This window comes from Anaerocolumna jejuensis DSM 15929 (genome assembly GCF_900142215.1).
Classification (GTDB): Bacteria; Bacillota; Clostridia; order Lachnospirales; family Lachnospiraceae; genus Anaerocolumna; species Anaerocolumna jejuensis.
Window position 1 is genome coordinate 121,232 of record NZ_FRAC01000013.1, and the last position, 57,671, is coordinate 178,902.

At 43.7% G+C, this 57,671-nt stretch carries 46 protein-coding genes and 1 riboswitch (1 of these 47 cut by a window edge); of the genes, 30 read left to right on the plus strand and 16 right to left on the minus strand.

The window, feature by feature from the left end; translation table 11 throughout:
* Nucleotides 1-447: 447 nt before the first annotated feature.
* The 5 genes from BUB77_RS13880 to BUB77_RS13900 all read left to right on the plus strand — a co-directional run bounded on the left by BUB77_RS13880 (nucleotide 448) and on the right by BUB77_RS13900 (nucleotide 4,512).
* A complete protein-coding gene (locus BUB77_RS13880; RefSeq protein WP_073276896.1) occupies nucleotides 448-873 on the plus strand; it encodes a MarR family transcriptional regulator in 426 nt (141 codons plus the stop codon).
* Between the two features lie 59 nt (nucleotides 874-932).
* Entirely contained in the window at nucleotides 933-1,364 is a 432-nt protein-coding gene (locus BUB77_RS13885) for a pyridoxamine 5'-phosphate oxidase family protein (protein ID WP_073276898.1), read from the plus strand.
* Between the two features lie 5 nt (nucleotides 1,365-1,369).
* Complete coding sequence (locus BUB77_RS13890; RefSeq protein WP_073276900.1) at nucleotides 1,370-2,122, plus strand: alpha/beta fold hydrolase; 753 nt, start codon at nucleotides 1,370-1,372, stop codon at nucleotides 2,120-2,122.
* A gap of 407 nt (nucleotides 2,123-2,529) precedes the next feature.
* On the plus strand, nucleotides 2,530-3,378 hold the full coding sequence (locus BUB77_RS13895; RefSeq protein WP_139241186.1) for an ABC transporter permease: 849 nt from the start codon (nucleotides 2,530-2,532) through the stop codon (nucleotides 3,376-3,378).
* Between the two features lie 336 nt (nucleotides 3,379-3,714).
* On the plus strand, nucleotides 3,715-4,512 hold the full coding sequence (locus tag BUB77_RS13900) for an ABC transporter permease (RefSeq protein WP_073276904.1): 798 nt from the start codon (nucleotides 3,715-3,717) through the stop codon (nucleotides 4,510-4,512).
* Nucleotides 4,513-4,623: 111 nt separating this feature from the next.
* Here BUB77_RS13900 and BUB77_RS13905 read toward each other — a convergent pair whose 3' ends face one another.
* The 4 genes from BUB77_RS13905 to BUB77_RS13920 all read right to left on the minus strand — a co-directional run bounded on the left by BUB77_RS13905 (nucleotide 4,624) and on the right by BUB77_RS13920 (nucleotide 10,692).
* On the minus strand, nucleotides 4,624-5,811 hold the full coding sequence (locus BUB77_RS13905) for an amidohydrolase (protein WP_073276906.1): 1,188 nt from the start codon (nucleotides 5,809-5,811) through the stop codon (nucleotides 4,624-4,626).
* 102 nt (nucleotides 5,812-5,913) lie between these two features.
* Nucleotides 5,914-7,326, minus strand: coding sequence for a glycoside hydrolase family 43 protein (locus BUB77_RS29145; protein ID WP_170866651.1), 1,413 nt, complete (start codon nucleotides 7,324-7,326; stop codon nucleotides 5,914-5,916).
* 127 nt (nucleotides 7,327-7,453) lie between these two features.
* Complete coding sequence (locus BUB77_RS13915) at nucleotides 7,454-9,265, minus strand: glycoside hydrolase family 2 protein (RefSeq protein ID WP_073276908.1); 1,812 nt, start codon at nucleotides 9,263-9,265, stop codon at nucleotides 7,454-7,456.
* A 35-nt stretch (nucleotides 9,266-9,300) separates the two neighbouring features.
* Nucleotides 9,301-10,692 (minus strand): glycoside hydrolase family 43 protein, encoded by a 1,392-nt coding sequence (locus BUB77_RS13920; protein ID WP_242962509.1) that lies wholly within the window; start codon nucleotides 10,690-10,692, stop codon nucleotides 9,301-9,303.
* Between the two features lie 540 nt (nucleotides 10,693-11,232).
* On the opposite strand from BUB77_RS13920, the gene BUB77_RS13925 reads away from it, so the two are divergent.
* The 4 genes from BUB77_RS13925 (at nucleotide 11,233) to BUB77_RS13940 (ending at nucleotide 16,037) form a co-directional block, all read left to right on the plus strand.
* Nucleotides 11,233-12,210 (plus strand): ArsR/SmtB family transcription factor, encoded by a 978-nt coding sequence (locus BUB77_RS13925; protein WP_073276912.1) that lies wholly within the window; start codon nucleotides 11,233-11,235, stop codon nucleotides 12,208-12,210.
* 41 nt (nucleotides 12,211-12,251) lie between these two features.
* Entirely contained in the window at nucleotides 12,252-14,000 is a 1,749-nt protein-coding gene (locus BUB77_RS13930; protein ID WP_073276914.1) for an extracellular solute-binding protein, read from the plus strand.
* Nucleotides 14,001-14,130: 130 nt separating this feature from the next.
* Nucleotides 14,131-15,087: an ABC transporter permease gene (locus BUB77_RS13935; protein WP_073276916.1), complete on the plus strand. Its 957-nt coding sequence runs from the start codon at nucleotides 14,131-14,133 to the stop codon at nucleotides 15,085-15,087.
* A gap of 11 nt (nucleotides 15,088-15,098) precedes the next feature.
* The gene (locus BUB77_RS13940; protein WP_084124242.1) at nucleotides 15,099-16,037 is read left to right on the plus strand and encodes a carbohydrate ABC transporter permease; all 939 of its coding nucleotides are present in this window, start codon (nucleotides 15,099-15,101) and stop codon (nucleotides 16,035-16,037) included.
* 278 nt (nucleotides 16,038-16,315) lie between these two features.
* Here BUB77_RS13940 and BUB77_RS13945 read toward each other — a convergent pair whose 3' ends face one another.
* Together BUB77_RS13945 and BUB77_RS13950 are read right to left on the minus strand one after the other, a co-directional pair.
* The gene (locus BUB77_RS13945; RefSeq protein ID WP_073276918.1) at nucleotides 16,316-16,936 is read right to left on the minus strand and encodes a nitroreductase family protein; all 621 of its coding nucleotides are present in this window, start codon (nucleotides 16,934-16,936) and stop codon (nucleotides 16,316-16,318) included.
* 764 nt (nucleotides 16,937-17,700) lie between these two features.
* Nucleotides 17,701-19,611: a methyl-accepting chemotaxis protein gene (locus BUB77_RS13950; RefSeq protein WP_073276920.1), complete on the minus strand. Its 1,911-nt coding sequence runs from the start codon at nucleotides 19,609-19,611 to the stop codon at nucleotides 17,701-17,703.
* Nucleotides 19,612-20,227: 616 nt separating this feature from the next.
* Here BUB77_RS13950 and BUB77_RS13955 point away from each other — a divergent pair.
* The 3 genes from BUB77_RS13955 to BUB77_RS13960 are packed head-to-tail and all read left to right on the plus strand — an operon-like array spanning nucleotide 20,228 to nucleotide 25,105.
* On the plus strand, nucleotides 20,228-24,370 hold the full coding sequence (locus BUB77_RS13955; protein ID WP_073276922.1) for a DEAD/DEAH box helicase: 4,143 nt from the start codon (nucleotides 20,228-20,230) through the stop codon (nucleotides 24,368-24,370).
* A 39-nt stretch (nucleotides 24,371-24,409) separates the two neighbouring features.
* Nucleotides 24,410-24,565, plus strand: coding sequence for a hypothetical protein (locus BUB77_RS29920; protein ID WP_170866652.1), 156 nt, complete (start codon nucleotides 24,410-24,412; stop codon nucleotides 24,563-24,565).
* Nucleotides 24,566-25,105 carry a GNAT family N-acetyltransferase gene (locus BUB77_RS13960; RefSeq protein ID WP_073276924.1) on the plus strand — a complete coding sequence of 180 codons (540 nt, stop codon included), beginning with the start codon at nucleotides 24,566-24,568 and terminating at the stop codon, nucleotides 25,103-25,105.
* Here BUB77_RS13960 and BUB77_RS13965 read toward each other — a convergent pair.
* The 7 genes from BUB77_RS13965 to BUB77_RS13995 form a co-directional block, all read right to left on the minus strand.
* Nucleotides 25,102-26,175, minus strand: coding sequence for an ABC transporter permease (locus BUB77_RS13965; protein WP_073276926.1), 1,074 nt, complete (start codon nucleotides 26,173-26,175; stop codon nucleotides 25,102-25,104). The two genes, BUB77_RS13960 and BUB77_RS13965, sit on opposite strands and share 4 nt — an antisense overlap.
* On the minus strand, nucleotides 26,162-28,207 hold the full coding sequence (locus tag BUB77_RS13970; protein ID WP_073276928.1) for a biotin/lipoyl-binding protein: 2,046 nt from the start codon (nucleotides 28,205-28,207) through the stop codon (nucleotides 26,162-26,164). The genes BUB77_RS13965 and BUB77_RS13970 overlap by 14 nt, the downstream gene beginning before the upstream one ends.
* 17 nt (nucleotides 28,208-28,224) lie before the next feature.
* Entirely contained in the window at nucleotides 28,225-29,076 is an 852-nt protein-coding gene (locus tag BUB77_RS13975) for a carbohydrate ABC transporter permease (RefSeq protein ID WP_073276930.1), read from the minus strand.
* A 68-nt stretch (nucleotides 29,077-29,144) separates the two neighbouring features.
* The gene (locus BUB77_RS13980) at nucleotides 29,145-30,047 is read right to left on the minus strand and encodes a carbohydrate ABC transporter permease (RefSeq protein ID WP_084124244.1); all 903 of its coding nucleotides are present in this window, start codon (nucleotides 30,045-30,047) and stop codon (nucleotides 29,145-29,147) included.
* A gap of 102 nt (nucleotides 30,048-30,149) precedes the next feature.
* Nucleotides 30,150-32,369 carry an ABC transporter substrate-binding protein gene (locus BUB77_RS13985; protein ID WP_073276932.1) on the minus strand — a complete coding sequence of 740 codons (2,220 nt, stop codon included), beginning with the start codon at nucleotides 32,367-32,369 and terminating at the stop codon, nucleotides 30,150-30,152.
* Between the two features lie 170 nt (nucleotides 32,370-32,539).
* Nucleotides 32,540-33,835, minus strand: a complete 1,296-nt coding sequence (locus tag BUB77_RS13990; RefSeq protein ID WP_073276934.1) for a sensor histidine kinase — start codon at nucleotides 33,833-33,835, stop codon at nucleotides 32,540-32,542.
* Nucleotides 33,828-34,511, minus strand: a complete 684-nt coding sequence (locus BUB77_RS13995) for a response regulator transcription factor (protein WP_073276936.1) — start codon at nucleotides 34,509-34,511, stop codon at nucleotides 33,828-33,830. The genes BUB77_RS13990 and BUB77_RS13995 overlap by 8 nt, the downstream gene beginning before the upstream one ends.
* A gap of 369 nt (nucleotides 34,512-34,880) precedes the next feature.
* Here BUB77_RS13995 and BUB77_RS14000 point away from each other — a divergent pair, with 369 nt between their 5' ends.
* Nucleotides 34,881-36,608 (plus strand): phospho-sugar mutase, encoded by a 1,728-nt coding sequence (locus BUB77_RS14000; RefSeq protein ID WP_073276938.1) that lies wholly within the window; start codon nucleotides 34,881-34,883, stop codon nucleotides 36,606-36,608.
* 74 nt (nucleotides 36,609-36,682) lie between these two features.
* On the opposite strand, the gene BUB77_RS14005 is transcribed toward BUB77_RS14000, so the two are convergent.
* Nucleotides 36,683-37,057, minus strand: coding sequence for a YkvA family protein (locus BUB77_RS14005; protein ID WP_073276940.1), 375 nt, complete (start codon nucleotides 37,055-37,057; stop codon nucleotides 36,683-36,685).
* 317 nt (nucleotides 37,058-37,374) lie between these two features.
* Here BUB77_RS14005 and BUB77_RS14010 point away from each other — a divergent pair, with 317 nt between their 5' ends.
* From BUB77_RS14010 to BUB77_RS14020, 3 genes are all read left to right on the plus strand, one after another.
* Complete coding sequence (locus BUB77_RS14010) at nucleotides 37,375-37,695, plus strand: hypothetical protein (RefSeq protein ID WP_073276942.1); 321 nt, start codon at nucleotides 37,375-37,377, stop codon at nucleotides 37,693-37,695.
* Nucleotides 37,696-37,715: 20 nt separating this feature from the next.
* Nucleotides 37,716-38,165, plus strand: coding sequence for a hypothetical protein (locus tag BUB77_RS14015; RefSeq protein WP_073276944.1), 450 nt, complete (start codon nucleotides 37,716-37,718; stop codon nucleotides 38,163-38,165).
* A gap of 407 nt (nucleotides 38,166-38,572) precedes the next feature.
* Nucleotides 38,573-41,236, plus strand: coding sequence for a calcium-translocating P-type ATPase, PMCA-type (locus tag BUB77_RS14020; RefSeq protein ID WP_073276946.1), 2,664 nt, complete (start codon nucleotides 38,573-38,575; stop codon nucleotides 41,234-41,236).
* Between the two features lie 239 nt (nucleotides 41,237-41,475).
* Here the strand turns inward: BUB77_RS14020 and larD are convergent, their stop codons facing one another.
* Together larD and BUB77_RS14030 are read right to left on the minus strand one after the other, a co-directional pair.
* On the minus strand, nucleotides 41,476-42,189 hold the full coding sequence (larD, locus tag BUB77_RS14025; protein WP_073276948.1) for a D/L-lactic acid transporter LarD: 714 nt from the start codon (nucleotides 42,187-42,189) through the stop codon (nucleotides 41,476-41,478).
* 19 nt (nucleotides 42,190-42,208) lie between these two features.
* Nucleotides 42,209-43,150, minus strand: a complete 942-nt coding sequence (locus BUB77_RS14030) for an alpha/beta hydrolase (protein ID WP_073276950.1) — start codon at nucleotides 43,148-43,150, stop codon at nucleotides 42,209-42,211.
* Between the two features lie 305 nt (nucleotides 43,151-43,455).
* On the opposite strand from BUB77_RS14030, the gene BUB77_RS14035 reads away from it, so the two are divergent.
* The 14 genes from BUB77_RS14035 to BUB77_RS14100 all read left to right on the plus strand — a co-directional run.
* On the plus strand, nucleotides 43,456-43,920 hold the full coding sequence (locus tag BUB77_RS14035; RefSeq protein WP_073276951.1) for a MarR family winged helix-turn-helix transcriptional regulator: 465 nt from the start codon (nucleotides 43,456-43,458) through the stop codon (nucleotides 43,918-43,920).
* A gap of 147 nt (nucleotides 43,921-44,067) precedes the next feature.
* Nucleotides 44,068-44,150, plus strand: a riboswitch (cyclic di-GMP riboswitch).
* A gap of 94 nt (nucleotides 44,151-44,244) precedes the next feature.
* A complete protein-coding gene (locus BUB77_RS14040; protein ID WP_073276953.1) occupies nucleotides 44,245-44,574 on the plus strand; it encodes a hypothetical protein in 330 nt (109 codons plus the stop codon).
* A gap of 25 nt (nucleotides 44,575-44,599) precedes the next feature.
* Complete coding sequence (locus BUB77_RS14045) at nucleotides 44,600-45,589, plus strand: 3-oxoacyl-[acyl-carrier-protein] synthase III C-terminal domain-containing protein (protein ID WP_073276956.1); 990 nt, start codon at nucleotides 44,600-44,602, stop codon at nucleotides 45,587-45,589.
* 25 nt (nucleotides 45,590-45,614) lie between these two features.
* Entirely contained in the window at nucleotides 45,615-47,276 is a 1,662-nt protein-coding gene (locus BUB77_RS14050; protein ID WP_073276958.1) for an AMP-binding protein, read from the plus strand.
* A gap of 325 nt (nucleotides 47,277-47,601) precedes the next feature.
* Nucleotides 47,602-48,261 carry an amino acid ABC transporter permease gene (locus tag BUB77_RS14055; RefSeq protein ID WP_073276960.1) on the plus strand — a complete coding sequence of 220 codons (660 nt, stop codon included), beginning with the start codon at nucleotides 47,602-47,604 and terminating at the stop codon, nucleotides 48,259-48,261.
* Nucleotides 48,242-48,922 carry an amino acid ABC transporter permease gene (locus BUB77_RS14060; RefSeq protein ID WP_073276961.1) on the plus strand — a complete coding sequence of 227 codons (681 nt, stop codon included), beginning with the start codon at nucleotides 48,242-48,244 and terminating at the stop codon, nucleotides 48,920-48,922. The genes BUB77_RS14055 and BUB77_RS14060 overlap by 20 nt, the downstream gene beginning before the upstream one ends.
* Nucleotides 48,923-49,128: 206 nt before the next feature.
* Nucleotides 49,129-49,902 (plus strand): amino acid ABC transporter ATP-binding protein, encoded by a 774-nt coding sequence (locus BUB77_RS14065; RefSeq protein WP_073276963.1) that lies wholly within the window; start codon nucleotides 49,129-49,131, stop codon nucleotides 49,900-49,902.
* Nucleotides 49,903-49,948: 46 nt separating this feature from the next.
* Nucleotides 49,949-50,812 carry a cysteine ABC transporter substrate-binding protein gene (locus BUB77_RS14070; RefSeq protein WP_084124246.1) on the plus strand — a complete coding sequence of 288 codons (864 nt, stop codon included), beginning with the start codon at nucleotides 49,949-49,951 and terminating at the stop codon, nucleotides 50,810-50,812.
* 266 nt (nucleotides 50,813-51,078) lie between these two features.
* Entirely contained in the window at nucleotides 51,079-52,494 is a 1,416-nt protein-coding gene (locus tag BUB77_RS14075; RefSeq protein ID WP_073276965.1) for an ABC transporter substrate-binding protein, read from the plus strand.
* 75 nt (nucleotides 52,495-52,569) lie between these two features.
* Nucleotides 52,570-53,460, plus strand: a complete 891-nt coding sequence (locus BUB77_RS14080; protein ID WP_073276967.1) for a carbohydrate ABC transporter permease — start codon at nucleotides 52,570-52,572, stop codon at nucleotides 53,458-53,460.
* Nucleotides 53,457-54,299, plus strand: a complete 843-nt coding sequence (locus BUB77_RS14085; protein ID WP_073276969.1) for a carbohydrate ABC transporter permease — start codon at nucleotides 53,457-53,459, stop codon at nucleotides 54,297-54,299. Before BUB77_RS14080 ends, BUB77_RS14085 begins: the two co-directional genes overlap by 4 nt.
* Nucleotides 54,300-54,368: 69 nt before the next feature.
* Entirely contained in the window at nucleotides 54,369-55,307 is a 939-nt protein-coding gene (locus BUB77_RS14090; RefSeq protein WP_170866653.1) for an AraC family transcriptional regulator, read from the plus strand.
* 114 nt (nucleotides 55,308-55,421) lie between these two features.
* A complete protein-coding gene (locus tag BUB77_RS14095; protein WP_073276972.1) occupies nucleotides 55,422-57,461 on the plus strand; it encodes an alpha-amylase family protein in 2,040 nt (679 codons plus the stop codon).
* A gap of 19 nt (nucleotides 57,462-57,480) precedes the next feature.
* Nucleotides 57,481-57,671: the beginning of a D-psicose 3-epimerase gene (locus BUB77_RS14100; RefSeq protein ID WP_073276974.1), read on the plus strand. The gene runs 715 nt beyond the window's last position; the window shows 191 of its 906 coding nt (coding positions 1-191); the start codon lies at nucleotides 57,481-57,483; its stop codon lies off the right edge, out of view.

Sequence of the window (57,671 nt, forward strand, 5' to 3'; positions counted from 1 at the left end):
GTTAAAGACATGAGTTAAAGACATGAGTTAAAGACATGAGTTAAAGACATGAGTTAAAGACATGAGTTAGAGGCATGAGTTAGAGGCGTGAGTTAGAGGCGTGAGTTAGAGCATGGGTTAGAGGCATGAGTTAGGGCATGAGTAAAGGCATGAGTTAAAGGAATGAGATAAAGACATGAAAAAAGGCATAGAATAAAGATATGAGATAAAAGGCACCAGATTTAATGTAATAATTGATTCGGTTATTATAAATTAATCTCAGCCTGCATTTATGTATATTTGGTGTATAAAAATGCAACGAAGTGACTTTCACGGAGCTGAGTGTATTTTTATACCCCAAATATACATTCAATAAACATGATATTAGCCTATCTATCCCTCAAATCACAATTTAATTGACAACAGTACCATATAGTACTATACTATGTAGTATGGAGGTGAAGGAAGATAAAAACGAATGGAGGATTTCTTATTTCACAAATCAAGCAGCTTCAGGGCAGGGTTTTTGAAAAAATGTTAAAAGAGAGCGGAATTGATGCCTTTAATGGAGCCCAGGGACGGATTCTGTATGTGTTGTGGGAAAAGGAAAGGCTTACAATCAGTGAAATAGGGCATCTTACCTCACTTGCCAAGACCACCCTTACCAGTATGCTTGACAGAATGGAGGAGAGTGGGCTGGTGGTACGAAGTGCGGATAAGGAAAACCGCAGGCAGGTTATTATATCCATTACGGACAAGGCAAAGGCTTACAAAGAAGATTATGACCGCGTATCGGAAAGAATGAATGAATTATTTTACAAGGGCTTTTCAGAAGAAGAGATTTCAGCCTTTGAAGGAATGCTGGGGCATATCATTAACAATCTGGATGGTTGAGGAAAAGGTATCTTAAACCCGGCAGTTGCGAAAGTGATTAGAATGGAGGATAAGAGAAGATGGAGAAAGAAGTAAAGGACTGTATTGTAAAACTGGTAGAGGTCAGCAGGGATGCCGTTGTATGTTCCGTAGATGAGGAAGGATATCCCAATGCGAAGGCGATGTTCCGGATAAAAAATGAAGGGCTTACTACCTTCTGGTTTTCAACAAACACCTCATCCATACGTTTAGGGCAATGGCTGCGTAATCCCAAGGCATCCATCTATTTTCTGGATGCAGAGGGGTTCCATGGACTGATGCTTACCGGTGAAATGAAGGTTCATACGGATGAAGAAACCAAACAGGCCTTTTGGAAACAGGGGGATGAGATGTATTATCCCCTTGGGCCTACGGACCCTGATTACAGCATTCTTGAATTTACGGCAGTAAAGGGAAATTATTATCATGGGCTGGAGAAGCACCTGTTCTTAACAAATGAAGTGGAGGGGTAATCTTAATGCCGTACTGTCAGGTAGAAGATTGTAATATATTTTATGAGGATATGGGAATCGGAGAAACAATTCTCTTTTTGCACAGTGGTTACAGCAGGGGAATTATTGCTTTCTCCGGACAGATTCAGCCGTTTTTCAACCAGTACCGGCTTCTGCTGCCGGATTTCAGAGGACATGGAAGAACTACGGCAATAAACAGGGATTGGGATACTGCCGTTATTGCTGACGATATGGCAGGGTTTATCGAGAAGCTGGACCTTGGTAAAGTGCATCTGATTGGCTACAGCCTGGGCGGAGGTGTGGCCCTTCATTTGGCAGCAAAGCATCCGGAGCTGGTAAAGAGTATTGTAACCATCGGCTGCGGCGGTGTGCCTGACGGAACCGGCTCTGAGGACTATGAACCAGAGGCACTGCTTGAAAGAAATGAGCGTGCCTTTATTGAGAAAATCAGGGTTCAGAATATGGAAGCTACCGGCGGGGATTGGAAGCACCATATGCGCCAGAGCATAAGGGACTGGAGAATGTACCCCTGTCTTACGGACAAGGACTTTGAACAGCTTAAGATGCCTGTGTTCTTCATTGCCGGAGAGCTGGATACCTATGCTTCCAGGGACAGGCTGCTTGCCATGCAGAATAAATGTGCGAAAGCGGAGGTCTGGATTGTCCCGGGCTGCGGGCACAGGCCCCATATGCCTACTGAGAATGTGAAAGAAGTCAATGAACGCATAAAGAATTTTTTGGAATCTGTAAAAGGATAGATATCTGATAGCTGAAAAAATATAAAAAAGTAATGAAGACCTACGAAGACCTATAAAAAAAGTAACGGAGAGATACAAAACTCTCCGTTACTTTTTTTGTGGGAAATTCACTGTAGAAACAGGCATAAAAAAAGCAATGGATAGCCATTGCGCACATTAATATCTATTTTTGATACAACTTAATACAAGTCATGTATTTCTCAATCAAATTGTATTAATAACATACCATGCAAATGGGAAGTTGTCAAGAAAAAATTAGAAAAATAGAGCAAAAGTCTGCTGGCAGCAATATGGGATTCCCGGAAGTATGCAAGGTGTTCCTCCTGATTTTGACAGGGTATGCTTCTTCGTATAAAATAAGTGAGCTTTATTTAATTAGCGACTTTCATTCAGAAGGAGATGTGCCAGTGACAAGAAGCTTAAGGAATCAGATATATTCGTTGAAAGCCTGCTATTCCCTCTTTCGGATCAAAACGGCGGAAAACTTTCAATACCGCCTGGCAGGCATTGCTGGCGCGACTACCAGCATCTTTTATGCAGTAATAGAAATTCTGGTTTACAGTATCTTTTATCATTATGCTGAGAATAAAACCGGAGGGCTTCTGGCTTCCCTCAGCCTAAGGCAGGTAGTGACCTATCAATGGCTGGCACAGTTCTTATTTCTGATGCAGCCAATGAGTGTTGACACGGAGATATTAGGGAAAATCACAGGAGGGGATGTGGGAATCGAGCTGTGCCGTCCCTTGGACCTGTATTCCCACTGGTTTGCCAAGGTAGCAGCCGGCCGTCTTTCACCCTTAATGTGGAGGGGCTCAGGGGTACTGGTTGCCGGAATGCTTATGCCTCCCGCTTACCGTATGTCCCCTCCGGCTTCCCTGCTTCATTTCCTGCTGATGCTCATTTCCTTATTCAGTGCCTTTTTACTATGTACGGCTTACGGCATGCTTGCCTGTACCATCAGGCTTAATGTGGACTGGGGAGATGGGCCTTTGTATATGATACTGCTTGCAGGAGGGGTATTGTCCGGTACGTATCTGCCCCTTCAGCTATGGCCTGACTTTATGCAGAAATTCCTGTTATTGCAGCCCTTTGCAGGGTATCTGGATATACCTGCCCGTTTTTATCTGGGAGTATTGAACCTACAGGACGGCCTGTGGGCCATTGGGATGCAGGTCTTCTGGATAACTGTATTTATCCTGGCCGGAAGGCTGCTTATGAACAGGCAGCTGAAAAAGGTAATTGTACAAGGCGGCTAGTGTGAATTATTGAAAAGCATAATTCACACACAAGATTGTGCCTGCGAAATCCTCGGCACAATCTTGCGGCGCGATGGGAAGGCATGGCAGTTGGTGTGAATTATTGAAAAGCATAATTCACACACAAGATTATGCCTGCGAAATCCTCGGCACAATCTTGCGGCGCGATGGGAAGGCATGGCAGTTGGTGTGAATTATTGAAAAGCATAATTCACATACAAGATTATGCCTGCGAAATCCTCGGCACAATCTTGCGGCGTATTGGGATGGCATGGCTGTTGGTGGTGGAAGAACAGGGGAGTTTTGTGGAAGGATTGAGCAGAAAGAGAGGAAAATGTGGAAGGAAACAAGGAAATTACCCTTTACTTTAAACTTATTCGGATAAATTTTCTGACCGGGCTGCAATATAAGGGATGGCCCTTTATGATATTGCAGACTCTGTTTGTGGTAGTAACAGACCCTATCGGGCTGGTATTGCTGTTTAACAGATTTGGCAATATCGGCAGCTGGTCGGTATATAAGATATTGCTAATATATGCCATTGCGGTTACCTCCTTTGGACTTGCAGAGAGCTTATGCAGGGGATTTGATTATTTTCCCTGGAAGATGATAAGGTCGGGTGACTTTGACCGGGTGCTGTTAAGGCCAAGGTCCCTGATGGTGCAGGTGGCAGGGAGTTACTTTCATATACACCGCCTTGCCAGGGTATTTGGAGGGCTGTTTACTGTTATCTATTGCCTCCGGGCATTAAAAGTAACCGTCAGCCTGCTGGATATTCTTATGCTGGTCCTTACCTTTTTAGGCGGGTTTATCACTTATACAGGAGTATTTGTACTGACCTCCGGTATTGCATTCTTTACGGTAAAGGGGCTGGACTGGATTTATATTTTCACTAATATCAGCTATCAGGTAACCCGCTGTCCCATTGACTATATGCCTAAGGTATTAAAATACATGTTTACCTTTTTAATGCCCATGCTTGTAATCAGCTACTATCCGGCCGCAGCAATATGCGGCTGGACAGACAGCTATTACAGAGGCTTTCTGGCCTTACCGGCAGGTATCGCCTTCTTTCTAATGGCAGCCCGTGTCTGGCAGTTTGGTGTAAGGCATTATAAGAGCACCGGAAGTTAAGGGACTGGTACATCGTTTCCAGATTGTCTAGACCGATTACTTGTCTAAACCCTCAGATGCACATCCAAAAAGCCCCGGCGTACTCAGTCCAGTCATTTGGAAAACGATGTACTAAAAGCAGCTTTCGCTGCTATGACTTGAACTGTCTGCTTCAACGGGTCTTCCGTCAATAATTGTTTTGACCACATTAGTAAGAGAGTCCAGGATATTACCATTGGTCAGCACGATATCCGCATCCTTGCCAACAGTCAAAGAACCTACCCGGTCTTCAATGCCGATATGCTTTGCAGGATTTATGGTAATGGCTTTCAGTGCCTCAAAGGGGTCCATTCCGGATTTTACGGCAAGGCCGGCACACAGGGAAAGATACTGTTCGGGAATTACAGGGCTGTCAGTAATAATGGAAACGGACAGTCCTGCCTTTGCCAGTATGCCGGGAGTGGTAAAGGTCTTATTTCTCAGCTCGAATTTCGTAGCATGACCAAGTGAGGGACCTACGGCAACCGGATAGCCTTCCTTTGCCAGCTCCTCCACGATCAGGTGTCCTTCCGTGCAGTGCTCGATGGTAAGCCTTAAATCAAATTCCTTTGCAATACGGATTGCCGTGAAAATATCATCTGCCCGGTGGGCATGGGCTTTTAGAGGAATTTCGCGGTTCAATACCGGCAGCAGAGCCTCAAGCTTCATATTAAACGCAGGCTTTTTACTGTCATCCTCGCCTGCACTTATAAGCTTTGCCTGATATTCCTTTGCCTGAAAAAGGATTTCCCTAAGCTTGGCGGCAGTGGACATACGGGAATAGTTATTCTTGTCCTTATAGACCCGTTTGGGATTCTCCCCAAAGGCACATTTCATTGCTATCTTTTCCCTGATTACCATATTGTCGATCCGTGAGCCGGAGAGCTTGATGGCAGCGAAAGTACCGCCTAATACGTTGGAGCTTCCGGGGCCGGTTGCCACACTGGTCACACCGCCCTGTACCGCCTGCAGCAGGGTGGGGTCCATTGGATTGATAGCATCAATAGCGCGAAGATGGGGTGTCAGGATATCATTCATTTCATTATAGTCTTTTCCCTCGAAGCCGATTCCATAGCCATCAAGGCCGATATGGGAATGGGCATCTACAAGGCCGGGATATACCCATAAATCTATGGCATCTATTACATTCATACCATCTTCTTTTGGAATATCCGGTTGTATTTTTGTGATTTTTCCATTTATGCACAGGATGTCTGCTATGTAGGGAACTTCGTTGACGGCATCATGTATCAGGCCGCCTTTTATAAGTATAGATTCCATTATATTCTCCCCGGTATTATATTTTCTTCTTGCAATAATAGTAATACTTTTAACAACCGAAGTCAAATTTAAGGAACCGGAGCATCCTTTGGCATTATAGGGTCAGCTTAAGGGATAGGGCTGAGGGGTAACCGTGGGACCGTAGACCTCCAATCTGTCATCCTTTCCTTTCACAGGAACAAAGCGCAGGCGGTCAATGCAGATATTTCTTGGCTGGACGGCAGTGGTATCGTGATGGGTATGGTAGACAATAAACAGGGACTTTCCGTCCGGTGATGATACAATACAGTGGTGGCCTGGGCCATGGGCCTTGCAGTGATAGGAGAGGATTGGGTTTCCCTCGTATTTTGTATAAGGTCCCAGAGGGGTATCTGCAATCGCATAGCCCACCGCATAGCCAGCACTTTCAAAATGGCTGCCGGAATAGGTGAGATAATATTTTCCCCTGTGCCGCAGAACATAGGGAGCCTCTGCAACAGCTGCCTGCTGCTGTTCCCAGGTCTCGGTGGCCCTTATGACCATTGTCTCTGTAGAAAGAATAGGGGTTACAAGGTCATGCTCCATCCTCATGGCATAGAGGGCATAAGTCTTTCCCTCCCGCCAGGAAACATAGAATATATAGACCTCTCCGTCCTCATCCACAAAAAAATGTCCGTCAATGCTTTTGTCAAAGAGATAGCCGGGCTCCGGAAGAAAGGGTCCCAGGGGGGAATCACTGACACATATTCCAAGGTGCTCGTTAACGGACACCAGCATATAGAATTTTCCGTTGTTGCAAATAATGTCAGGGGCCCAGTACCATCTATTCATGCCCCAGACCTCATCCATGACCTTACCGGCATATTCCCAGTGGACAAGATCCCTGGAGGTGTAAGCCTCATAACCTGCCGGTAGAGAGGAGGAGGTCGCATACAGGTAGTAAATACCTTGATGATACAGGATATCAGGATCTGCATATCCGTTTAATACAGGGTTCTGATACCTTGGTGCCGGCTGGGGGAGGGGATTAAGTGTACCGGTGTGAAAATTCCGCCATAAATCATCCCTGTCCCTTGGAGAAAGCTCTGCCTGTCCCGGGTCTGCTGCGATGGCGGCAAGGTGGCTGCCTGTGTCTTCCAGGGGCAGTTCAACCACAGGCCAGGGAGTGAATTCCGAAGCAACGGCTTCAAGAGCAATGTCCTTACGGAGCCTGTTTTCCGAAGCAGTATCTTCTATATAAATCTGGCATATATTATTTTGCATCCTTATGGTAATATGATAAGTATGATTTGTTTCCAGAATTCCTGATTTTCTTCTTTGCAGTGTACTAAACCTGTTCCCTCCAGCTGCCAGAGAGAGCAGTTCGGTAAAACCGTCCTCCGTAAGGGTAAACAGATAACCCTTTGCAGGATGCGTTACAGAATCCGCCATAAACAGGATGCCGCACCATTTAAGCAGCGGTGAAAGCTGCAAATCTGCCTCTATGGTAAAATTGGCACCGGAAGTGCTCTCTTCGCCTAAAACCTGCCATTTCATAAGCTGTCCTCCTGATTTCATTCATTCTATGATCTATGCTTTATGGATATTATAGATTCTTGATTCGGGTAATAAGCTGATCTCAGCTTTCCCGAATCAATCTTACTTTTAGTAATTAAATTCTATTTTAATGCGGAAAAATGGCAATATTGTGCCGGTAACGGCTGTTGATTTCCCGTATTTTTTCAGGTGCGCATTTTGGTATCCGCTGGTAGGTGAGAAGACCGTTGGTTTCCTGTTCCACGTCGGATAACTGGGTATAACAAAAGCCGTATATGTAATCCGACTGCTGGATATTGTCAATCACGAAACGGTACTGGTCTAAGAATTCCTCCTCGCTGCCGGCACTGGTGTAGCCCCAGCTTCCCTTTTCCGAATTGTTATAGTGGATTCCGCCGCATTCTGTTATGAGAATAGGCTGGCCCTGATATTTGTAGGGAGGTGCGAAGATATTTCTTCCGGCAGAATAGGGGGAGAGCAGTACGTCAAGGTCCGTGGTAAAACGCTTGAAGAAGGCCTGCTTATCCGGTTCCTTGCCGGTTCCATGAGCATAATTGTGGATTGCGCAGATATCCGTCCTGGTCTGCTCCCAGCCGTCATTATTGACAACAAGTCTGGCAGGGTCCAGAGCTTTCAGCATATGATACAGGGAAAGGGTATAATCCTGCTGCAGGGGATTTCTGCCGATATCGGGAACCGCCCAGCTTTCGTTAAAGGGAACCCAGGCTATGACGGAGGGATGGTTGTAATCCCTTTCAACAACCTCCATCCACTCCCGGATATAGCGCATAACGGCATTGTCCGTAAAAAGGCAGGCAGCAGGAACCTCCTCCCATACCACATACCCCAATCTGTCAGCCCAGTATAAGAAACGGGGGTCTTCTGTTTTCTGATGCTTTCTGCATCCGTTAAAGCCCATTTCCTTCATAATATTGATATCATACTGAAAGGCTTCGTCCTCCGGTGCAGTCAGGATGCCCTCCGGCCAGTAGCCCTGGTCAAGGACCAGCTTTAAGTAATAGGGATGGTTGTTTAAATAAACAATACCGTTCTCGACGTGAATTTTTCTCATACCGAAATAGCTTTCCACATAGTCATGAACTCCCTTAGGGGATTTTAAGGAAAAGGTGATATCATAGAGAGCGGGGTTTTCCGGGGACCAGGAGCGGCTGGCACTGTGGTTGTTGGTATTGAAAATCTTATCGCCGGCCAGATGGATGCTTCTTTTGAACACGGTATTGCTGGTAATGGAGTAAGAATCCCTGCAAATCAATTCCTTATTAAAGGTAACGGAAACCTCCAATGCCATATCGGGAACCAGACTGCTGAAAGTACATTCCAGGTCAAGGGTATCACAGTCAAAATCCGGTGTCATCTTTATCCGGGTAATATTGACTGGGTTTACGGGTTCAAGCCAGACAGTCTGCCAGATACCGGAGGTCCTGGTGTACCAGATGCCGGCGCTTTTCTTTTCCCAGAACTGTTTTCCTCTGGGAATGGTCTCATCGGAGGCAGGGTCTTCTACCGCTACGGCAATGCTGTGGCTGGTAAGGGATTTTTGAAGACAGTGTGTGATATCAAAAGAAAAGCCGGCGCTGCCTCCTTCGTGCCCGCCGCATAATTTTTCGTCAATGTAGACCTTGCAGCGGTAATCCACCGCACCAAAGTGCAGCAGAATATTCTTGTCCTCCCATTCTTTCGGAAGGGTAAAGGTACGCTTATAGAAGCACCTGTTGTGGATGGAAGTATCCTTGATCCCGCTGAGTTCACTTTCAAAACAAAAGGGAACCTCTATCTGTCCGGACAGGGAATGGGAATTCTTCTCCCAATGACAGCTTTCAGCTTCCCTGCTGTCATCAAAATCAAAATTCCAGGTTCCATTCAGACACTGCCATTCCTTCCGGACGAATTGGGGACGTGGGTATTCGGTACGTAGCATTGATAAAAACCTCCTAGGTATAAATGATTGTCTTATTAATTCTGTCTTAAAAGCATGATTTCCGACAGGGAAATCTTATCGTTTGAATTTCTCGGTGTAAGTATCAGTTCAACCTTTGTGACAGTCTGTTCGTCGAAGCTGAGGATTGCCGCACGCTCATCGGTATCCTCGGAAAGGGGGCATTCCTCTGTTATGCAGCGGTCATCAAACACTGCTTTTACAGAAGAAAAATCCTGACCTTTTGCAACACCCCGGTAAACAAGGATATGGGAGAGCTTGACCGGCTTTTTAAAATCCAGGGTGACAGCTGCGGTTCCCTCTGCTGCTGACAGGCTGCAGTCATATTTGGAATCCTTCTGGTGCAGGGAAAAGATGCCGTCTGTCAGAAGGGAAGAGCCGGCAGCAGAGGCGGTTATTTTGGCATCGGCTGTAATATTGGTATAGGAACCGTCGGAAGGGATGGGCTGGGAGCAGATGGTCGGTCCGTCCACATAGAGCTCACCCTTGTCTGTAAAGAGTACTTTGTCTATATTCAGTTTACGGTTGCCGCCGCCAGCCTTTGGGTCTGTGTGGGTATGATAGGCCATCCAGATTTCGGTACCGTCCGGTGAAAGGGCAAAGCTGTGGTGTCCTGTACCGGATATGGTAGCAGAGCCGGCAGCGGTCAGAATAGGATTATTCTCCGATTTTGTATAGGGTCCCAGAGGAGAGGAGCTGGTAGCGTAACCTACGGAATAGGACTGGTCGGCATAACAGTTTGCGGAATAGGAAAGGTAATAGGTACCCTTATGGCGGATAACCTCAGGACCTTCATTCCAGAGAGGATTTACCGATGCCTTCTCCCATTTCTGAGTGGGGGTGGTTAAAAGAACAGGTTCACCTGCGATAGAAAGCATATCATCACTTAAGGTTACACCGTAAATTTCGCTTTTCCTTATGCCCCCCGTCTCGTTCTCCGAACAGTCCCTGGAGAAATACAGATACTTGGAACCGTTGTCATCCACCAGCACATTGGCATCAATGGCCGCATAGCCCAGGTCGAACAAGGGCTCATTTTTTACGTCCTCAAAGGGACCCTCCGGTTTATCGGATACGGCAACTCCAATGCGGAGGCTTCCGGAATCTGCCCTGGCGGAATAATACATATAGTACTTATGGTCATATTCCACGACTTCCGGAGCCCAGAAGCTATCAACGCACCAGGAATCTGATTTTTTGGTGAAACACATATTTTTTCCGGACCAGTTGACCATATCCTTTGATTTCCAGCAATAATAGCCGTTTGCTGCCGAGGTGCAGTATAAATAATATGTATGATCGGAGACCTTCAATATAAACGGGTCACCGATTTGCGTGATGCCAAGGTCATTTTGGTAAAAAAGCTTATCGTTGGCAGGAGTCAGCTTACACGTTGTATAAGAGTTCACAGAATTACAACCTCCTAATAAGAGAGTTAAGATACCGGTAACCAAAAAGCAGAAGGATACCCGGCACTTTTTTTTATTTATTGAAAGCGTTCTCTTCGCAGTTGAAAATAATTGAAACATTCTTTTCTTGTTGAAAGTGTTATTTCAACGCACCTCCCCCTGACTTTTTTCGACAAGCTCCAACAGAATTGTAGGATTATCTTATGAGAAAGACGTAAATTACAACAAAAAAACTGTAATAAATGAAATACAGAATTTTCTGAGGAGCTTGTTGACTACTAAGTTACAATAAAATCAACTATATTACTATACAAATAATGTCTAAAAAAACAGACTAATAATTGTGCAAAATTTTGTTATTTTAAAAAATATATAAAATAATTGAATTTATAATAAAATATACAAGAAAAATGAATAAGAATAAACAAACAGAAAAATTATAATAAATTATTGACTATGAAAACAAGACGTGCTATATTAAATTCATGAGAGATGTTAAATTACATAAATAATGTAATATTCAAGAAAGGAGGAGATTATTTGAAGATCAAGAAGAAAAGGATTGAACTTGACTTTGATAACAAGGAAAAAATCGTACTGGTGGGGAAGGCATTGTCTTCTGATATAAGGCTTGATATTTTAAATCTGCTGATTAACAAGTCGGTAAATATCAGTGAAATTGCAGGCACCTTTCAGATTCCCCTGTCTTCCGCAGCACTGCATGTGAAGGTACTGGAAGAAGCAGGTATGATAACGGCGACAGAGCAGCCGGGAGTAAGAGGGGCGCAGAAGGTATGCGGCATTGCCTTTGAAGACATTTACTTTAATGCCTTCCGCCATAAAATGGACAGGGACAATATAAAAGTCTACCACTTCCCTATGGGAATCGGAAACTACTATAACTGCAGGGTGAATGAAAGGTGCGGTATCATCAGTGAACACTCCTATCTGGGAGTGGAAGATTCTCCTTACGGTTTTTATTCGGAGAACAGACAGGAAGCTCAGTTGATCTGGCTTGCGTCGGGGTATCTGGAATACCGTTTTCCCAATTACATGCTAAAGAAGAACAAGGTAAAAGAATTATCCTTTTCTTTTGAAGTCTGCTCGGAAGCACCGGGATATCAGAATGACTGGCCTTCTGATATTACTGTGTGGGTCAATGAGAGGGAGGTCGCAACGATTTATTCCAAAGGAGATTTTGGGGGCAGAAGAGGACATCTGAATCCGGATTGGTGGAGTGATACCATGACCCAGTATGGGGTCTTAAAGAATATAACCGTGAATGACCAGGGCTGTTTTCAGGACCTGCTGAAAACCTCGGATGAAACAATGAATACACTTGGTATCTGTGACGGTTATTATATCAGCTTTCAAATTGGGGTAAAGTCTGATGCTAAAAATCTAGGAGGAATGAATCTGTTCGGAGAAAAATTCGGGGATTTCGCCCAGGGCATCATTATGAGCGTGCAGATGGACAGCAGCGAGGAGGATGAGCCTGAGGCAGAGGAAGAGTTTTAAGAATTGCAAGTTCATTGAAAATTAGAGGAGGTAATTTTATTATGGCTATAAGGCATAAGAAACTGATTAGCTGCCTGCTGGTTGTTATATTTTTATTTACAATGCTTTCGGGGTGCAGCAGCAAAAGTGAAAAGGTTAGCAAAAATTCGGATAATAATGCTGCCACAAAGGAAGCAGAGCCTGCAAAGGAGGTTAAGGCCAATCCTCTTGCAGCAAAGATAGCAGGAAATACTACACCTTCCGATGAGGAAAAAACGATGGTAAATGACACCCTGGAAGACAGCTATCTGGGAGATGTTTTCGATACCAAGATACCCAATAATTATTCAGCCTATCCCATGGATGCGACGCTGGATGTCTGGATGCCTTCCAATTCCATTTTGGCTTCCGTTTGTGATGACGTAAATAAACAGAGGGTATTTACTCAGATCGAGAAGCTGACCGGAGTTAAGATTAATTTTATCATACCACCTTTGGGAGAGGAAACAACGAATTTTAATCTGATGATAGCATCCGGTGAGCTTCCTGACATTATCATAGATGCCGGAAGATATACGGGAGGTATTGCAGCAGGTATTGCGGACGGTGCCTACCTGAAGCTGAATGATATTATAGAGAAAGATATGCCGAATTATTCTGCATGGCGTAATTCCGATGAAGAGAGACGTGTTACCTCTGTTTTGGATGATGGCTCCATCGGTGCTGTATACGGCCTTGCACCTTACAATGAATGGTGCTGGTTCGGCATGCTGATTAAACAGGAGGCCCTGGACAAAACAGGTCTGGCAGTTCCTGAGACTATTGATGAATGGCATGATTTCTTATTGGCTGCCAAGAAGGCGGGCTATAAGGAGCCTCTTAATTATGGATCTACCTACGGGCAGGTTTTTACCGGCTGCTTAAACGGTGCTTACGGCGTTTGGGACTGGATGTATGTTAACAAGGACGGAAAGGCGGCCTGGGGACCTTCAGCCGACGGAGCCAAGGAATACCTGACCATGATGAGACAGTGGAATTCCGAAGGCCTGTTCAATAAGGACTGGGCTACGGCAGACTTTAACCAGAGAATGTCGGAAGCAGCCTCCGGTGACTGTGCTGCCATGATGGATTCCCCGGATACCATGTGGGGATACTGGAAGCAGGATAACAGCATTGATTTCGTAGGAGCCTTAAATCCTGTGTTAAAGAAGGGTGATAAGCCTCAGCAGACCTATAAGAACTTTAAATCCACCGGAACCGTTGCTGCTATTACCACACAGTGCGACAATGTAAAAGCAGCCTGTGCCTTCCTGGATTTTGCCTTTACGAAGAAGGGCTGGGAAATCTATAACTACGGTACTTACGGCGATGTTCACTTAATTAATGACAAGGGCATGCCATATTTCCCGGAGGATGGATTGATGTACAATGATCCCGATAAACAGCCCCTGTCCAATCTGATTTGGAAATACCGTGTACATTCCTTTGCCAACATCCGTGACGAGCATAATTCCAATCCCCTTATTACCGCAAAGGGAAGCTATTCCGGTAAAATCCGTGAATACTGGACTGCCAATACCGATGACTCTGTGACCATGCCTCCGGTAAGCTTTACTTCCGAGGAGAGTGCAAGAGAAGGTGAGCTTGGAACGATTCTTTCTACCTTAAGAAATGAATATTTTGCCAAAATTGTTATGGGCCAGCTTCCTGTAAGTGCATATGATGAATTCTTAAAGAAAGCAAAGACCCAGGGAATGGATGAGTTTGTCCAATTATGGCAGACTGCTCTGGAACGTTACAATGCCAGATAACAGAGCTTAATGTTCCGGTAATATATTCATTTTAAAAGAATATCAGAAATGTTCTGCGGGCTGTTAAGCATGGAGCTATAGCAGCCCGGGAACCTTTCGGACATATTCAGGTGGAAACAGGGGGTGCCTTTTGAGTAAGAGAAAGAAACAGGAAATTGTAAAAAGGAAAAACGGCTTGACCATGGAGTTGATACGCAAGGATTTTAAGAAGAACTATTTTGCTTATCTGCTTATTCTGCCTGTTTTAGCCTGGTACATTATATTTTGCTATGGACCTATGTGGGGAATTACCATAGCATTTAAGAATTATAAACCTCTGCTTGGCTTTGATGCCAGTAAGTGGGTTGGGTTAAAATACTTTGAGGATTTTTTTAAGGGACCTTATTTTTTCAGGACGGTTAAGAATACCCTTATGCTAAATGTATGGGGCCTGGCCTTTGGTTTTACCTCACCAATTATTCTGGCCTTACTGCTGAATGAAATACGGGGTAAGTTTTTTAAGAAAACGGTTCAGACAATAACCTATATGCCGCACTTTATTTCCCTGGTGGTTATTGCAGGTATGATACATATATTTACCCAGTCAGGCGGCATCATAACCCAGATGGTGGATTTTATAACAGGAACGGAGCATTCTTCCCTGCTTGGTTATTCCAATATGTTCAGGCCAATTTACACCTTTTCCGGAATCTGGCAGAATGTGGGCTGGGACAGTATTATCTATCTCTCTGCCATGAGCTCCATTGATCCTGGACTGTACGAGGCTGCGGAAATAGACGGGGCCGGAAGATTAAAAAAGATGTGGCATATTACCCTGCCGCAGATACAGCCCACTATAATTATACTTTTTATATTTGCTGTGGGCGGCTTGATGGGGTCCAGCCATGAAAAGATTATTTTACTGTATAATTCATTGACCTATGATACTGCGGATGTTATTGCGTCCTATGTATACCGGAGAGGTCTGCAGGAGGCGAGCTACAGCTTTGCAACGGCGGTGGGTCTTGTAAGCGCGGTGATAAACTTCCTGTTGCTGTGGGCTACCAATAAGATTGCAAAGAAATATTCCGAGGTCAGTATATGGTAAGGAGGACAGGCATGAAGAATACAGATTCAAAATATAAGGAGAAAAGCACCATCGGCAGATGGAAATGGAGCAATGTAACATTCAATGTGTTCAACTATATATTTTTGACCTTCTTTACATTAATCTGCCTCTATCCGATTCTGCACATTGCTTTTGCTTCCGTCAGTAATCCCAATGAACTGATGGCGCATCAGGGACTGCTTCTTAAGCCCCTTGGTTTTACGGTAAACGGATACAAGCTGGTATTTAGGGATAACAGTATTTTCACGGGATTTCGCAATACGGCGGTCTATGTATTCGCAGGTACTTTTATCAATATGGCGGTTACCATTATGGGAGCTTATGCCCTTTCCAGAAAGGAACTGCTATGGAAAACGCCCATTATGATTATAGTTACCATAACGATGTTTTTCGGTGGGGGATTGATTCCCTGGTTCCTCCTTATGAAGCAGATAGGTTTATACAATAACGTGATGGCTATGCTGATTCCCACTGCTTTAAATACCTGGAACATGATTATACTCCGCACCGGATTCCAGGCTGTGCCCCAGGAGCTGGAGGAAGCAGCGGTTATGGACGGAGCCAGCCAGGCCAAGATACTGATGAAGGTAATCCTTCCTCTGTCGAAGCCGGTACTTGCAGTAATCCTGCTATATTATCTGGTGGGCAATTGGAATTCCTGGTTTAACGCCATGGTCTTGTTAAAGGACAGGGGGCTTTTCCCGTTACAGCTGCTTTTAAAGGAAATACTGGTAACTAATGATTCCACTATGGCAACGGTGGGAAGTGCCGGCGGCGTTTCCATTAACAGTGTACAGGGTGCAACGGCCTACAGGGAACTGGTAAAATACTGTGTTATTGTAGTAGCTACCGCACCAATTCTGGTTATTTACCCCTTCCTGCAAAGATACTTTGTAAAAGGCGTTTACGTAGGTTCTATAAAAGGATAGAAAAAGCTCCATGCCATTCCTGGTATCGCTGATAGACAGAAAATTGTCTTTTAAACATGCGATTACAGGAAAGTCATGGAGCTTCTTTCTTGTTATTTTACCTTACAGTCTTAATAAGGATATCAGAATGTCGTGGTTATAGAATGTCGTGGTTATAGAATGTCGTGGCTATAGTATATCATGGCTATAGAATGTCATGGCTAAAGAATGACATGTTTATAGAGTGCTATGTTTACAGTAAGCTAAGTCTATAGAATGTATGCCTGGAGTATACAAATCTATTTATATACCACATATTCCTTCGGAGGTTTCCGATAGCCCCTGACACGAAAGCTGGTCTTGTCCATTTTTCCCATGGTTATCATAAGGATGGGGATTTCATTCTCAGGAATATCAAAGATTTCTCTGGTCTTATCAAAATCAAAGTATATCATAGGGCAAGTATCCCATTCCAAATCCTTGGCAAGAAGCATGAACAGCATGGCGGAAAGAGAGGCATTGCGGATTGCTTCGTCTCTCTGAAAAGGCTCCCCTCCGTTTTCATAGAGGGAAAAAATAGCTGAGAGCATGTCATCATATTCTTCTTCATCAATAATATTTAAGAATTTGGAACTTTCATATATATCAGGAGCTTTCTTGTAAGCATCCAGATCCCCGGTTACAATAATAACGGCGGAAGCAGTGGTTACCTTATATTGCCTGTAAGCCGCCTGATACAGCTTTTCTATAACTTCCGGACTTTCTCCCACATAATAATGGGCATGCTGCAGATTATAGCAGGAGGGAGCCTGTGAAAGATTTTCAAAGATTGCCTCAAAATCCTTTCTTGGTATTTGTTCTCCCTTAATAAATTTATTTGCGGATCTTCTTTCGGTTACTACCTTTAGAAATTCACTCATCTTTTGTTCCTTTCCAGCTCTATGTAAGCATAGAATGCCACTTGATAATGAAATCATAACTCTTTTACCAGTTCATGTCAATCATACTGCTTACACGGTATGCGACTTACGTATTTATCTTGTGAGGATTGTAGTAATGGGAAAAGGGGGGGATTGGGAACGGATGATGATTTTGGCTTACCTTTCGTGATTTTCTCGTTCGGGGTTCCGAATTCCACTAAAATGCCGGCAGCTGTTCCTGGCAGGTAAAATTATACCAAACTCGCTGGAAGGTTGTTTCAGCGTGGAGCTGTGAGCTCAGACAGTGGTATAATTTTACCTAGGAACAGCTGCCGCCCTTTCAGTGTCATTAGGGAACTCCTCAATAGAAAATTACGAAAGGTAAGCCAAAATCATCTGGGGGTTGGCAATAAACTTTTGGACAGATGTTGTATTGATTGTCTTATAGGGTTTTGGGCACGGCAAACACATAAGTTCGAATAATGGATATAAACAGATGACCAAGGGGGTTGTTTTGGCATTTTGTCTCAAGAGGTTCCTTATGACACTTAAGCGGCAGGAAACGTGACTAGGTAAAACAGTGCCACTGTTTGAGCTTGATAACTAACACAGCCAAATTTGTCACAGCGAGTTTGGCGCTGATTTACCTGCCAGTTACGTTTTCTGCCGCTTTAGTGGAATAAGGGTTCTCGCGCAACAAAAGGTCAAAACAACCCCCTTGGTCATCGTCCGTTTCCACAAACTTCCTTCATGCGCTTGTCACGCTACACTGTAAAGGCGGACACCATTCCATTCAGGCTTTCCGCCATATCGTGGAGCATTGTGATGCTCTCGGAAATGCTCTTCATTACCTGGGTATGCTGTTCCGAGGAAGAGGTTATCTCCTCAATGGAGCTTGAAACTTCCTCGGTCTGCTTGGAAAGCTCCTTTAATAATACGGAAAGGGTATCCTTCTTATTGTTAATGGAGTGATTGTATTCTGCAATATGGTTAATGTCGGTGACTAATTTGCGCAATTCCTCTGCAATAAGCTGGAAAGCAGTCTCTGTCTGGGAGACGGTAGTATTGATGTTCTCTGCACTTAAAGCATTTTTCTTCACAAAGGCTTCTGCGGTTTCCGATTGCTTTTGCACCTCAAAGACCATTCGGCTAATATTGTCTACGGCATCGGCAGTTTCATTGGCAAGGCTGCGGATTTCTCCTGCGACCACAGCAAAGCCCTTGCCTTGTTCCCCTACCCGGGCAGCTTCTATGCTTGCGTTCAGGGCAAGAAGGTTGGTCTGTTCTGCTATCTGGGCGATGACGGTCACAATAGAGCCGATTTCCTGTGCCTGCTTATTCATTGTTTCTATAACCGTCTCAAGCTGTTTTGAGGCTTCATTATTCTCAAGGGTCGCTTCTTTTAAAGCACCGACGGAAAGAAGGCCGTTTTCCTTTAATTCCAATGTCTGGTCTGCCGTAAGCCTTGCATTTTCACTTTTATTTGCCGTTTCTATGATGTGCTCCCCAAGGGCGTTCATTTCTGTCACACCTTCATAGATATCCTTTACCTGGTCATCGCCGGCAGAGGCAATCTGGGTAATGGAAGCCGTAATAGCTGCATTTGCTTCCGACGCCAGATTATAGGAGGACTTCAGCTCCGAGGAAAAGCTGCTCAGGTTGCTGCTGGATACGGTTATGGATTTTACCATACTGTGGAACCGGTCAATTAAAAGATTGACAGAATCACCTAACAGTCTGGTCTCATCCTTTGCTTTCACATGGATTTTATCAACCGTAAGGTCACCCTCTGAAACCCGCTGCAGGGATTTGGTTATTTTTATGATAGGAGAGGTTATTCTTCTGGCAATTAGTACGATGACCGACAGGGAAAGAATCAAAATAACAGCCAGAGAAGCCAAATTTGTATAAAGGATGCGGCTGGGGCCTCTGAGAAGGTCTGAATCATAAATAACAGCAGTGACCACCCAGTCCCATTCCGGAAAATATTCGGTATAGACCGTTCTGCTCTCGGATACGGAGCTGCTTTCGCTGGCCAATGCATAATGAAGCCTGCCTCCTCCGTTTTGTGCCGTTTTAATAATGTCCTGGATGATATTGCGGCCGTCGGTGGACTTCAGGTCGTAGATATTATCCTTCAGAAAAGGATGGTATAAAATATTACCCTTGGAGTCGGTAAGAAAGTAGTAGCCATTATTTCCAAGGCTGATAACAGGATTCATGCTGTTGGTATTCACAGTGGCACTGGAGGTGGCATCCGTATCGGACTTTGCATTTTCTCCGCCTGCAATTCCTGTAATGAACTCATTGATGGTATCCAGGGCGGCCTGCTTTGCCTGCTCCTCGTTCATCCAGGTCGTATCTCCTGAGGTGTAACTGTAGTTCTTCTTAATTTCATATAAAGAGGTTTCGATAGCGTTCTTTAACAGGATGTCATTGGAACGGTTGATTTCATGCCGGGAGATGGCATAGTCGATAAAGGAAATGATTAACAGGGAAACGATCAGGGTAAGGGACACTCCATAAATTAATTTTTTGGTTATATTCATTTTAAAGGTTTTCATATTTTTACCCATTGTATATCCCAGACTGTCCTGCAGAATGGGATACTGCCACGATAATAAAGAGTGAAGGAATATGTATGTGGTATCCTTTCGTATCTGATTTTCTTTCACTCATACTTTCTTTGAATGTTATTAATGATAAATAAAAGCAACTATATTATAAATTGACAAAGAAATTTTGTCAGCATTTTTTTAAAATAATGATAAAAAAGTATCAATTAGCAGTCATTTCGACAAAATATCAGAATATTCTTCTGGGCATTCATGGGATGAATTTCCTTATGTATAGGTGATTATTATGAAAACTGTGTATGGGAATTTTGTACACTGCAAATGCATGAGGCCAAATAATGGATATGAACAGATGACCAAGGGGGTTGTTTTGGAGTTTTGTCTCAAGAGGTTCCTTATGACACTTAAGCGGCAGGAAACGTGACTAGGTAAACCAGTGCCACTGTTTGAGCTTGATAACTAACGCAGCCAAATTTGTTGCAGCGAGTTTGGCGCTGATTTACCTGCCAGTCACGTTTTCTGCCGTTTTAGTGGAATAAGGGTTCTTGCGCAACAAAACTCCAAAACAACCCCCTTGGTCATCGTCCGCTGCCATAAACTCCCTTCATGCGTTTGCCGTGGTTTCTTATGAAAACAGGATATCATCTTCTTAATGTTTTTGGTATAATGAGGGTATTCTATATTTATCATCAACTACAACGGTATAAGGAGGTACATGGCATTGGCTTTAGATTCCCTGTCTGTTTTTCATCCATTGACTGCTAAATGGTTCTCACAAAATCTGGGAACTCCCACAAAGGTTCAGGAGGAAGCCTGGCCAGCTATTGCTGCGGGAGAAAATACGCTGGTATCTGCTCCTACGGGCACCGGCAAGACCCTGTCCGCCTTTCTGGTATTCCTGGACAGGCTAAAGGAACAGGCAAGAGAAGGAACCTTAAAGCAGGAGCTTCAGGTGATTTATATCTCTCCTTTAAAATCTCTGGCAGGAGATATCCGGGAGAATTTAAGAAAACCCCTGAATGGTATTCTGAAGGAGGAAAGGGAAGCAGGGGGTGAAAACAGTACTCCCTTTGATTTGACGATTGCTGTCCGTACCGGAGACACTACCCAGAGCGAGCGGCGGACCATGATAAAGAAGCCGCCCCATATTCTTATTACAACACCGGAATCCCTCTATCTTCTTCTGACAAGCAAATCCGGGCAGAGCCTGTTAAAGACGGCAAAGGCGGTAATCCTGGATGAGCTTCATGCCTTGATTGACTCCAAGAGGGGAGCCCATCTGATGCTTTCTCTTGCCAGGCTTGATAAGCTATGCCAGGAGCCGCTTCAGCGTATCGGACTTTCAGCAACCATTGAACCCCTTTCGCTGGCGGCGGAATACCTTTCCCCGGAGCCGGTCACGATTGTTGCACCAAAGATGGGCAAGGAGGTCAGTATAGAAGTTACAAGTCCTCTGCCCTATGGGCAGAAGGGCTCAAAGGACCCCATCTGGGAGGAAATTGCGGCAACCCTTTTCGAATACTGCCAGGGTACCAGAAGTGTCATTGCCTTTGTGGAGGGGCGAAGATATGCGGAGAAGCTTGCCTTTTATATGAACCAGCTGGGCGGACAGGGCTTTGCCAGAACCCATCACGGAAGCCTGTCAAAGGAACAGCGCCTTGAAGTGGAAGCCTCCTTAAGGAACGGAACCTTAAGGCTTTTGTGCGCTACCTCCTCCATGGAACTGGGAATTGACGTGGGAGAGATTGACGAGGTATTTCAGATTGGCTGTCCCCGTTCCATATCCAGTACCCTTCAAAGACTGGGAAGGGCAGGGCATAATCCGGGGCGTGTCAGTGTGATGCACATTTTCCCCAGAGCTTCCGGGGAAGGCCTCTACTGCGGACTGACAGCGGAAGTGGCAAGGGAAGGGCTGGTAGAGCATGCCAGCCCTCCTAGGCTTTGCTTTGATGTTCTGGCACAGCACCTGGTATCCATGGCAACAGGGGATGGCTATGAGGTGGAGGATGTGATGGAAATATTAAAAAGGGCTTATCCCTTTACCGGGGTCAGCAAAGAAGATGTGAAGGACATTCTTTCCATGCTGGCAGGTGATTACGAGCATGCGAGGGATTTACCCGTCCGTCCAAGACTTCTTTACGACAGGATACACGAGAAGGTGGAAGGGGATGCCTACAGCCGTATGCTTGCCATCTCCGCAGGAGGAACCATTCCGGACAAGGGACTTTACACTGTCAGGACAGAAAGCGGAGTCAAGCTTGGGGAGCTGGACGAGGAATTTATCTTTGAATCCAGGCCGGGAGAACGTTTTCTTCTTGGTACCTTTGCCTGGAAGATCGAAAGAATAGATAAGGATGCGGTAGTGGTATCGGAAGCAGGCACAGCAGGTGCCAGGCTGCCCTTTTGGAAAGGGGAGATAAAGGGAAGGGGACTTAGGACAGGCATTGCCTTTGGAAAGATTCTTAACCGGCTGCTGGAAAGCTTTGAGGACGGAAAGCTTTATGAAGAGCTTTTGGGGCTTGGGCTGAATGATGCGGCGGCAAAAGGAGCGGAGGACTATTTAAAGCGCCAGATTTCGGTAACGGGAGTACTTCCCGGTGATAAGACTATCCTTGTAGAACATTTCAGGGATTCCAACGGGAGCAATCAGCTGATGGTTCATTCCATATTCGGCCGGAAGGTAAATGCCCCTCTTGCTATTTTAGCCCAGCATGCGGTGGTTAAAATGACCGGGATGAATATCGGCTTTTGTGAGGATGATGACGGTTTCCTTTTGTTTCCTTATGGTTCAGATGAAATGCCGGAAGGAGTTTTGCAAAGCATTGACGGAAATACGGCCAGGGCAGTCTTAGAAGCAGCCCTTATGGCAACCCCTCTCTTTAACATCAATTTCCGCTACAACTCGGCCAGAGCTCTTATGATGGGAGTGAAAAAAAGCGGCAGGACGCCTTTGTGGCTGCAAAGAATGAGAAGTGCCGACATGCTGGATTCCCTTGTGAGAAAGGAGAACCACCCTCTGATACGGGAAACCAAAAGAGAATGTCTTGAGGATTACTGGGATATGGAAGGGGTAGAGTATCTGCTTTCCGGCATCCGGTCCGGGCAGATAAGAGTTGTGGAATTACAGCTGGAAATGCCTTCTCCCATGTCACTTCCTTTCCGGCAGCAGACCGAAGCTGCCATGATGTATGATTATGCACCCACTCCCAGGGGAATCCATTCTGCGGTAGAGGATGCCCTGAAACAAGCAGAGATGATATCCCCCTCCAGGGAGGAATTAAAGAAGGCAACCGAAAGGAGCAAGCTTCCGGAGGATGATAAACAGCTTCATTCCCTTCTTATGATAGAGGGAGATTTAATAGCCGGGGAACTGGATATCCCCATAGAGTGGCTGGAAACCTTAATAGAGAAAGAGCAGGCACTCTACATCGAGCCTGGCCTTTGGATAGCAAAGGAGCAGGAAGAAAATTATAAGAAAGCACTGGAAGAAGAGAACGAAGAAGAAAGGCTTATCCTTATCAGACGGCTGCTCCGTTACCGGGGAGCCCAGTCCGCAGAGGATGTGTCGGAAAGATATTTAATTGCCCCAGAGGCGGCAGAGGACTTACTCGGGAAGCTCTGCCAAAAAGAAGAGGCAGTGGAGGATGACGGCCTTTATTACCACACTGCACTCTATGACAAAGCCCGCAGAGAAACCCTTAAGAAAAAGAGGAACCAGATACAGACTCTGCCGGAGGAAAGGTATGCGGGCCTTTTGGCAGAGAAGGCTTTGATTTCCGGTACCAAGGAGATGCAGCTGGAGTACGCCATGAAGCAGTTAAAGGACCAAAGCTTTGCTCCCGCTTTATGGGAAGGTATCCTTTTTCCCGGAAGGGTAGCGGACTACCGGGAAGAATTACTGGACAAGCTGTTATCCCAGGGAAATTATTTCTGGGAATTTCGGGAGAAGGAAGGACTTGTCTTTCATTCCTATGAGGATATCGACTGGGATGCGCCTCTTGATGAAAACCTGGAAGGGCTTTCCGAAAAGGAAAGGATTGTATATGAAGCTTTATTAAAGCGGGGTGCCAGTTTCATGCAGCGGTTCAGAGAGCTTCTGAATGGAGAGTCTCCCTTTGATGTGCTTCTGGACATGGCGGCAAAGGGATTGGTATGTGCGGACAGCTTTCAGCCTGTTCGCTGGTGGCAGAACAGGGATAAGTTGTTAAAGGCATCCGTAAGGCAGCGGGTAGGAGTGCATGCCAAAGCCATGACCACCGGGCGGTGGGAACTTGTAAGGCCTCTTAAGAAGCTTGCCAGGGAGGAAGAGCTTAACCGGTTATTTGAGCGTAATTTCCTTCTAAGCAGGGAAACCGTTTCGGGAATTTCCTGGGGAGAAGCCCTGGAGCATTTGAGAATAGGGGAGTATACCGGACAGGTGCGGAGGGGTTATTTTATAAAGGGACTTTCCGGTGTCCAGTTTATCAGAAAAGAGGACTTTGAAGGAGTACTGTATGCCCTGGAGCATCCGGGAGAAAAGCTGATATGGCTTCCGGCAATTGATCCGGCCCAGCCCTATGGGAAATACCTGGCTCACCGGACGGAAAAGGCCTTCCTTAATGTGCAGGGAACTATCGTGGCCTTAAAAGCAGGAGTACCGGTAGCTGTAATGGAACGTCAGGGGAAAAGTCTTAAAGTGTTTGACGAGGGGCAGGCAGATGCTGCCATAGGAGCCTTTGCCCGGGATTTTCAAAAGAAAAGACTGTTTCCTGCCGTGAAGCGCCTTCTGGTGAAGGAGTATCCAAAGGATATGGCTGAAAGCTTTCAGAAAAACGGATTTATTAAAGAAATGCAGGATTTTGTACTATACAGGGAATAAGTAGACAAGAGGAAATTCCTAAGGAGGTTGGATAAGCAGATGGATAAGCAGATAGAAAAACAAATGGAAAAGCAGATGGAAAGACAGATGGAAGAACAGATGGAAAGACAGATAGAAAAACAAATGGAAAAACAGATGGAAAAGCAGATGGAAAAGCAGATGGAAAGACAGATAGAAAATCAGGTGGATAAGTAGATGGATAAGCAAAGGAATATTATAATAGAAAAAGGAAGAATGGAAGACCTTGATGAGCTGGAAAAGCTATACAATGAGTTGAATGATGCACTGGCAGCCGGAATAAACTATCCGGGCTGGCTCAGGGGCATCTATCCGGTGAGAGAAAATGCGGAAGAAGGCCTGGAAGAAGGCTGCCTGTATGTAGCAAGATGCGATGGTAAAATTGCCGGAACCATAATATTAAGCCACAAGCCGGAGGAAGGCTACCATACCGTCACCTGGAAAAGCGAAGATGACTACGGCAGGGTTGCGGTAGTGCATACCCTGGCTGTTCATCCGGAGTTCAGAGGGTGGGGGATTGGAAAAGCATTGATGGATTTTTCCATCAGGCACTGCAAGGAAGCAGGATTAGAGTCAATAAGGCTTGATGTCTATGAGAAGAATGAACCGGCAATAGGGCTGTATGAAAGCAGCGGCTTTGAATATATCGCTACGGTTGACCTGGGCTATGGAGAGTATGGACTGGACTGGTTTAAACTGTATGAAAGGCTGCTTTAACGGCAGCCTTTCATATCCTTTAGACAGCTATTCAGGGCATTCAGAAGATGCAGGTACAGCAATATCAAAAGGCTGCAGTGAAGCCACAGGTTGGAAAGCCCTTTTTTCAATATGATATCCCTTGGGTTTGGCGTAAGGTAATCCATGTCGGAAATCTGCTGTTTGATGGTCTTCCCAAGACCAACCCAGTAATCAAAGTCGGACCATTTTGTCGGTATTATTTTTTCCGGCAGGTAGAAGGGGCTCCCTCCGTACTGGAAGAGCAGGCTGCCAAATCCCAATACTGTGAGAAGGAATATACCGGCTAATCCCAGAAAGGATAATGGCTTCAGCTCCCTGCGGTTTCTTGTGAACAGCCTGAAGGAAAATAGGGAGATAAAGGCATATAAAAGCCAGATGGGAAGTACCAGGAAGGAGGATAAGGCCCTGCCGTAGAAGCTTTCGTCAATGCCGGTATAGCTGCCGGTGAGACCGTATTTTAGAAGAAAGGCGGAGGCTGATGCTTCCGCCATAGCATTGTTTTTATAGTGAAATTCCAGATTAGGATAGGCTTGTGATTTCTGGAAGCCCTGTATCATGACCAGAGGAACAGAGGTTTTTACGACTCCGCGGATATAATAGCTTTTATTATTATAAGAAAGCTGGTTGCCGATGACCCTGAGGGAACCAAAGAGGGAATAAGCGGTCTCTGAATCGATGATACAGCCTTTATAATCTTCCCGGTAAACATAATTGCCTTCTATCAGGGAGGAAGGCACCGTATGCCTCATGTCACCTGTCGTAACAACTGCCATTACTTTTACCTTTCTGTTTAAAAAGGTGTTTTCAAGCTTTGCCCCCTTTGTCAGCCAGGCTGTAACGGAGGGAACCTGGCCCGGATTTTCCTTTTCTTCCTGCTCAAGGGCTTTTAAAAGGTCAGCTTCCTTTACACCGGTGCCGGATTTCATGCGGATACCCATGCCGGTATAAACTTCCCTGTAAAAAGAGGCCCTTGTCAGGGTATAACATGTGAAAAGGATTGAAATCAGTAGGAAGACAGATAGGATTACAAAGCATTTATTTCGTTTCATTCACTCTCACCCGATCACCTTCCTCAACGAACTTGTTGCTGTCTGTTATAACGGAATCCTTTTCCGAGAGGGAACCCTCAATGGCTGCCGTTTTCTTATCCTTATCCAGGACTTTGACATTCAGCTTGAAGGCTTCTGTTTCTTTACCGAGAACACTGTCCTTTTCCTTGACCAGCAGTACATAGGTGCTGTTATCGGAACCCTGCCGGATGGCACCGATTGGAATGCACTCCTCAAATTCCTCCGAGGTCTTTGAAAGCTGGTATTCCAGGCTGTCACCCTCCTTGTAATTTCCTTTCGGCAGAAGGGCTGTAAAAGTGACCCTGCCATTACTGTCCGGAAGTCCGATTGACTCCAGCTTGGAGGTCAGAGATTTATTGCTGTTATATGGCTTGATATTTACTTCGTCTCCGGTGACAAAATATTTCATATCCTTTTCACTGGCCTTCATGGAGAGCTCGTATCCCCCGGTGGAAATGATGAATTTTTCGCTTCCGGTTACCAGCATTCCGTAATTTAAGCTGGATTGGCTGATAACTCCGTTTACAGGAGAGGTTACGCGGCCTTTGTTATTTATAATTTCTGTTATGTTATGAATTTCTTCTTCCTTTTTATCAATATCCAGTCTGAGAGCTGAGAGGTCAAGGGCCTCGCCCTTTTCTTCCTTCTGTTTCGTTTCCTGCTTTACCTCATTGCCGTCCTTCACTTTATCCAGGGAAAGCCTGGCAGCCTTAAGGGCTCTCCCGGCAGCTTCTACCGCTTTCTCTCCCTCTTTTTGATCATTGCCGTAATCATAGGTTCCCATCTCCATTGCCTTCAGGTCGCTGTTTAAAAGGTCTGTTTTCTTTTGAGCCTTAGCGACTTTTTCATTCCATTCCTTTTCCTGGTCCCCTAAATCTTCCTTTGCTCTTTCGATTTTGGTTTTTGCAGTATTGAGGGTTTCCTCCTTGATATCCAGTTTCCGGAGGACGAGCTGGTAAAGCTGCTGGTAGGAAAGGGTAGGGCTGGCAGCGCTGTTGCTTTCGATGTCACTTCGGTAGGCCTTAAGGGCAGTATTCAGCTTTACATCTTCTTCCGTCAGTTCATCCAGTTTGTTCTGAGCATCCTCAACGGCACGGTTTCCGCTTTTGACTTCTGAATTTCTGGAGGCAATTTGCTGCTCATAAGCTTTTCTGGTAGCGGGGTCATCGGAATACCGTTCCCAGTCATTAATTGCCTCATTCCATTTCCGAATGGTTTCCGCCAGATCCTCCTTGGCTCGGTTAAGACTTGTTTCGGCATTTTTGACGTCCTGTTTATGCTCCGTATATTTTTTTGTATAGTAAAAATCAAAAATATAATTAGAGCGGGCTGTGATTGCTTCCTCCTGCCGGCTTATGACAGCCTCCTTATAGTCTTTTAAGAGGCCCTTCAGAGTCTGTTCCGGCTCCTCAAGCTCCGTCAGGGCCTCAGTGGAGTCATTTAGGGCTCTTTGGAAGGTCTTCAGGGCGGTTTCTTTCTGGCTCTTTAGGTCTGTAAGCTCCTCGAACGCAGTATTGTATTCTTCTTTCTTTTTCTTTTTGGCTGTTTTTTGGATGTCTTTTAAGGAGGCCTTTGCTTCCTTTAAATCGTCCAGGGCATTGCTTTCCTGTAAAAGCGCAGTTTCTAAGTCCAGATTACCGTCGCCGGATACCGTACCCAGGCCGGCTTTTTCATATTGAAGCTGCATTTTTTTTAATTCTCCGTTCAGGGTTTCCTTTTGGTCCTTTAGGTTAGGAAGGTCATAGATAAATAATATGTCGCCTTTTTTCACCGTGTCCCCGGGCTTTTTTGGCAGCTTTGCTATCCGGCAGCCGCTTTGGAGGAGAATATATTTACCGGAATTTCCTTTCACAGTTCCTGTTCCGGATACTTCATAGGATAAGCTGTTTCTCTTTATGGAGTCCACGCCTACTCTGGCGACCATAACAGAATCGGCAGTCCTGGAAATAATTGTGAAAGTGAGCATTGCTATAAAAAATCCAATTATCAGTTTTTTTAGTTTTCTTTCCATCAGTGTCCGGTCCTTTCTCAGCCTTTTAAGCCGGAAGCGGCTATTCCCTGCTCCAGATATTTCTGCCCGTATAGGAACAGCAGCAGTGCCGGAGTCATCATAATAACCGATGCCGCAAAGGCAATTCCTGCATTTTCCGCAGATATGGCAGGCAGGTATAAGGACAGGGGCCATAGGCTTTTCTTTCGTGTTAAAAAGGTAAGGGGCTGCTCCACGGCATTCCAGTATTCCAAAAAATCCAGCAGAAGAGCGGATATAATCCCGGAGGAGCCAAGGGGGATGCCTATTTTAAAAAAAATAAAGCCTTCCCCTGCACCGTCTAATTTTGCTGCTTCAATCAGGGATTTGGGAATTTCCCGGAAGAATTTCACCATGATAAAAACAGGAAAGGCGGAAAAAATATTGGGCAGTATGATGGCAAGGGGATTATCCGTTAAGTGAAGCTTAAACAGTACCAGATAGCTTGATACCATGGTGACCTGAAAAGGCAGCACCATAAGCAGAATATACAGGGTAAAGAGAAGCTTCTTTCCCTTAAAATCAAATCTGGCAAAGGCCCAGGCTGCCGGAAGGGCAGTAAAGAGCTGCCCCAGCAGGGAGGGAATCACCTGAAAGCAGGAATTCCAAAACATTACAAAGAACCCGGGGGAATCGAACAGCAGCTCCACATAAGACTTCAGGGTGGGATAGAGGGGAAGCAAGGTCCAGTTTGCCATTGCAGCGGTATCCCTTAAAATTGGGCCGGTATTTCTGGAAAGCTCGTCACTGCCCATAAAAGAGCCGTTTACTATCATTAATATAGGAATCCAGACAACAAGGGCAAGCAGGAATAAACCTGTTGTTTTTATAGTAAGTTTTAATGTTTTCATACAAATCTCCAAGACTTCATCAATGCGCCTTAAGTTTGTGAATTGTTCTTTTCAATAAATTAGTTATTTCATTCACTTTCCCGGTCAAATAGCTGTAATACCGACAGCAGTCCGACAAAGAAAAGCACATAGAGTACGGCGGCAGCGGACATTTTCTGTATATCCAGGGACGTAAACCAGTTGTTGAACAAATGCTGCAGGAGATAAATACTTTCATGGGGATAATTTCCCGATATCAGATAGGCCTCCCGGTATACCTTAAAGGAATTGATAAAGGACAAAATACCAATCATGAAGAGGGAAGGGGAGAGAAGGGGCAGGGTGATATAACGGAATTTCTGCCAGGGACCTGCGCCGTCTGCGCCTGCGGCTTCATAAAGGGAGGGATTGATCCCGTTCAGACCGGACAGCCATAATACCATGTCGTAACCGATGTTTTTCCAGAGATAGCTGAATACCAGCACATAAAAAGCCTTATCTGTATTCATGTAATCGCTGCCTGTTATGCCGAGGTGAAGGAGCAGCATATTGAGAAGCCCTCTTTCATGGAACACTAATTTCCACAAAAGCACCATGGAAGCTGCCGGTATGGCCAGGGGAATCATAAAAGAGGTCTTAAAAAAACCGGCATGTTTCAGCTGGGAATACAAAAGCAAAGCCAGCATGAGAGAAAGGCATAAAAGCAGGGGGATACAGATCAGCACAAACCTTAAAGTGTTTTTTACAGCCAGCCGGAAAGCTTCATTGGCAAGTACTGTTTTATAATTGGATAAGCCGGTGAAGCTCTGGCTCATGGCTTCACAAAAAGACCTGCGGATAACGTCAGAAAAGGGGAGCAGTACAAAAACGGTGATGCCAAGAAGGCTTGGAAGCAGGAAAAGCCAGGCTTTTCTTGTTTCCTTTTGCTGCAGGAGTTTTTTTTGTCTGTTTTTCTTTTTGACGAAAGGGATTAGCGGTGCAGATTTTTTCATTTAAATGACCATGCCTTTCTCAAATTTGTGTGTGAAAATTGTCCTTTAATTTTCGCATGTTTATTTGTGAAATTGTCAATGGACTTAGGGTTTTGCCTTCCGCTACTCGGATAAATAGGTGCTGACTTTTGTTTTAACAGCGGATACGGCCTGGTTTAAGTCAATATCACCTTTTAAGTAGGGAATTATCTGCTCTGTCAGCATATTGTCCAATTCTTCATTTATCTTAATCGGTTTGTTCAGGCTCTGTAATGTCTCATACAAACGGAGCCGGTCGGCTTTGCCGGGCCATTCGGCAGAAAAATAATTTCCATCACTATCGCTTGTTGCCATGGAGATACCCTTGTCATCTTCCTCTGCCCACTTTTTCAGAGATGCTCTATTAACTGGAAAGCCATCATAGAGATCGGCATCCTGAACCTCTTTGGAATACAGGAACTTAAGAAAGGCTTTTGCTGCATTCTGATTCTTGCCGGACTTATTTAAGCCTGCCATGCCGGAGGGCAGGAAGGTGCTGTTAAGTGAGCCGTAGTCAAGGGTAGTATCCTTTAACAGGGCAAACAGCATCATGGAACTGGAGATATTCGTGATTTGTGTCATACCTGCCTGGAACTTACCTTTATTAATTCCAAAAAAGGTGGTAGTAGAATCCCAGAAAAGTTTATTTTTGTTACCGTTATTAATCTCTTCCATAGTTTCCGCTGCACTTATGTTTTCCGCAACAGCTTTCAAATTTTTCAGGAAGGCGGAAAATTTATCATCAGACAGACGTTTGTCCGTTAAAAATTCTTCCCGATAGAGTGCAAGATAGCTTCGCGTCAGCTGATGGTAGGTGAGGGGACCGGAATACGGAACGGAGGAACTCTTCATATAATCCACAATGTCCTTTAAATCGGATACATGAGTGAGGGCATCCTTTTTACCGTAAATAACAGGAATAGAAAAACGAAGAGGCATTTGGTATATTTCCCCGTCAGTTTCGTAACTGTCTGCAATATTGGAAAGAATCTCCCCACTGTCCGATAAGGGCTTAATGATATCGGAAATATCCGCCAGGACACCCTTTTCTATATAGGAATCCGCGGGAAGTCCGTCCAGCAGGATGATATCGGCTCCGTTACCGGCCAGAAGCTCCGTATTGAGGGCTTTGATATAATCCGATACATTTCCTTCTTCTTCCCCCATGGCAGCCACATAATTAATCTGAGTATCGGGGTTTTCTCCCTGGTACAGGGATATGGCCTGACGAAGGGTTTTATTTTCTTTTAAGGAATATACCGTAAGCTGATTGGAGGGGATGGCAGAGACATTCTTGTCAAAGATAAAGTGAAGCAGTTTAAAACCGCTTCCCGAATCAGAAAAGACGCCATAGTAGTCTTCCGGTGATTCGCCGCCGACAAACAGTTCCTGGATATAGGTGGTAGGCATGCTCATGGAGGTCAGGGAACCATCTACGGTTTTTTCCCATACGGTTCCATCCTTTATCCTGCGCTGGATACCGCCGGAATCACCTACCAGCAGAGTTTGGTCATCCAGGAGGGCATAAGCGGCACCGTTATCGTTGTATGTATAGTCGTAGGTCTTTGTGGTGCTCTTTGACTGGGTATCATAAAGGAAGATACCGGAGTCGGATTCATTTGCTGCAATGACGGTGCTGCCAGTTACAGTAAAGTTTTTCTGAGTGTCGGCAGGTATTTTATCCTGCTGTTTTCCATCGGGTGAAAAAACCAGCAGATTATTGCTCTGCCACATGTCCAGAAGTACCAGACTGCCGTCTGCCAGTACCTGTATCCCGTTAATACTGGGATAATAGATTGCTTTTTTAACCTTTTTTGCCGGCTTTAAAAGGTAAGGAAGGTCCACCTTTATTGAACGGCTGCCGTTATCCTCTGATTTAACCAGAAAACTTTTCGTTGTGCTGTAATCGGTAAAGCCGGCATAGTAATTGCCGTCCTGGCCCAGGCACATACTTGTGAGGGATACCTTTTCCAGGTCCTTTTGATTCAACCAGCCGGGCTCGCTGCGGCTCCAGCTCATGTCATCCTTCTGGGTATAGCAGTTGTAGAGTGCTTTCGCTTCATCATAGGTATAAACCTCAAATTTCTTCTCCTTATTACGCAGGATTTTCAGGATGCTTTCCGATTTCTTTAATTCCGGCAAATCAACCTTCTTTTCCAGATATCTTCCCTTTTCCTGTGCGGAAGTGTCCTTATCCGGTGTAATCTGTTCGTCTGTACGGATATTATCCTTCCTGCTGCATCCCAAAAGACTCGTCACGATGAGAACCAGCACAAGAAAATAAGCCGTTGTTCTTTTTTTCATTCTTATTACCTGTTGCTTTAAGCTTCCTTTCTGGCATTTTTTTAAGTGTCTTTTAGCTGGGACAAAGGAAAGTTATGGAACAGCTTCAACACTTTTCAGATAATAGAATAGCAGTCAAATCTCTAAAAAATCTCACAAAAGCAATCGGTTTATGCTTTACCCCAGGAAGGTCAGGCATTATCAATGGGAATACAAAAATAAAAGGTGGCACCGCCGCCTAAGGTATCCCGAATACCCAGTGTTCCTGCATGAAGCTCTGCCAATTCCTTTGCTATGCTGAGGCCAAGGCCGTAATGAGTCTTATCTTTTCTTGCTTTATCCCCCCGGTAAAATCTCCTGAAAACATCCTTTTTCTTCTCATCAGCAATACCTGGGCCGTGGTCTTCCACTTCTATTACCAGCTGTTTCTTATAGCAGTATGCCTTCAGGAGTATGGTATCCTCTGGGACAGAGTAGACGGCCGCATTGTCGATTAAGATGGCCAGAAGCTGTTTTATGCGCTCCCTGTCACCTTTCACCCCGGGCAGCATATCCGCAGGCAGCACCAGCTTTAGCTCCTTTCCCTTTTCTTTGCAGTAAGGATAATAGGTATCATAGGCTTCAATTAATAAAGTATCCGTATCAATAAGCTCCCTTTTTGTCTGCCAGCGGTTGGTATCCGCAGAGGCCAGGAGGAGCATGTCCTCAATAAGCAGCGCCATACGGCTGCATTCTCTGTCAATTCCTTCAAGGTAGCGGAGGGAAGAGGCCGGCTCGAGCTTAACAGCAGAAGCATTGGCACGGATGACAGCCAGGGGAGACTTTAATTCATGGGAGGCGGCAGCAACGAATTCCGTCTGCTGCCGTCTGCTTTCTTCCACCGGTAAAAGGGATTTTCCTACAATCCACCGGCTTACAAAGAACAGGGCGGCAATGCCGAGAAGGTCAAGGGCAGCTGCAAACAGAATCTGTGTATAACGGCTCCTACGATTGCTGTTTATGTATTGCAGCAGGATAAGGCTTCGATATCCTTCACCGGAAGGGACGATAAATACCGCTCCGAGATAACGGTCTTTGTGGAGGCCTGTTATCTGGTAGGTTTTACTTTGCAGCTCCTTTAAGGAGACGGGCCTTACTAGGGTGCTGATATTATCTGTCAGGGCGGTTTTCTTCAATTTCTGTATCAGGATGTCACGCTTTGTAGGAGTATTTATGACTCCCTGATATAATAAGGGTGTTCCGTTATCTTCGATATGTATGAGCAGCTGGTTTTCCTTTTCCATCTGGGACAGCCACAGATGACTGATTTCCTTGTCCATCTGTACTGTTTTTGAAATTGTGGAAAAGCTGCTGAGAAAGCTGTTCTCTTTCTCCTGCAGCAGCTGTCTGCTGGTATTAAGCGTGAGAATTACCAGGACAGCCGTCAGGATAAATCCGGTAGAGACTGTATAAAGGAGAATAAATTTTCTTTTTAATGCATTAAGCATGGCAAGGATACTCCAATCTGTAACCGATACCGTGGATGGTCCTGATGCAGACGGCCGTGTCAAGAGCCCTTAGCCGCCTTCTCAGGAAGCTGATATAGTTATCAATATTTCCGTCTTCCACGAAAGTATTCAGACCCCATACCCGGTTTAAAATCTGTTCCCTGGTTACTATATTTTCTTTATTCAGTAAAAGGAATTCAAGGAAAGCACCTTCCCTTTTGGATAGGGAGATTTCCTTATCACCTTTTGACAGGGTATAAATGCTGGTATCAAGAGTGATATCCCGGTAGGTCAGGAGGGAAGTGTTCTTCATATTCCTGGGCCTTCTAAGCAATGCCCTTATTCTGGCCAGCAATTCGTCCATGGCAAAGGGCTTTACCAGATAATCGTCGGCACCTCCGTCCAGACCGTCTATCCGGTCATTGATTCCGTTCATAGCAGTAACCATAATCACCGGGGTGGTAATTCCACGGCTCCTGACATCATTTAAGATGGATAAGCCGTCTTTTCCGGGCAGCATCCGGTCCAGGACAATAACATCCTGGGTGTGTTTTTCAATAAAGTAGACGGCATCCTCGCCGTTATCGCAGATATCCGTCTGATAGCCTTCTTTTTTCAAATGCAGGGCGACTGCTTCGCATAGAGCGGCATCATCTTCAATCAATAAAACTCTCATAATAATTTCCCTCTTTATCCCAAATAATAATAGCAATATATTAGCACAATAATAAGGAAAATGAAATAAATTATGTTGTCCAAACAGCCATGATAGAGTAAAATAGAAAAGAAAAAGTGTGAAAATTAAAAAGCAATTTTCACACGCAAGAATGCGCCTGCGAAATCCTCGGCGCAATCTTGCGGCGCGTTGGGAAGGCATGGCAGATAGTGTGAAAATTAAAAAGCAATTTTCACACACAAGAATGCGCCTGCGAAATCTTGCGGCGTGTTGGGAAGGCATGGAATTTAGTATGTAACATCTGGTAATTACAAAAATTTAGATAGAAAAAGAAAGGAGACAGATCCGTTTACCGGATTGAGTGAAAATATGAACGATTACAGGAAAGAATATGAGAAATGGCTGGCAGCACCTTCTCTGGATGCTGATTTAAAGAAGGAGCTGGAAGAAATAAGGAAGAAAGAGGAGGATATCAAGGACAGGTTTTATTGTGATTTATCCTTTGGTACCGCAGGGCTGAGAGGAATTCTCGGCGCAGGTACCAACCGTATGAATAAGTATGTAGTGGGAAGAGCCACGAAAGCTTTGGGCAAGGTTATTCAGAAACAGGGCGGTGAATTTGCCGGAAAGGGTGTGGCAATAGCCCATGACTGCCGTATTATGTCCCCTGAATTTGCCGAAATGTGTGCCCTTATCCTGAACAGTATGGGTATCAGGGTATATTTATTTGACTCCTTAAGACCGACTCCGGAATTATCCTATGCTGTACGCTACTACCAATGTGCGGCAGGAATCAATATAACAGCAAGCCATAATCCCAAAATCTATAACGGCTATAAAGTATACTGGGAAGAGGGCTCCCAAATAAAATCCGGCATTGCGGACCAGATATTGGAGGAAATCGGGAAGCTGGACCTGTTTGAAGAAAATGCGCTTCTTACAAAGGAAGAAGCAAAAGAGAAAGGGCTCCTTGTTATCATCAATAAAGAAGTGGATGAAAGCTTCTATGAAAAGACCATGTCCATTTCCCTCAGGGACAGTGAAGTAGACAAAAGCATTGGAATCGTATACACGCCCTTAAACGGAGCCGGAAATATTCCTGTCCGTACGGTCCTGGACAGAATGGGCTATACCAATGTTCATGTAGTAAAGGAGCAGGAGCTGCCGGACGGAACCTTCCCTACCATCGCTTACCCGAACCCGGAAGACCATGCAGCCTTTGCCTTAAGTGAAAAGCTTGCATTGGAAATTGGTGCGGATATATTGATTGCCACTGACCCCGACTGTGACAGGCTTGCCGTAGAGGTGGTTCAAAACGGAAAAATTGAAGCCTTAAACGGTAACCAGGTAGGTGTCCTGATTATCAATTACCTGCTGGCCTCCATGGCTGAAAAAGGAACACTTCCGAAGAATGCGGCTATGGTAAAATCCATTGTAACGGGAGAAATGGGAAGTGCCATTGCAAAGGCTTACGGGGTAAAGATGTTTAATGTGCTTACCGGCTTTAAGAATATCTGTGCTCTGTCAAACGAATGGGACAGCACAAGGGAATATACTTATATTTTCGGTTACGAGGAGAGCATTGGCTACAATGTAGGCAGCTACCTGAGAGATAAGGACGGCGTAGGGGCAACTCTCATTCTTGCTGAAATGGCAGGCTACTATAAGAAAAATGGCAGAACCTTAATTGACACCTTAAATGAATTGTATAAAAAATACGGCTACTACCGTGAAAATACCATTTCAATTGTATTGGAGGGCATTGAAGGGCAGGAGAGGATTAAACGGATGATGGTGGAATACCGTAAGAATAACGCAGGTTCCATCGGAAGCTCCAAGCTGGTTACGGTTACTGATTATCTGACCTCCGAAGCTGTGAATGCGCTTACAGGAGAAAAGAGTACTGTTGAGGTAGAAAAGACCGATGCGGTGCAGTTTACCTTTGACGATGGCTGCTGGTACTCCTTAAGGCCCTCCGGTACGGAGCCTAAAATCAAGCTTTACATTTATACAAAGGCAGATACAGCCGCAAAAGCGGAGGATAAGTTAAAGGAAATTGAGACAACAGTCCTTGGTGTATTACACAGTATACAGTAAGGAAATATAACTGGCCGGGCTGTACGGAAAAATCCGTCAGCCCGGCTTTTATATAGGCTAAACAATAGTTATATTCAGTGTCGGAACCAAATAGCTTTTATAATAAGATAAATTACAAGCATCCATATTAATACAATAGGCAAGGCAAAATACCATTTCTTTGGTATTCTGTCTACCCATAATCCTTCAGCATGATTACGGCATTTCACAAGTACAGCAGGTGGAATCAGTCGTACTGTCAGAGCAATAAGACATGGCAGTATAATTATGTCATCTAAATACCCTAATACGGGTATAAAATCTGGTATAAGGTCAATTGGAGATAAAGCGTATGCAATCGTAATTCCTGCGAGGAGCTTTGCTAATATTGGCGTTTCCTTTTCACTTAAAGCTAAGAAAACAGCAGGAATATCAATTTTAAGTTTTCTAGCTCTTTCTTTCAAATCCATAAATATAATATCCCCCTGACTGATAAAAATTTGAGAACTTAGCCTTATAAAAAGTTTCTATTTATTTTATTATAACAAAATAATTTTTAAAATATAGCCTAACGTATGAACTCTTTTTCAGCAGCCTTACCTATACCCTTATTATAATCAATTTCTTTTTAGCCTGTGGCGAAGTATATTAGAAAAAAATGGTGAATAATTTGTAATTTTACATAAAATAATGTCACATTATCTGTTCGGAGCCATATTATGAAGTATGGTTATAAACGATTAGCAATCGGATGACCTAATATATTTAAAGGAGGAAATCAAATCATATGGCATGTGGAGGTTTTAACTCAAACCAATCCTTAGTTCACAGTCTTTGCAGATTTGTCGGTGAAACAGTTACGGTATTTACCAAAAGCGGCGGTGTTTCAGGATGTGGATTTACGGGTGTTCTTTTCGGAATAAACAATGACTTTATACAATTAGTAACAGATCGTGGCACTTCACCGGCTCATCCTATCGGTGGCCCTAACAGTTCCTGCTGCAGAGATTTAGATTTTGATAATCGTCGTCGTGAACCCTTCAACTTAGGTTCTGTATGTGATATCCCAATCGATAAGATTGCAGCTTTCTGTCATAATGCCGTATAAAGAATATAAGGAGGCTATTTATGTCATTTAATAATTTTGATGGATTTAACAATGATGAGAGTTTTGCCAGGCATATTCGAAGATTTGTTGGGCAGTCGGTTATTATTTTTACAACCAGCGGAGGTGTTTCAGGATGTGGCTTTACTGGCGTGCTTCTTTCTGTAAACTGTGAAACCGTCCGTATTGATTCCAGACAGGGATTTGCTCCCGCCTGTCCTCTAGATCGTTCTTGCAGCGCCGAATTTAATGAAAATGACAGAGATCGCGACAGAGATCGTGACAGAGATTGCGATTTTGACAGAGATTTCTGCAGAGATCGTGACAGAGATCGCGACAGAGACTGTGACAGAGATCGTGACAGAGATCGAGACAGAGACCGCGACAGAGATCGTGACAGAAGGCGTTCAGTAGGTTCAGTTTGCGAAATTCCCATTTGCAGTATTGTAGCTTTTTGCCATAATGCTATTTAGACGAACGATTAAGAATTCAAGATAGGAAAAAGGAAAAAACTGCTTTAACACTTTAAAAGGACCTCTGACCGGTCCAAGTGCTTAAAGCAGTTTTTTTATTCTCTCTGTTTATCAGCATCCATTAATTCCTTGGCTATTTTAAATCTTGGCTAATTCAAATCTATTATTGACAAAAAAATATATATATGGCATACTAAACGAACAATTTAAATACTCGTGAGGGAGTAGTTTGCGCAGGTAAACTGCGTGTCAAGTCAACATACTGACCATAGGTCTGGCTTGTCTTAATAAACGAGACTCATGTATAGCATTACGCTATGCATGATTTTTTTTGACTCGTGCATAGTAATGCTATGCACGAGTTTTTATTTTGTAAAAAAATCATGTACCTATAGGAGGCAACTGGGATGTATGAATTCCAAGAGAAAAAAAGTGACTTGATTAATCGATTGCATACGGATGAATCATTCGGACTTTTGACCAATCAAGTTGAAAACAATCGAAGCACATATGGGAGTAACGCTCTCACAAGAGAAAAACCAGAATCACTTCTTAGACGTATTATAGGAGCAGCCAGTGAACCAATGATATTAATGCTTATTATGGCTGGAGTCATCGCACTGGCGGTTAATATCATCCGTGCTTCCACTGGCTCTGAAGCAGATTATCTGGAATGTGTGGGAATCTTCGCAGCTATTTCCCTTTCCGTTTTAATTACTGTGGTAATGGAAGGAAAAAGTGCTAAGGCATTTGAGGCGCTGTCAAAAATCAGTGATGATACCATCGTAAAGGTTTTACGTAATGGTGATACCCTAATGTTAAGCCAAAAAGAACTTGTTGTAGGTGACATTGTATTGCTCTCTACCGGAGACAAAATTCCTGCTGATGGCAGACTTATGCAAAGCTCAGGCTTAGCAGCAGATGAATCCGCATTGACTGGTGAAAGTGTTCCAGCTAAAAAGGATGCTGACTACATCATTTCAGATGCAAAAACACCGCTTGCAGAACGTGGCAATATGCTGTACTCAGGGAATTATATTACCAGTGGATACGGTAAAATGTTGGTAACTGCAGTTGGCGATAGTACGGAATTTGGAAAAATTGCAAAAGAACTTACTGGAACAGTACGAACCAGTACTCCGTTGCAGGAAAAGCTTGCCCGTTTAGGAAAAACAATAACCATTCTTGGTGTCATTGCTGCGGTAATCGTATTTATTTCTGAAATAATTTCTTTCGCATTAACAAACGGATTGGTCCTGGAAGAAGTTCTTGATGCATTTGTTACAAGTATTGTTTTGATTGTTGCTGCTGTGCCAGAGGGACTACCGACCATTGTTGCTGTGTCACTGTCTATAAATATAATCAAACTTTCCCAGCAAAATGCGTTGGTAAAGAAGATGATTGCCTCTGAAACGGTCGGATGTATTAATGTTATCTGTTCGGACAAAACCGGGACGTTGACAGAAAATAAAATGACTGTCTCCGCATTTTACGATAGGAAATGGCATGATAAAGCGGATGAACTAACTTCGGAGTGGCTGATACACAATGTCTGTCTTAATACGACTGCCGATATTTCACAAGACGGTACTTTTATCGGTAATCCTACTGAATGTGCTATGCTGAATTTTTATGAGAACTCGGCAGTGCGTAAAAGTACCGGCAAATCCTATAAGGATGAGCGCACCGACCATGATGTACTGCATGCGTTCCCCTTCTCTTCTGAGCTGAAACATATGACTACCATCAGCAAAGTGGATGGTAAGATTATTTCCTATGTCAAGGGAAGTCCTGAGAGTGTATTTGCTATGTGTGCACTTTCGGACCATGAAAAAGCAGAAATTGAACATTATATCATTAAGTCACAAGAAAAAGCTATGCGTGTAATTGCTTTAGCACATAAAGAACTTGATAAAATGCGTGACTATGAGGACGAGCATCATCATGCTGCTATGGAAACGGATATGGTGTTTGACGGATTTGTTGCAATTTCTGATCCGCTACGTCCTGATGTGTATGAAGCAGTTAAAAACTGCCGGAATGCTGGAATAGATCTTAAAATCCTTACAGGTGACAATATAGTAACAGCAAAAGCCATTGCAGAAGAATTGCATATTTTAAGTGATGAGCGAATCACTGTTGAAGCAAAGGAAATAGCTGAACTGAATGATGATGAGCTTTTGAAGATGCTGCCGCGTATCAGTGTTATTGCACGCAGTACCCCCACTATTAAAATGCGTGTAGTAAAACTCTTAAAGATGCAAGGCAATGTTGTAGCAGTTACGGGTGACGGTATTAACGATGCACCAGCATTAAAGAATGCGGATGTCGGTATTGCCATGGGTATATCTGGAACAGAGGTATCCAAGGAAGCGAGTGATATCGTTCTGCTGGATGATTCCTTTTCCACCATTGTCAAAGCAATTGCTTGGGGCCGTGGTATCTATGAAAACTTTAAAAGGTTTATCCAGTTCCAATTAACAGTTAATGTCTCGTCGGTTATTGTTGTATTTACATCCATTTTATTGGGATTGAAAGCACCATTTACTGCTTTGCAGCTCTTATGGATTAATATTATTATGGATGGGCCTCCAGCATTGACCTTGGGCTTAGAGCCTATTTATGACGATTTAATGAGCCGTGAACCCACAAGACGTAATGAAAATATTCTTTCCCGTACCATGTTTGTCAGAATAGGGTTGACAGGCTTATATATCTCCGTCATTTTCTTATGTCAGTATGTATTTAACTTTCTAGGAGCAGCCGAAGAGGAAATAAGTACTGTATTATTTACGTTGTTTGCTCTATTTCAGTTATTCAATGCTTTTAACTGTCGCGAGCTTCATACCACCAGTATCTTTAAGCATTTACTGCAAAACAGAATTATGTTGATTGTCATTTCTATTACTTTTGCCCTTCAGATTTTGATTATTCAATTTGCTGGCGCATTTTTTGGAACCATTCCGCTTGGACTGGCCATGTGGCTAAAGCTGCTTGGCTTAAGTTTCAGTGTGATTATCATTTCCGAACTGGTAAAGTTAATGCTCAGAAAAAAGCATTCCGGATATTGATGGAGATTTGTCCTATTTTTAAGAAGGTTATTTCTATATAAAACGTAGCATAAATCCATATAAATAAAAGGCAATTTTTATACAAGTGCCTGCGAAATCCTCGGCCAATCTTGAGACATATAGGAAGGCTAATATAAATAGAAACCAGGGCAATAGCTGAAAATCCTGCTTTGCCCTGGTTTTTGAAAATATAAATAAATATTGTGTTATGTTATATTTTGATCACTTTCTGATTTCATTTACATACCTAAAAAGAACTGTGTGAATAGTGCAGCACATACTCCGCCTAAAAGTGGTGCAATGCCAGGAACTAAAATACCATACTTCCAGTCTGCATCTGTTTTGCTGTCTATTGGTAAAATGGCGTAAGCAAGCCTGGGACCCATATCACGTGCCAAATTCATGGCAAATCCTGTGGTACCGCCCAATCCCATCCCAATAGCCCATACCAGGAGACCAACTGCAATGGGTTCAACAGCCGGATTGTTAAGCCTCGTAATACCAAGAATACAAGTTATAAACATAAAGGTTGCAATGAATTCTACAAAAAAGTTGCGGGGGAGATTTCGAATGCCTGGTGTGGTGGAAAAAATATTACGTATTTTAACCGCATCAATTTTACCTGCAGATAGTTTAAAATGGTCCGCATAGCATACATAAACCAAAACCGCACCCGCAAAACCCCCGGATACCTGGGCTATACAATAAGGGACTACTTTGCTCCATGAAATTTTTCCAAGAACAGCTTGGGCAAGTGTCATGGACGGATTAATATAAACACCATTGAAAAGATAAAGGGTAACAGTAATACCAAAGGCCCAAGCTGTAATTGCAAATATATGACCTGAACCATGATGCTTCGTTTCGTTTAATGTTTCATTGCAATGTACACCTACGCCAAATATAATCATGAATGCAGTACCCAAAAACTCTGCGATAAGATGGTGGTACATGTTTCATTTCTCCTAATGATTATTTTTCGGAATGAAAAGCTTCCTTTAAATTTATACATACCAAATTAAGCGCATCCTGTGCTTCCTCCACTGTTTTTTGCATATTAAAAAATCCGTGGATTATTCCGTCATACCTCTTTAAGCAAACTTCTGCACCAGCCTCTGATAGTTTTTTAGCATAATGCTCGCCTTCATCTCTTAATGGGTCATATTCTGAGGTAATGATGCAGGCGGCAGGAAGATTACTGAAATCATCTGCAAGTAATGGTGAAGCTATTGGATTATCAGCTTCACTTAAATTATTTAAATAGTTAGGGACAAACCACCCTTCAATTTCTTTTGTTTCCAGCCTGTATCCTTTTGCATTTTCCACTCTGGATAAAGGTTTTGTTTTTCCGAGAAGATCAAACATTGCATTAATTTCTATCTGATAAGCAATGGAAAATTCTCTCCTGTCTCTTGAAAGCTGAGTAATTGCAGCAGTAAGGGTTCCGCCTACACTGTCTCCTCCAATGGCGATTTTTTCAGGCTGTATATTCAAATCTTTTGCATTTTCATATACCCATTTGACGACCTGATAACATTCTTCCACTGGCTCCGGGAATTTGTGCTCGGGAGACAGGCCGTAATCAATCGATATCACTGTGCAATTTACAGTGTTTGTTATTTTCCGGCATATGGAATCATAAACATCCATACTTCCGAAAATAAATCCACCACCATGTATCCAGATAAATACAGGGTGTATTCCCTCAGTTTTAGGGTTATATATTCTAATGGGGGTATCTCTTTTGGAAGTTCTCACAGTACGATTGGTAACTGTTCCTACTTCAATGATATCTCCTTTAAAATCATCCCAGCTTTTTTTGTAATATTCTCTCAGCTGATCAATGCTAAGGGAAGTATACATACTGCTGAAATCCGTTTCTAACAACTTGTTAAATATTGGATTTAACGGCATACTAAGAACCTTCTTTCGTATAATAAAATTTTATTAGTTAACTAATGACCAAATTATAATCACATTAGTTGAAAATGTCAACTATTATAATTTTGATTTATGAAATCTTTTTTATGAATGGTAATTATATTAAAAGAGTATAGAACAGAGAAAATACTTTGATATACTTGTTTGAGACATACCTGGATAAGTATTGAAAATAGATATATAATGCAACTAATTTTATTGAAATAAGGAGAAAATAGTTGACAAAATCAATTGAAATCCATATAATATAGTTAAATAAATCAATAAAGGAGTCAGGCGTGAATAAAAAATATGATACGAGATATTTTGGAATTTTGAACAGACAGCTTCAGACATATATTAATCTTGCTTTTAAAACAATAGATTTGGACTATTGGGAATGCATATTGATAGTCAACCTGTATGATAATGAAGGAATTAATCAAGAAAAGCTTTCTTCCCTTCTTCTGATAGATAAATCAATCGTCACAAAAACAATAAACTCTCTTGTAAATAAAGGACTTATCATAAGAAAAGTCTGTGAAGATGATAAAAGAGCCAAAAACCTATATTTATCAGATAAAGGAATGGGATACAAGGAGCAAATATTTTATCTTTTAGAAAAATGGATAGATTATATTTCAGATGGAATAGATAAGGAAACCCAGGAATTTGTGCTGAGTAAACTTCGTGTTATGGCGGAAAAAGCCAGAAATGCAGATTTTAATAAATTGATAGAAGCTGATGATGATAATGTGAAGTAAAATAGGGTAATGAAAAGTCTAGGTACAGAAATGTAAAATATTTCGAACTAAAAAAGGAAATACTTGAAAGTTGTATAATTATGACTATAATGGAAGTGTATGGCAGAAGAAGTTCCATATAAAAACAGTATATTGTAGTGAAAAGAAAAATGAAAAAGGCAAACCTGCCGAAAGACAGGGACGCAAAGCCACGGGCCTAAGACGTATGTTAAGGCAGCCGGGTTGCCATGATACACGAAAGGTCCATGGCATTGCTATGGACTTTTTTTTGTTATATTATGGCAAATATTCTTTTCAGCAGCACAAAAGAAAAGGAGAGCGAGTATGGAGAAATTTAGTATTAATGTTTCAGGAGATGTATTAAAAATCGTGTTGGATGGAAAGTTTGGAGATGAAGATATTGCAGGCTTTGGCGCAGCTTACCAGCAGGCTGTGGGAAAAATCAATCCTGCACAGGTTACCCTTGAACTGGATGCCAGAAATATGGGGATTATCACACCGGATAAACAGGAAAAATTAAAAGGATTTTTCATTCTCTATAAACAGACAGGCTTTCGAAAAGTAGCACTCCGCATGGAGGACAGTGCAATCCTTTCTATGCAGGTCAGAAGACTTGCAAAAGAAGCCGGTATTGCAGACTTCGAAATCAAATAATAATACATACTGGAGGGAGAATGGCATGGTACAGGTTAAGATAAGGGATATTGCAGTAAGCCATGGAAATCTGGTAGTGGATAATGAACCGTATTTGGAGCACTTTCGCAAAAGAGGAAAGGATGTTGAGCATTTTTTAAGGGATGTAATCGGAAGGGAAAAAAGGTTTCTCTTTGAGGATGAGAGCGGTAATACCCTGACACTTTCACTGGAGGCAGTTAAGGATTTATTGGACAGGACAGGCCTTAAGGGCTCTGATATGGACATGATAATTTTATCAAGCCAGCTGCCGGAATATACGGCTCCTCCTACCTCGATTAAGATACATAGTGCCATTGGCGGAAAAAACGAGTGCATATGCTATGATATCAATTCCAATTGCTGCGGAATGGCACTGGCCTTTGAACAGGCAGCAAAATATATGACACTGACACCTCATGTTACAAGAGCCCTGCTTATTGGCTGTGATTATATCAACATGACCATTGATGAAGAGGAAGAAAATCTTTACGGGCATTACGGGGATGCTGCCTGCGCAGTGATCCTGGAAAAGACAGAGGAAGATGCCGGTATAGTTGATTCCGTGTGTACGGTCAAGTCGGAAGGGGTTGATGTAGCCCTCTTTCCAGGCTGCGGATTCTCCAATATCCTTCGTGTTGAAAATAAAAAAGATATGCTGATTAAGTTCGTACCGCCTACGGAGGATGTCCCGGCCTCAGCAGGAGAAACAATAGGAAGGTTGCTAGAGGCAAACGGACTCACAAAGGATGATGTCAAAATGTTCTGCTTTTCCCAGTATGCACTTATTAATATTCGTAAGATTCGGGAGAATTTCGGAATTGACGAAGCACACAGCCTCTACATTGGAGATGAATACGGCTATACGGGAACCAGCAGCCCCTTTATTACCCTTTATGAATCTGTTAAAAGAGGATTTGTAAAGCGCGGAGATTACATTGTAATATGGACCATTGGCTGCGGCTCACAGAATATCGGACTACTGTGTAAGTACTAGAGAGATGGATTAAGGGGGAGAAAATATGCTGATTACTAAAACTTTAGCAGAAATTACGGATGAGATATGCCAAAAATATGGTGACAGAGAAGCATTGGTGTTCCCGGGAAAGCAAGAAACCTACACATTTTCCCAGATGGTGGAAATGAGTAATGCCTGCGCAAAGGGCTTGCTTGGCTTAGGTGTAAAAAAGGGGGACCACATGGCTATCCTTGCTCTGAATTCACCGGAATGGGTAATTCTTGAATTAGCAGCAGCCAAAATTGGTGCGGTGTTAGTATGCATAAATACAGCCAGTACAAAAAGCGAACTATCCTTTGTGTTAAAGCAGTCGGAAAGTTCGCTTTTCTTTCTTACCAAAGGGTTTAAGGATGTCAGCTTCCTGGACAATCTGACAGAGATTTGTCCGGAGCTTTTAACCTGTGAACCGGGTAACTTAAAGAGTGATACACTGCCCTGCCTCAAAACCGTGGTATTATTGGATGATACTGCATTAAAGGGAGCCTTTCATTTTAAGGATGTCGAGGAGTGTGGAAAGACCCTCGGTGAAGCCGCCCTTATGGAAGCTGGCAGGAAAGTTACGGCAAAAGACCCTTTAAATATCTTTTACACCTCCGGTACTACAGGAAATCCCAAAGGAGTTGTTCTGGACCACTATGCAACCGTAAACAATGCACTGGTATCAGGTGAACGCATGGAATATGATGAGGACGACAGAGTACTTTTGTGCCTGCCGCTGTTCCATGTAATCGGATTTGTCTTAAGCACCTTTGCAGGGCTTTTCCGCGGAGCTTCTATCGTAATCGCGGAGCGTTTTGAGACCAAAAAGGCCCTGTCCCTTATTATGGATGAGAGCTGTACCGTATTTAATGGCGTTCCTTCCATGTTTCAGTTTATGTTGAACACTGATTTAAGCCAGTATGATTTGTCCAGTCTTTCAAAAGGCTTCATTGCAGGTGCCTGCTGCAGCAATGAGCTGATGAGAAGAATCGTGGAAGAATTGGGAATCGAGACTATTGCAAACCTCTACGGACAGACAGAGGCCATCGGCATTACACAGATTTCTTCCTCTGATGATATGGAATACCGCCTGCACAGTATCGGAAGGGCCTTGCCCGGTGTGGAAGTTAAGGTTGTTGATTTAGCAAGCGGTGAAGAGACGGCTATTGGAGAAAAAGGTGAACTCCTTGTAAAATCCGCCTATATCATGAGCGGTTATTATCACAACCAGGAGGCTACCAATAATGCCATCGACAGGGAAGGCTGGCTTCGTACTGGGGACCTTGTAACCATCAACGGGGAAGGCTTTATTCATATCGAGGGCCGCATTAAGGATATTATTATCCGCGGAGGCGAGAACATATCCCCGGCTGAAATAGAAAATGTCCTGAAGCATTACCAGGGAATCTTCGACGCAGCTGTTATAGCCGTGCCGGATGAGCTGCTGGGAGAGGAAATCTGTGCATTCATCATACCGGCCTCCGGGCATATGCTGAGTGGGGAAGAGGTACGTGAATATGCAGCTCTTCATCTTGCAAAGTTTAAAATTCCGAAGTACATAAAATTTGTGAAGGAATTTCCGATTACTTCAAGCGGAAAGATTAAGAAGGCAGTTTTAAGGGAGCAGGTAAAGGATGAATTTGCCCAAATAGTGCACAGAGAGATTGCCGCTGCGATAAACCGGTAAGACCTTCTTTATCAAAAGAATAAGTAAATAAGGGAAAAGTACCCTGTTAGTCAAACGCAAAAGGAAATTGTGTTTTACTTTCAGGGTACTTTTTTATGCTTATAATCACAATAACTGCAAAAAGAAATATATTAACTGCAAATAGAAAAACATAAACCATCGTCCGTTTCCAAAGGCTTAGCTGGAAATCAAAAAGATATTGACAAAAAGAAATTCATCCTATAAAATAATGTCATTGCAATTCATATAATTCATATTATAATAATATGAATTAATACATCAGATAAATAAGTTAAGACATAGTTATAAAAGAGAGGTTTACACAATGAATATAGATGTGCTGAAAGAATATGCACCAATGTATCTTAGTGCGGCGGGGCTTACGGTAAGAATTGCTCTGATTGGAATAGCGGGTTCCTTTCTTGTGGGGATTTTCTGCAGCCTTATCCGATATTACAAAATACCGTTTCTAAGGCAGCTAACAGGCTTATATATCGAGCTTTCCAGAAATACACCGCTGCTCATTCAGTTGTTTTTTCTATATTTTGGATTACCAAAGGCGGGAATCTTGCTTAGCTCTGAGACCTGTGCCATTACAGGTCTCATTTTTCTTGGAGGAAGCTATATGGCGGAAGCCTTTCGAAGCGGGCTGGAAGCTGTACCTTCCATACAGCTGGAATCGGCCTTAAGCCTGGGACTTAAAAAGAAGCAGGTCATTCGGTATATTCTGCTGCCCCAGGCAATATCGGTTTCCGTGCCGGCCTTTGCGGCTAATATTATCTTTCTAATTAAGGAGACTTCGGTATTCAGTGCAGTTGCCCTGGCTGATTTAATGTATACGGCAAAATCCCTTATCGGAATGTCCTATAACACAGATGAAGCACTTTTTATGCTGGTATTGTCCTATCTTGGCATACTGCTTCCGATTTCTGTGATATTTACTTTGATAGAAAGGAAATTAAGATATGCAGGATTTGGGAATTAAAGTATTGTTTGAAGGAAGGAACCTGATAAGGCTCTTTGAGGGCTTATGGGTCACTGTTGAAATATCCCTTCTGTCCGTATTGATTTCAATGGTTCTTGGAATCGTCCTTGGAATGATAATGACGGTAAAAAATCCGGTAGTCAAGGCCGTTACAAGACTGTACCTGGAATTTGTACGCATCATGCCCCAGCTGGTGCTGTTGTTCCTGGTTTATTTCGGGCTGACAAGGGCATTCCACATAAACCTGTCCGGTGAAGTATCGGCGGTCATTGTCTTTTCCCTCTGGGGAACGGCAGAAATGGGGGATCTGGTAAGAAGTGCGCTGATCTCAATTCCTGTGCACCAGTATGAGAGCGGAAAGGCCATAGGGCTTACGGAAGGACAGATCTACCGCTCTATTATTATACCCCAGACCATAAGAAGGCTGGTTCCCCTTGCCATTAACCTGGCAACCAGAATGATAAAAACAACCTCCTTGATTGCACTTATCGGAGTGGTAGAAGTGGTAAAGGTGGGGCAGCAGATAATAGAAGCCTCGCGCTTGTCCGTTCCCTCGGCAGCTCTTTGGGTATACGGAGTTATCTTCTTTTTATATTTTCTTATCTGCTATCCGGTGTCAAAGCTTGCAGCCAGACTTGAGAAAGCCTGGAATGGAGTGTAAAATCCCAGGCCATAAAGTGGTAAACAGCCGCTTTATAGCAACAGGCTAAGGAAATCGTCAGATGGAAGTAAAGCATTAAAAGTTAAGAAAATGCCTGATATTTTAGGTAAAAGGCAGATAAGAAGGATGAGGCAGACTGAAAATGATAAAGGGGCAGATAGGTGCTGCTGTCCAAATTTACGTAATCAGCAGCATGGAGGGATGATATGAGTGTAAAAGAAGGAATTCTTACATTAGAGCATATAAAGAAAAGCTATGACAGCCTGGAGGTGTTAAAGGATATCTCCCTTACGGTAAGCAAAGGAGAAGTAGTGGTTATTGTAGGACCTTCCGGCTGCGGCAAGAGTACCCTGCTGCGGTGCATCAACGGTCTTGAGGCAATCCAAAGCGGAAAGATATCCCTGAAGGGTGAAGTAATCAGCGGCAGGCAGAAGGATATGCACCTGGTACGGCAAAAGGTCGGAATGGTATTCCAAAGCTATGAATTATTTCCCCATATGAATATTTTGGATAATATAACCCTGGGGCCAATAAAGGCACAGCGCAGAAGTAAAGGGGAAGCAGAGGAGGAGGCCAGGAAGCTTCTTGAACGAGTGGGGCTTCTGGATAAAATGAATGCCTTTCCAAGGCAGCTCTCCGGCGGACAGAAGCAGAGAGTGGCTATCGTAAGAGCCCTTTGCATGCATCCTGAGGTCATGCTTTTTGATGAGGTCACCGCAGCCCTGGACCCGGAGATGGTAAGGGAAGTGCTGGATGTAATGTTAGAGCTTGCAAGGGAAGGAAGCACCATGCTTATTGTAACCCATGAAATGCAGTTTGCCAGAGCCATTGCAGACAGGGTCATTTTTCTGGATAAGGGAGAGATAGTAGAAGACAGTACACCGGCGGAATTCTTTGAGAATCCCCGGACAGAAAGAGCAAGAAAATTTTTAAATGTGTTTGAATTTGACGCCGTAAAAAGTGTTGAAGATAGAAACTAAAAAGCGATTGCCGTCAGAGGCGGCGGAGTGAGAGGAAGGCGTAAATATGAAAAAAATAATATCATTATTATTGTTACTCGTCTTAATGACGACCTTACTGGCAGGCTGCAAAAGCAATGCCGACAAGAAGGAAGCAGATACATCCGCTTCTGCCGGAACGGCAAGAACGCTGGACGATATTAAAAAAAGCGGAAAGATAGTAATTGGGGTATTCAGTGACAAAAAGCCTTTTGGCTATGTGGATGAAAAGGGAGAGTACCAGGGCTATGACGTATACTTCGGTAACCGTATAGCAAAGGATTTAGGTGTTGATGTGGAATATGTTTCCGTAGAAGCAGCCAGCCGTGTGGAATACCTGGTAACTGCCAAGGTAGATATCATACTTGCCAACTTTACCGTAACACCGGACCGTGCTGAAAAGGTGGATTTTGCATTACCCTATATGAAGGTTGCCCTTGGTGTGGTATCACCTGACAGTGCACTGATAACCTCTGCCGACCAGTTAAAGGGAAAGACACTGATCGTAAACAAGGGAACTACGGCAGAAACCTACTTCACCGAGAAGTATCCCGATGTCAAATTGTTAAAGTTCGACCAGTACAGCGAAGCCTACAGTGCCCTGCTTGACGGCAGAGGGGATGCCTTCTCTACGGACAATACGGAAGTGCTTGCCTGGGCTATTGAAAATAAGGGCTACACAGTTGGTATTGAGTCTCTTGGAAATCTTGATACCATAGCACCTGCGGTACAGAAGGGAAACACCGAGCTGTTAAACTGGCTGAATGAAGAGCTTAAAACCCTTGGCAAGGAAAATTTCTTCCATAAGGATTATGACGAGACCCTGGCTCCTGTATACGGAGATGCTGCCAATCCGGATAACCTTGTGGTAGAAGGCGGAGAAGTAAAGTAAAACTAAATTAGATTGAAGAATAAAACTGTTCGAAGGGTTCATAGACCGTTTCGGGCAGTTTTTTTGTGTATATTTTTTGTGCATCTTTTAAAACTGCCTTATTATCTGTGAAATTGACAAATAAACATAAATCTGAATAAATACTTTTTGTATATTATCCTCTATAATATTCAATACAAAGGGCAATTATTGTACATAATAACGGTAATTTTAAGAATATGCTAAAGATGGACAAAATTGCTTTTGACAAAAAAGGAGGTATTTTTATGGGTAAAATCAGGAAAGTGCTTGCAGCTGTTTTGGTATTTACAATGATTTTGGCATTGTGTGCCTGTGGAAAAGCATCTACAAACAGCAATAGCGCAAATGGGGCTGCTTCGGCAAATGGATCAGCCAAAGAAACAACCAATGGCAAGGCAGCTGATGGGGCAGCGGCTGAGACCACGAAGACAGATGGAGTAAGCGGGTCATTTTCATTGTTTCATTTCTTTGAAAAGGAAGGAGCAGGAACTTCCATAGCTTTTTGGAGTGCGGCAGACAAATACCAGAAAGCCAATGCAGGAGTATCCATTGATTATCAGTTTACTGACAGTGACAACTATGAAGAAAAGTTAACCACCTTAATGGCAGGAAATGAATTGCCGGATGTATTCCTGACCAAGGGTGACATGCTTGGAACTCTTGCCGATGCCGGATTAATTGATCCTCTCGATAAATATCTGAAGGAAGATGTAGAATGGGCAGCTAATTATGTTGACGGTGCTTTCAGTGACTGTACTTATAACGATACCGAGTGGGGAATTCCCTTCCAGATGCAGGCGAACTGTATCGGAGTATACAACGAAGAAATATTTAAGGAATGCGGAATAAGTGCCTGGCCCGAGACCTGGGATGAGCTGCTTTCAGCCTGTGCCAAGATTAAGGCTGCCGGTTATACCCCTATTGCAATGGGCAATAAGGATCAGTGGCTTGCGGAATCCGCTGTCTTTAATACCTATGCTTATAAATATGTTGACAATACCTGGTTTGACAGCTTAAAGAACAATAAGGGAGCGAAATTTACCGATGATAAGTTTGTGGCAGCGCTTACCGGTTTTAAGGCAATTGCAGATGCTGGCTATTTAAACAGTGACGTAAATTCCATCAATCAGGATGAAATGTACTCTTTATATTATAACAAAAAGGCGGCAATGTTCTTTAATGGCGCATGGTCCATTGGAACAGTAATAGCAAATGCTCCGGCAGAGGTACTGTCCAATACCCACCTGGGCTTAATGCCTGCAGTAACCGGCCAGTCCGGTACCAAATTCGATACGGCTGCCGGTGCCGGATGGAATTATGTCATAAAAGCCGGCCTTAAGGGAGATAATTTAAAGGCGGCACTTGCTTTCCTGAAACAGGTAACCACCGGGGAATATGCGGATGAAGCCCTTCTTAACGGATTCTTTTCAGCAGCCAAGTCCTCCGGAAAGGTAGACGAAAGTCAGATGAAACCTCTTTTTGCCGAATATGTCAAGCTGGAAGCTGATATGAATTTTCTTCCGATTTTTGACTGTCAGCTCCCGGCGGAAGTAGGAAGCGGGGTGTTATATGCAGATACCCAGCAGCTGATCGCAGGAACTTTGAAGCCTAAGGATATGGCAGCGGACTGCCAGTCAGCCATGGAGGCAAATTATAAATAATCTGGAATAAGAACAGGAAGGGGCTTACAGGCTACTGATTACAGCCCCTTCTTTTAAACATGAAGGAGGCAGCGAATGAATACCAGAGAAATCCGCTCCAAGGGACAGTATATTATTATCTACACCCTGATTCTGATTCCCTTTCTTTATTTTCTTTATATACTCATTGTGCCGTTAGGTACCTCAATCTATTACAGTCTGACCAGATGGAAGGGAGTAGGAGATCCGAAATTCCTGGGCCTTGATAATTATGTTACCTTAATTCACGATAAGAATTTCTGGCTCGTAACAAAGAATACCTTTCTGCTGTCGATTATGTGCGTAATCGGGCAGGTTGGCATTGCACTTTTGATTGCATTCCTGATGACTATCCGGAGGCTCCGGTTTAAGGCTTTTCACAGAGCGGTTATCTTCTTTCCCGTAGTAATGGCTCCGGTGGTCGTAGGCTATGTTTGGCGTTTTATTTATAACAGCAACTATGGACTTTTAAATACATTTCTGACATCCATCGGGAAAGCCTCCTGGATAAAAAGCTGGCTGGATGATTCCTCTATCGTACTCCGCTCTGTTGCTGTTCCGGTAATCTGGCAGTATATCGGCTTATATATGGTGCTTCTTATGAGTGCCATTTCGGCAGTACCACAGGAGGTTTATGAATGTGCGGAAATAGATGGTGCCACAGGAGTGAAAAAATCCCTGTATATCACACTTCCCCTGATATGGGATACCTTTAAGATCTGCATAATCCTGTGTGCTTCGGGAACCATGAAGATATATGACCATCTGGTCGCCCTTACCAACGGGGGACCCGGGAAGGCATCCTCTTCACTGGCTCTTTACTGCTATGATTATACCTTTAAATTCGGCAACTTTGGTGTTGGTGCGGCGATTGCTGTATCCATTCTCATATTTGCCGTAGGCATCAGTCTGGTTATTCAGCTTATTATGGGGAGGAAATCCGTATGACAATTGCTATGAGAATAAAGAAATATCTGGCATGGGCAGTTGTGAACATTCCGATACTTGCACTGTCCCTGTCCTGCATCTATCCGGTGGTCTGGCTTTTGTATTCTTCCTTGAAAACAGACCAGGAATTTGCAGTCAGCCCGGTTGCACTGCCTAAAATCCTGCATTTCGGAAATTACATAACAGCCTTTGCCAGAGCAAAATTCAGCGTTTTCTTTTTCAACAGCCTTTTAAACAGTATCGCTTCGCTCCTTCTGGTATTAGTAATATCCTTTGTTATGGGCTATCTTCTTTCCAGATACCGGTTTCCCGGCAGGAATTTAATTTATATGATTTTGATGGCGGGAATCATGATACCGGTGTATGCTTTAATTGTACCGATATTTATCCAATTCAAAAATATCGGTCTGTTGAACAACCGGTTCACGTTGGTACCGATTTATGTAGCCTTTGAATTACCAACCGCAATTTTCCTGATTGACGGATATTTGAAAGGAATCTCGGTAGATTTGGAGGAGGCTGCCACCATTGATGGTGCCGGCATGCCAAGAGTAATGTTTTCCATTATGCTGCCCGTATGCCGTCCCATTATGATGACGGTTGTGATACTTACCTTTATGCATGTCTGGAATGAATTTCCCTTTGCACAGGTTATGATTAACAAAGAAGCCTTAAAGACCATTCCCATTGGACTTACTTATTTTACTTCCCAGTATATGACCCAGTACACCCTTTTACTGGCAGCGCTGGCAATGGCTACGATTCCGGTGCTTACCATTTACCTGTTCTTCTATAATAAAATTATGGAAGGAATGATGGCAGGTGCCATAAAGGGGTAATCAGGCTTGTGGATGCGCTGTGCACACAAATCTGATATGGGCAGACGCAGCGCAGAAAGGATGATAAGCATGGACATAAAAGAGCTGGAAGACATATCACCCTATATACGTATGATGAGGATAAAAAAGGCCGTTGCAATGAGCGGTAAGTGGAAGGATTTGGACAATGTATTTACCTATATTGCCCAGGGCTGTGCCGAATTTGTTGTAGACGGGGAGAAATATGAATGCGGAGCAGGCGATACCATTCTTATTCCCCCCTTAAAGACCCATATAGTGCGCTCCCTTGGAGGAGAGCCGCTGGTACAGTTTATCTTTCATTTCGATTTTTATAAAAGGCCGGAGAGCTGCCTGCTGGAGCATCAGGATGTTCTGGAGCTGGGCACGGAATTTGAAGTACCGAAAAGGGAAGTGCTTTTCGGAGATAAGGTAATCACCTCTTCCATGGGGGAAAAGGAACGGTATGAAATTAAGAAGCTTTACTTAAACATGTATAAGGAATTTACGGAAGGAAAGGAATGCAGGGAAGCCATGCTAAAGGCATATTCCATCATTCTCCTGATTCTGACCCTGCGCCATGGAATAAGAGAAAAGAAAGAGACGGATGGGAACAGGGATTTCCAGAAGACAAAATCCTGGATTCACATTGAAAATGCCATAGCTTATATTAATACCCATTATAAAAATGAGGACCTGGACAACGATACCATCAGTGAGGCTATCGGGGTAACGTCCAATTACCTGACCAATGTGTTCCGCAATTATCTTGGCATCTCTCTTCATAAATATATTATTAACGTAAAGATAGAAAAAGCCCAGCAGGTTCTTGCGCTGGGGCAGATGAATATTACGGAGGCAGCGGAGGAGTCGGGCTTTACCAGTATCCATGCCTTCAGCAAGACCTTTAAGGCAGTGGTGGGAATGACTCCAAGTGAGTATCTGAATTATGTGGTGCAAAAGGAAACCATGTCCGTAAGCGGCTTATACAAAAGTCATGAAGCGGAATGAAAAATATCAGCATGGATTTAAATGGATTTAAACTGTTTTCATACAAAAATAAATGAAAATAAATTCAAAAAATGAAAATGAAATAGGAATACAGCTTCCTGGAAAGAGGACTACATGTGGATTGAAGGCAATTACAGAAGAAATTTAATGGATATGCATATTGATGATTGGAATGAAGAATTTCTGACAAAAATCAACTGCGAAGAATACGTAGAGGCTCTTAAGGATGCGGGAGTGCAGGCAGCCATGGTAAAAGCAAAGCCTCATACGGGATTGTGCTATTATCCAACAAGCATCGGACGGATGCATAAAGGTCTCCATGGAAAGGATTTTCTGGGGGAAATGATTCAAAGGTGCCATGAGGCAGGAATAGCAGTTGAGGTATATTTTACACAGGTTTTTGACAACTGGGCCTATGAGAACCATCCGGAGTGGAGGACGGTGGGCCCTGACGGAAAGAATTTCAGGGAATACAGAAACGGCGGAAATTTCAAGACCGGAAGGTATGGAATCGTATGCCCTAATAACGAGGGCTATCGGGAATATGTGAAAGAAAATCTGCAGGAGCTGAACCGTAATTATCAGTTCGAGGGGATGTTTCTGGATATGACCTTCTGGCCTGATATCTGCTATTGTCCAAGCTGCAGAAAGAAATACCTGGAGGAGACCGGAAGAGAGCTTCCAAGAACTCTAAGGTGGGACAGGAAAGAATTCCGCGAATTTGTCTACCTTCGTGAAAAGTGGATGGCAGATTATGCGAAATTTGCTACCGCTGCCATTAAGGAAATCAATCCGGAGGTTACCGTGGAGCACCAGTTTTCCATGATTACATCTCCCTGGATTAATGCCAGCAGTGAATTATTAATGGAAGCAGTGGATTATGCGGGAGGAGATTATTACGGAGGCTTTTTACAGCAGTCCTTTATCAATAAATACTATAAGAACGTATCACCGGCATTGCCCTTTATCTATCATACTTCCCGGTGCGACCCGGAGTTGGTGTTCCATACCACCACGAAGACAAAGGAAGAGCTGTTGCTCCATGTCATGACTGCACTGGTGCACAACGGGGCCTTTTTATTGGTGGATGCCATTAACCCGGACGGGTCCATCGTGCCGGAAGTCTACCATGGGCTGATGAAAGAGGTTTATTCCATTACCCGCAGGTATGAAAGCTATGTAAGCGGCGCTTTTAACCACAACGCTGCCATCTGGTTTGCAAGCCATGCCAAATATGACCCTGATGAAAACGGAGTGGACACCTGCGATAAGAGCTTTGACAGAAAAATCTATATGGATGCGCCGGTGGCGGCAAGTTCTATCCTGAGAAGCACTAATTTACCCTATGAGGTAATCGGCAGCAGGAACCTGGAAGGAGAAAGGGCGGAGGTTATTATTCTGTCCAACGTGGCCGCAATCCGAGAGGAGGAAATGGATGCCTTGGAAGCTTATGTAAAGAGGGGAGGAAATCTCTACGTCAGCGGGCCCATCGGAAATCCCCGGCTGGAAAAGCTTCTGGGAGTGAAGGTGCTTGGAAAGACAGGACATCAGTTTACCTATCTAAGTCCTACGAAGGAGGGGGAAGAAATTTTTGAGAAGTTCTCAAGGAAGGTACCTCTAACGATTCCCATGGCACAGTATGAATTAGAGATCGTGGATGAAAATGAAATCACAGTACTGGCAACCCAGACACTGCCCTATACCATGACCGGGACGGAGGAATTTGCAGCTATACATTCCAATCCCCCCGGTATCTATACGGACCAGCCGGGAGTTATCAGAAAGATGGCAGGGCCCTCCACCCTTATATGGTCGGCGGCTCCCATTGAGCTGTCAAAGCCCTACTGGAGCAGACAGGTATTTTATAATATTATCCGTTCACTTTGCGGTAAGCTGGTATTCGAATCCAATGCCCCGAAATATGTGGAGGTAATTAACTGGAACAAGGAAGGCAGAAACTATTTTGCACTGCTAAACCAGCAGGAGGAAGCCCCTATTGTACCGGTATACGATATTTATGTCGAGGTGGAAGGAGCAGGAAAGACCGCAAAAGAACTGGTAAGCGGTAAGGTGCTTAAAACAGAGATACTGGGGGATAGGACTAGAATTCTGATTGATAAGCTGGAGCTGTTTATGCTGTTTGAAGTGGAGTAAAAATAAAAGGAGAATCGGTATGAAATACGGTATTTATTTTGCTTATTGGGAACAGGAATGGACGGCAGACTATAAAAAATATATACGAAAAGTTAAAAAGCTTGGCTTTGATATTCTTGAGGTATCCTGTGCGGCCCTTGCCAAAATGGAAAGGGAAGAATTATATGCCCTTAAAAAAGAAGCGGAGGACCAGGGAATCATTCTGACGGC

Excerpts from the sequence above, each read along its gene's own strand:
- BUB77_RS29145 (WP_170866651.1), bottom strand. The coding sequence starts at position 7,326 with ATGAAATGGCAGGTTTTAGGCGAAGAGAGCACTTCCGGTGCCAATTTT.
- larD (WP_073276948.1), bottom strand. The coding sequence starts at position 42,189 with ATGTACCACCATCTTATCGCAGAGTTTTTGGGTACTGCATTCATGATT.
- BUB77_RS13955 (WP_073276922.1), top strand. The coding sequence starts at position 20,228 with ATGGCATTGGCTTTAGATTCCCTGTCTGTTTTTCATCCATTGACTGCT.
- BUB77_RS14080 (WP_073276967.1), top strand. The coding sequence starts at position 52,570 with ATGAATACCAGAGAAATCCGCTCCAAGGGACAGTATATTATTATCTAC.
- BUB77_RS14055 (WP_073276960.1), top strand. The coding sequence starts at position 47,602 with ATGAATATAGATGTGCTGAAAGAATATGCACCAATGTATCTTAGTGCG.
- BUB77_RS14065 (WP_073276963.1), top strand. The coding sequence starts at position 49,129 with ATGAGTGTAAAAGAAGGAATTCTTACATTAGAGCATATAAAGAAAAGC.
- BUB77_RS13970 (WP_073276928.1), bottom strand. The coding sequence starts at position 28,207 with ATGGAAAGAAAACTAAAAAAACTGATAATTGGATTTTTTATAGCAATG.
- BUB77_RS14085 (WP_073276969.1), top strand. The coding sequence starts at position 53,457 with ATGACAATTGCTATGAGAATAAAGAAATATCTGGCATGGGCAGTTGTG.
- BUB77_RS13940 (WP_084124242.1), top strand. The coding sequence starts at position 15,099 with ATGAAGAATACAGATTCAAAATATAAGGAGAAAAGCACCATCGGCAGA.
- BUB77_RS13905 (WP_073276906.1), bottom strand. The coding sequence starts at position 5,811 with ATGGAATCTATACTTATAAAAGGCGGCCTGATACATGATGCCGTCAAC.
- BUB77_RS14015 (WP_073276944.1), top strand. The coding sequence starts at position 37,716 with ATGTCATTTAATAATTTTGATGGATTTAACAATGATGAGAGTTTTGCC.
- BUB77_RS29920 (WP_170866652.1), top strand. The coding sequence starts at position 24,410 with ATGGATAAGCAGATAGAAAAACAAATGGAAAAGCAGATGGAAAGACAG.
- BUB77_RS14050 (WP_073276958.1), top strand. The coding sequence starts at position 45,615 with ATGCTGATTACTAAAACTTTAGCAGAAATTACGGATGAGATATGCCAA.
- BUB77_RS14040 (WP_073276953.1), top strand. The coding sequence starts at position 44,245 with ATGGAGAAATTTAGTATTAATGTTTCAGGAGATGTATTAAAAATCGTG.
- BUB77_RS14095 (WP_073276972.1), top strand. The coding sequence starts at position 55,422 with ATGTGGATTGAAGGCAATTACAGAAGAAATTTAATGGATATGCATATT.
- BUB77_RS14090 (WP_170866653.1), top strand. The coding sequence starts at position 54,369 with ATGGACATAAAAGAGCTGGAAGACATATCACCCTATATACGTATGATG.
- BUB77_RS14020 (WP_073276946.1), top strand. The coding sequence starts at position 38,573 with ATGTATGAATTCCAAGAGAAAAAAAGTGACTTGATTAATCGATTGCAT.
- BUB77_RS13930 (WP_073276914.1), top strand. The coding sequence starts at position 12,252 with ATGGCTATAAGGCATAAGAAACTGATTAGCTGCCTGCTGGTTGTTATA.
- BUB77_RS13985 (WP_073276932.1), bottom strand. The coding sequence starts at position 32,369 with ATGAAAAAAAGAACAACGGCTTATTTTCTTGTGCTGGTTCTCATCGTG.
- BUB77_RS13980 (WP_084124244.1), bottom strand. The coding sequence starts at position 30,047 with ATGAAAAAATCTGCACCGCTAATCCCTTTCGTCAAAAAGAAAAACAGA.
- BUB77_RS13965 (WP_073276926.1), bottom strand. The coding sequence starts at position 26,175 with ATGAAACGAAATAAATGCTTTGTAATCCTATCTGTCTTCCTACTGATT.
- BUB77_RS13960 (WP_073276924.1), top strand. The coding sequence starts at position 24,566 with ATGGATAAGCAAAGGAATATTATAATAGAAAAAGGAAGAATGGAAGAC.
- BUB77_RS14070 (WP_084124246.1), top strand. The coding sequence starts at position 49,949 with ATGAAAAAAATAATATCATTATTATTGTTACTCGTCTTAATGACGACC.
- BUB77_RS13945 (WP_073276918.1), bottom strand. The coding sequence starts at position 16,936 with ATGAGTGAATTTCTAAAGGTAGTAACCGAAAGAAGATCCGCAAATAAA.
- BUB77_RS13890 (WP_073276900.1), top strand. The coding sequence starts at position 1,370 with ATGCCGTACTGTCAGGTAGAAGATTGTAATATATTTTATGAGGATATG.
- BUB77_RS13885 (WP_073276898.1), top strand. The coding sequence starts at position 933 with ATGGAGAAAGAAGTAAAGGACTGTATTGTAAAACTGGTAGAGGTCAGC.
- BUB77_RS14060 (WP_073276961.1), top strand. The coding sequence starts at position 48,242 with ATGCAGGATTTGGGAATTAAAGTATTGTTTGAAGGAAGGAACCTGATA.
- BUB77_RS14000 (WP_073276938.1), top strand. The coding sequence starts at position 34,881 with ATGAACGATTACAGGAAAGAATATGAGAAATGGCTGGCAGCACCTTCT.
- BUB77_RS14010 (WP_073276942.1), top strand. The coding sequence starts at position 37,375 with ATGGCATGTGGAGGTTTTAACTCAAACCAATCCTTAGTTCACAGTCTT.
- BUB77_RS13990 (WP_073276934.1), bottom strand. The coding sequence starts at position 33,835 with ATGCTTAATGCATTAAAAAGAAAATTTATTCTCCTTTATACAGTCTCT.
- BUB77_RS14045 (WP_073276956.1), top strand. The coding sequence starts at position 44,600 with ATGGTACAGGTTAAGATAAGGGATATTGCAGTAAGCCATGGAAATCTG.
- BUB77_RS14075 (WP_073276965.1), top strand. The coding sequence starts at position 51,079 with ATGGGTAAAATCAGGAAAGTGCTTGCAGCTGTTTTGGTATTTACAATG.
- BUB77_RS13975 (WP_073276930.1), bottom strand. The coding sequence starts at position 29,076 with ATGAAAACATTAAAACTTACTATAAAAACAACAGGTTTATTCCTGCTT.
- BUB77_RS14005 (WP_073276940.1), bottom strand. The coding sequence starts at position 37,057 with ATGGATTTGAAAGAAAGAGCTAGAAAACTTAAAATTGATATTCCTGCT.
- BUB77_RS14030 (WP_073276950.1), bottom strand. The coding sequence starts at position 43,150 with ATGCCGTTAAATCCAATATTTAACAAGTTGTTAGAAACGGATTTCAGC.
- BUB77_RS13915 (WP_073276908.1), bottom strand. The coding sequence starts at position 9,265 with ATGCTACGTACCGAATACCCACGTCCCCAATTCGTCCGGAAGGAATGG.
- BUB77_RS13995 (WP_073276936.1), bottom strand. The coding sequence starts at position 34,511 with ATGAGAGTTTTATTGATTGAAGATGATGCCGCTCTATGCGAAGCAGTC.